Below are 56,551 nucleotides of genomic sequence, written 5' to 3' on the forward strand. Positions count from 1 at the left end.
CATCGCCTGGTACACATGGCTGATCTACCAGGCCTGGGACCGCGAGTCGACCCATGCCCAAACCCTGGCTCGACAGGGCCAGCGCCTACAGGCGCTGCTGAGGATGGCCAGCGACGGCACCCATGTGCTGGATGCCAGGGGCACACTGATCGAAGTGGGGGACACCTTTCTGACGCTGCTGGGCTATCGGCGCGCTCAGTTGATCGGTCGCCCCATGTCCTTGTGGCTGCCAGGCTTCAGCCCGCGACACGTCCAGGTGTGGGGCCGGATGCTGGATCGGCGGCCCCATCTGCGCCGCGAAGCCCAGTTTCGAAGAGCTGATGGGCGGCAAGTCTGTGTCGAAATCTATGCGGCCAAGGTGACCCTCGATGGCCAGGCGCTGGTGTTCTGCTCGGCTCGGGACATGACCCACCGAAACGAACTGGAGGCACGGCTCAAGGCCTCCAATGACCGCGCACAAGACCTCTGGGACAACGCACCCTGTGCCTACCACGTCATGGACGATCAAGGTACTTTCCTGCAGATCAATGCCACGGGCCTGCGCTGGCTGCAACACCCCAGTGACGACCTGATCGGGTTCAGGTCGCTGGCCGACTTCCTGGCGGGAGACGATCGACAGGTTTTTGCCAGGCTGCTGGACAAGGTCCGGACAGAGGGCCTGGCCCAGGACATGGAGGTGGACCTGCTGGCCACAGTGGACACGCCCAGGCGCCGGGTCAGCCTCAGTGCAACCGCCATCCCCCAGGCCTCAGGCACGCACCGGCAGATACGCACGGTCATGTACGACGTCACCAGCCTGCACCACATGCAGCAACGACTCGATGGCCTGGTCAATGAGCAACAGGCCATGCTGGACAACGACCTGATCGGCATCTTGAAGCTGGTGGACCGCAAGGTGGTGTGGATGAATCGCGGGGTGACCCGGATCTTCGACTTTGAGCAAAGCGAGCTGGTGGGGCAACCGATTCGCGCCCTGTACGCGGATGAGGCCAGCTACGTCCGGGTTGGTGAGCAGGCCTACTCGGCGCTGTCGGACCGGGGACGCTATCGCACGGAAATCCAGATGCGTCACAAGAACGGCAACATCCTCTGGATCAAGGCTTTCGGCAGCCATCTGGCGGGCAAGGAAGGCGAGTCGCTCTGGTTGATCGAAGACGTCACGCAGGCCCACCAGTTGTTCGAGAAGATCGAGGCACTGGCCTACCACGATGGGCTGACCGGATTGCCCAACCGAAGGATGATGACTGATCGGCTGGAGACGGCGATTGCCAACGCACGCAGAAACGGGCTGGTGATTGGTGTGTGCTTCATGGACCTCGATGGCTTCAAGGCCGTCAATGACCAGAACGGTCACGAGGCGGGCGATCTGCTGCTGCAAGAAATAGGTCGCAGGCTGGAGCGTGAGCTCAGGCCTGCAGACACGGTGAGCCGCACCGGAGGCGACGAGTTCGTGCTGATCCTGAACCCTCTGGGCACCAGGCGCGATCACGAGCAGGTCCTGAATCGCATCCTGGCCTGCGTGCGCCAGCCCATCGCACTGGGCAACGGCACCGAGGTATGCGTGGGCGCCAGCATCGGCGTGTCCTTCTTTCCAGACCACGGCAACACGGCAGACATGCTGCTGCGCCAGGCCGACCAGGCCATGTACGAAGCCAAGGCCCAGGGCCGAGGTCGGATCTGCGTGGCAGCCCTGCCCGAAACGCCAACGAGCGACCCCATGGCGCCAGCGCCTCAGGCCATCCTTTGCACCAATTGAGGCGCCCCCTGCGCATCGCCTGTCTTGCCCGCCGTTCCCGCTGGACAGAATTGAGAGATGAACGGTATCCTGAGCGCCACAAGCCATGAAAGCTTGGCCCAGCGTGGACTATCGACCCGCGCGAACGGCCACCATCAAAACATCAGGCTGAAGACTGTTCATCGCAGTGCACCGACCCTTGAGGGACGGCCAGAAAAACAATAAATGAGCACCGATGCCGTGTCGCACATCGACAGGCTTTGACGTCAACAGCTCAACCCTTGAGGGAGGGGTATGCAGGGTCTTGCAGGGTTCAATCCGTCTTGCCGCCATTTGCTGGACGCCACGCTGAACGTGGTGCCCCACGGCATGGCCTTGCTGGACACAGACTTCCGATATCTGAGCATCAACACCTGCCTGGCCCAATCGAACGGCCTGCCCGTCGACGCCCACCTGGGCCGGACCGTGCGCGAAGTGCTGCCCACGGCGGCCGATCGGATCGAAGAGTTGCTGCAGCGTGTGCTCAGCACAGGCTTGCCAGTGATCGACGAGGTCGTCATGGAGCCCGGCGTCGAGCCCGGCCCGGGCGCGCCACGTGAGGCGGCCCGCTGCTGGCGGGCCAGCTACCACCCCTACCGCGACGAGCAGGGCTCGCTGCAGGGCGTTCTAGCGCTCGTGCAGGACGTGACCCTGCAGCGTCAGAACGAGTTGCAGAACGAAGCCCATGAACGGCATCTGCAAAGGCTGCTCAATACCTTGTTCGCCTTTGTCGGCATCCTCTTGCCCGATGGCACGCTGATCGAAACCAATCAGGCGCCGCTGGACGCCGCCGGCATCGGCATGGACGCTGTGCTGGGGCGCAAGTTCTGGGACTGCCACTGGTGGAACTATGACCCCGGTGTGCAAGGGCAGCTCAGGGATTCGGTGGGCCAGGCCGCCCAGGGCGAGGTGGTGCGTTTCGATGTGGTGATGCGGTCGCGCGAAGATGGCCGCATCACCACCGACCTGATGCTCGCCCCCCTGCGCGACAGTGCCGGCGTCATCACGCACCTGATCGCCTCGTCGATCGACATCAGCAGCCGCCAGCAAAGCGAACAGGAATTGAGGCAGAGCGAGGAGCGCTTCAGGCAGGCCGTGGAGTCGTCGCCGGACGGCATGGCCATGGTCGACATTCACGGGCGCCTGCAGATGGTCAACGGAAAAATGGTTGCATTGTTCGGCTACTCGCGCGAGGAGTTTCTCGGCATGACCATCGAGATGCTGATGCCCGAACGCTACCGGGCACGCCATCCCAGCCTGCGCCAGACCTTCTTCGCCCAGCCCTCTGCCCGGGAAATGGCACAGCGGCGTGAACTGTACGCACGCCGCCGTGACGGCAGCGAGTTTCCGGTGGAGATCGGCCTCAACCCGATCACCACCAGCCAATCCCAGCGTGTGCTGGCCACCATTGTTGACGTGACGGATCGCAAGGCAGCCCAACTGCAGATCGAGCGGGCCTTGGGCGAAAAGACCGCCCTGTTGGGGGAGGTGCATCACCGTGTCAAAAACAACCTTCAGGTGGTCTCCAGCCTGCTGAGCCTGCAGGCACGCCATGCCCCGCCCCAAGCCCAGGCCTTGCTGGAAGAAAGCCAGCGCCGGGTCAAGGCCATGGCCCTGATCCACCAGCTGCTGTACGAGCGGCACGACTTCAACGAGATCGACCTGGGGACCTACCTGGAACGGCTGGCCAGCCTGCTGCGCGAATCGATGCTCCGGGGCAGACCGCATGTGCAACTGCTGGTGCACCACCGCCACAAGGTCGCACTCGACCTGCAACGTGCCGTGCCCTGCGGCTTGCTGGTCACGGAACTGGTGACCAACGCACTCAAACACGCTTTCCCGGACCAGCGGCCCGGCGAGGTCCAGGTCATCCTGGACCGTGATGCACAGGGCCGGGGCCGCATCGTGGTCAGCGACAACGGCATCGGCCTGCCTGAAGGACCGGCGTTGGGCCAGGCCCGGTCGCTGGGCTTTCAGCTGATCCCGCTGCTGGTGGAGCAGCTGCAAGGCCAGTTGCACATGGCAAGTGAGCAGGGAACCCGCTTTGACGTGGTCCTGCAGCCGTTGGACGACTCCACCCAGGAACACCGGGACGTGCCATGAAAAACACCCGCATCCAGATTGTCGAAGACGAACGCATCGTGGCACTCGACCTGAAGCAGGCCCTGGAGGCCCTGGGGTGCGAGATCACAGGCATCGTGGCCACCGGCCCCGCAGCGATCGAATTGGCACGGCGAAGCCCACCCGACCTGATCCTGATGGACATCCACCTGGAAGGACCGATGGACGGCACCGAGGCGGCCCGCGCGATCCGATCGGTCGTTCCTGTGCCCATCATCTTTCTGACGGCCTACGCCGAAGACGACAACCTGCGCAGAGCGGCGGCCAGCGCACCCTATGGTTACCTGGTCAAGCCCTATGAGATGCGCGAGCTGCGCGCCACCTTGCAGATGGCCCTGAGCCGCCGCACCGCCGAGCTGGACATCGAAAGCGCCGAGGAGCGGCTGCGGCTGGCGGTCGATGCCGCTGAGCTGGGTGTATGGGAGTGGGACACGGACAGCGGACACCTGAAGATCGGAGGGCATTTCTCACGCATCGTAGGGGGCGCCCCCACGACCTTTCTGGAAGGTGAGAGCGCCTTGCTCCATCAGGTCCATGGCGACGACCGCGCCGTGCTGGTCGAGGCCCTGCAACAACCTGGCATGGCCTGCGCCACCGTGCGCCTGCAGCGCGATGCCGGGGTGCATCTGTGGGCCGAGATCCACGCAAAACGGCACGGTGAGCACCGCGTTGTCGGGGTGCTGCGCGATGTGACAGAGCGCAAGGAAATGGAGGAAAAGCTGCGCCAGGCCAGCGTCGTTTTCCGCACCACGGCCGAGGGCATCGCGATCATGGACAAGCAACAACGCATCGTGTCGATCAACCCAGCGTTCACCCTGCTGACCGCCATGGAGCCCGACGAAGTGATTGGCCGCACGCCAGACGAGGTGTTGCACGCGCGTCGGCACAGCCCGGTCTTCTACGAACGACTGGAGGCTTCGGAACACGGCTACTGGAACGGTGAAACCGTGTGTCTGAGGCGGTCCGGCGAGCGCTTCACCGCCTGGGAACACGTGTGCGCCGTGCGCGATGACCTTGGCCAGGTGGTCCAGTACGTGCTGGCCTTCTCCGACCTGAGCGCCATTCGCGACGCTGAACTGCAACTCAATCACCTGGCCTTTCATGACGCCCTCACAGGGCTCGGCAATCGCAACCTGCTGGCCGAGTGCATGGAGAGTGAAATCGAGCGTTCCCGGCGCTCCGGCATACCGATTGCGTTGATCTTCATCGACCTGGATGGGTTCAAGACGATCAACGACACCCTGGGCCATGCCGTGGGTGACGAGCTGCTGAAACAGGTTGCGCAACGCCTGCGTGGAACAATCCGACGCGCAGACATGGCGTTTCGCCTCGGCGGGGATGAGTTCGTGGTGCTGGCACCCGACATGCTTCGCATCGAGGACGGAGCCGGCCTGGCCGACAAGCTGTTGCGGGCCGTGCGCGAGCCCCTGGACTTGAGCGGTCACAAGCGCCTGGTGGTGTCGGCCAGCCTGGGAATCGCGGTCTTTCCAGCCAACGGCGAGGATGTGGACCACCTGATACGGGCTGCCGACAGTGCCATGTACGACGCCAAGCGACGGGGTCGCAACCGCTATTGCTTCTACGCGCCGGAGATGGCAGAGCGGGTTCATGAACGCATGCGGATCGAGCAGGGGCTGCGCCACGCCGTCGAACACCAGGAGCTGATGCTGTACTACCAACCGGTCGTGGCGCTGCCAGGGCGGCAGATCATCGGCGTCGAAGCACTGGTGCGCTGGCAACACCCCGAGAACGGACTCGTGTCACCGGCCCGGTTCATCCCCGTTGCGGAAGAATCCGGACTCATCGAGGCCGTGGGACGCTGGGTCTTGCACGCGGCCTGCCAACAAGGTGCCGCCTGGCACCGGCAAGGCCACCCAAACCTGACCGTGGCGGTCAACGTCTCGGTCCGCCAGATGGCGGCAGAAAACTTCATACAGGATGTGACCGAAGCGCTGGAGGACTCTGGATTCACGCCGCAATTTCTTGAACTGGAAATCACGGAAAGCCTGCTGCAGGAGTTGGAGCTGAGCCGGCGGGTGCTGTGGCAATTGCGATCCATGGGCATCCGCATCGCGGTGGACGACTTCGGGACCGGATTTTCTTCGTTGTCTTATCTGAAGCATCTGCCCTTGGATCGCATCAAGATCGATCAGTCCTTTGTGCGGGACCTGCCCGGCAATGCCAACGACATGGCCATCGTGCGAGCCATCATCGGGCTCAGCAAGACCTTGGAGATGGAAGTGACGGCGGAGGGCATCGAGACCGAGGCACAACTGGCCTTTCTGTGTGCGCAGGGCTGCCCCATGGGACAGGGCTATCTGTTCGCGCGCCCGATGCCGCCGCAGGAGCTGGCCGTTTTGCTGGGGCCGGGCAGCCCTTGATGGTTCGGGCTCCGGCGTGCCTCCGGGCGCCGCGTCAGGCCCTGGGTGCGGTCGGGGGCTGCGCCCGCGGGGGAGGCACCAGCGGGAGGTGCACGCTGAACGTTGTCCCGACACCGGGTGTTGAGTCGACCTCGATGCGGCCCCCATGCTTCTGAACGATGGAGTAGGAAAGCGACAGGCCCAGGCCGGTCCCTTGCCCAACAGGTTTGGTGGTGTAGAAAGGTTCAAAAATGCGCTTCTTGACGTCCTCGGACATGCCGCAGCCGGTATCCGACACCGAAACCACCACCCAACCGTCGCGCAACTCGGTCTGAAGCACGATCCGACCTTTGTCCTGGATCGCTTGCGCCGCATTGACAATCAGGTTCATGAACACCTGATTGATCTGGGCCGCCAGGCATTTCACCCGTGGCAGGACGGCGTAGTTCTTGATGACTTCAGCCTTGTACTTCACCTCATTTCTGACGACGTTCAGCGTCGAATCCAGCCCCTGGTTGATGTCGGCCTCTGCCCACTCATCGTGGTCCACCCTGGAAAAATCCTTGAGGTCTTGCACAATCCGCTTCACACGGTTGAGACCGTCTTCTGTCTCGCTGAGCAGGTTGGGCAGGTCTTCGGCCAGAAACTCAAAGTCAAACCGCTCAAATGACGCTGCGAGATCGGCCCAGGCGCGATCAGCAGGCGGGCGATCCTGCATTTTCAACAACGCCATCGCGGTCCGCCCGACCTCCAGCAGGTCTTTAGAATACCGACCCAATGCCCCGATGTTCGAACTGACAAAGCCAAGCGGATTGTTGATTTCGTGAGCCACCCCGGCGGCCAACTGCCCTATCGAGGCCATTTTTTCAGACTGAAGCAGTTGATTCTGGGCCTCTTCCAGCTTGTCATTGATATCCTTGATCCGATCAAAATTTTTCTGCAGATTTTCATGAGCAGTCTTGATATCGGTTCGATCCAGCAATAGCCACCACGAACTTTCGTCACCAGCGCCTGGTTGAGCCGGATATCCAATCAATTGAATCCAGCGCAGGTTTCCCAGATGGGTTTTCATTCGGGCTTCATAATTGAAAGCCGCCCCCGCCTTGAGCATTGGACGCGACATTTTTCGAATGAAGTCGTAATCATCGCGGCTGGCAAATATGTGCTCAACCCGCAATTGGTCGATGGGCAGATCTTGCAATTCGAACATTTCGACAAAGGTGTCATTCAATCTCGAAATCACACCGTCCTTGATCTTGACAATGCCAATGGGGGCATTTTCCAGCAGCGCCTCAATTTGCTGATGCTGCGCGCGCACCTCGGCCGTGCGTTCTGCCACCGACCACTCGAGCGCCAATTGCTGACGGCGCAGCGCGTCCTCGGCATCTCTGCGACTGGTGACGTCCTGCAAGGTTTCGATGGCCCCCACCAGCTGGCCCTTTGAATTGCGCAACGGCGCTGCCGAAAAATACAACCAGCAACCACTGGCGCCGATGTTCGGAAAGAAGTCTTCGGCCTCGACGGCATTCGGGATCAGGTTGGATTTCTTTCCGAGGCCCTTGTACAACACAGGCATCGCGGCATCCACCGAGCCTTCGATGATCAAATCGGCCAGAATCGGCCGAGCACTGACATAAAAAGGGCGCCATGCATCACGCCCGCCGACCATGGCCGCCTTGCTGACCCCGGTCAAATGCTCAGCCGCCGCATTCCAGTGGGTCACGACGTGGTCGGCATTCATGACCAAGGTCGCGACCGGGTCATTCTCGATGATCTGATTGAGTCGCTGCCCCATCTCCATCAAACTGTCCTGAACAATTCGAATGTCGCTCAGGTCCTGGCAGGTACAGATCACCACCGCCCGCTCTGCCATGGCATGTTTGACACCTGTGAGTTCGATGCATCGCGTCAAGCCGCTTGCGGAGCGGATGTCCAACTCGATCGACGGGGACGCCACGTTGCTGTCCAGGCAGGTGCGCAAGTAATGATTCGCCTTGGATGAATGCTCATCGGAGAAAAAATCAATGCCCGTCGTGGACTGCAGATCCGCCAGACTGCGGCCCAGCAAACGCAGCATCTTTTCATTGGCATGAACAATCCTTTGCCCATCGCAGACAAAGATGGGCTGACTGATGGCCTCAAGTATCTTCAATTCCAGAACACCCATCATCAACTCGCTGAAAATCCAGGTTGAACATCGCACCGTCCGGGACAGTTCCTTCAGTCGGAGGCGGCAGGTCTGAATTGAATCAGCCCCACACCAGCCAACTCCCTCTGATAGCGATCATCGGACGCCTTATTCAAAGCCATAGCAATATCTCGGCACAACTCGTCAGACACCCACGGCTTGATGAGGTATTTATATATATTCAACTCATTGACTGCAGTGCGCATGACTTCAAACTCTGTGGAGGCACTGAGCATCAGAAGAACGGCATCCGGCTGCAGTGCCTTGGCGATCTTGATGAACTCAAGACCACTCATGTCGGGCATCAAATAATCTGAAACGATGACATCGAACTCGATCTCACGCACCCACTCAAGCGCCTTTTGCAGGTCGGACGTGAAATAAATATCTGCCGTTTCAGACAGCGCCGGAAGCAGCACGCGCTTGAGTGCTGAAATGATATTGGGCTCGTCGTCGATGAAGATGATTCTTTGTTTCATGATCGATCCTCAGTCATTCTTGATGTGAAAAATATAATGACTCGATTCTCTGGCTTCACGCGACCGGATGCGTTTGATCAGGTCAGCATGAATCACATGACCGGCAGACAGCAGGATCAGCCCCTCGGGAGACATCAGATCCCGGGCCAGGCACATGCCGGCACGCAAGGCCTCTGAGCGCAGCTGCCGAGGTGGCTTTTCAGCTTGGGGTTGAGCTGCCAGCAGCATTTGCAGAAAGACATCAACGATTTCTGGATCAAACTGGCTGCCTCGCCCCCTGGAAATCACCAGCCGGGCATCCGCATCACTCAATCTGGCACTGGTGATGCGTCCGAAGCACAGGTCATCGTAGGTGTCGGCGATTCCGATGATGCGGGCCCCCAGCGGAATCTGCGTGCCGTGCAGCCGATCCGGAAATCCCGCCCCGTCATGACGCTCGTGATGCGAGCGGATGATGCTGGCAACCCCCTGCTGATCATCCTGCGACAACAGGATCTGCTCACCAAAAGAAGGATGCTTTTCATAGCGCAGCAAATCGTCGCCCTGCAACAATGAAACCGGCTTTTCAATCACCGAATCAGGGAGCGAGATCAACCCGATGTCATGAATCAGGCCGGCAATGAAAATATCTTGAAGCTCTTGTTCAGAACAATCCATGGCTTTGGCCAGTCTTCGCGCCATGTCGGCCACTCGACGCGAATGCCCAGCCAATAAACCCTCTCGCCATTCAAGCAGGGTCGAGAATATTTTGATGGAATTGATGTGGCTTTTTCTGATTTGTTGCGCCATGCGTTCGACTTCTTTGGTACGAGCTTGCACACGCTCTTCCAAGGATTCGTTCAGGCGATTCAATTCCTCATTTCTGGAAAGAAGCTCCGCTTGCAGACGCAGATTTTCTCTCTCCATGCGATGACGTTCAAAGGCTTGGTTGATAACCCCCAGTACCTCAATATCATTCCAGGGCTTGGCAATATATCGGTAGATCTCACCTTTATTGATGGCCTCGATGGTTGAACTGACATCCGAGTAGCCGGTCAACATGACCCGGGTGATCGAGGGCCACTTTTGCCGCGCAATCCCCAAGAACTCGGCGCCCTGCATGCCGGGCATTCGCATGTCAGATATGATCAAATCCACTTTTTCTTCTGCGAGCCGGGCAATCGCTTCCTCGGCACTGTTGGCGCCGAGAAATTGATAGCCACAGGGCTTCAGCAGCCTGCGCAGAGAACTCAGGATGTGAGGCTCATCGTCGACACACAAAATAGTCCAGCTTTCACTGGATTCTTGGGTCGAAGCAGTCATTGCGGGTCCTCTCTGCTGAGATATTCATTGGCCCGTCGCTCTGAAACCTGTCGCCATATTCTCAAAAGAAACGGTGCCTTGGTTCAGTCTACACAAGACCCGATCATTTTCAGGCTGGATTGACCCTGAATTTATCGACGACTGACAAAGCCTTTCTGCCATTCAATGCGCGCAGGCATCGGCCCCTGCCGGCGTTGATCCGGCTGGTGTCTGCTGCAAGGCCAAGCAAGGCAACGCTGCTTATTCAGCGACCCACCGATAGCGCTGCCCCGCCCGCTGCACCCGCCCGACCGAGCTGCCCGGAAAGTGCGAGCTGAAGTACAGGGCCCGCCGCTCGCTGAGTTCGTGGAGCAAGGCGCTGCGGGTGGCGCCGGCCTGGACCGGGTCTTCGCAAAAGACCGAACTCAGCGCCGGCGCCAACACCTGCAGCGGGTGGTGCATCACATCGCCACCGAACAGCGCGTGCTGCCCCTCTGACACCAGCCACAGGCTCATGTGGCCGGCCGTGTGGCCCGGGGTGGGCACCATCGTCAGGCCCGGCGCGATGACGGTGGGCTCGAAGCCAATGGGCAGATGCAGGCCGGCCTGCACCACGGGCTCGATGCTGTCGCGCCAGACCGGGGCCAGGTGGCCGGTGTGCTGGCGAATGTGCGCCAATTCAGGGGCTGGGAAGCGGTAGCAGGCCCGGCTGAACAAAGGCTGCCAGCGCCCGTCCAGCCAGTGGGTGTTCCAGCCCACGTGGTCGGTGTGCAAATGGGTGTTGATCACCAGGTCAACCTGGTCGGGCTGCACACCACTGGCCTGCAAGCGGCTCAGGTAAGCGGTGTTGAGCTGATGGAAGATGGCCTTGCCGGGCCGCTCGCGGCCATTGCCGATGCCGGTGTCCAGCACCACGGTCTGGCCGGGGCGGCGCAACACCCAGCTGTGGATGCTCAGGCGCAGGCTGCGGCCCTCATCGGCGGTGGTGCTGGCATCGGCCCAGGCGGTGCGCGCCGGCGCAGTGGCTTCATCCCAGGCCGGGAACAGGAAGGCAGGCGCAAAGTTGTCGATGCAGCGCTCCTCCACCTTCCAGATGGACCACTCGCCCACCTGGTGGACGGGGCCGGTGGGGGCCTGGGTGCCGAACAACTCGCTCATTGCAGGTTCTCCACGGTGATGTTGCGGGCCCGGATCAGGCGCTGCCAGAACACGGATTCGGATTTTTGACGGCTCGCCAGTTGCTCGGCAGTGCCCCCCGCGGGCTCGACGCCGGCAGCGCGCAGGGCGGTCTGGGCTTCGGACGTCTTGAGCCAGGCGTTCACCTCACGGCCCAGTCGCTCGCGCAGATCGGCCGGCACACCCCGGGGCGCAAACAGCCCCACCCATTGCTCGACAGCGTAATCCTTGAAACCCAATTCAGCCAACGTGGGCAGGCTGGGGTCCAGCGTGCTGCGCTGGGCCGAGGTGACGCCCAGGATCTGCACCTTGCCATCGCGTTGGGCCGCCAGGGCCCAGGGCACCTGGGCCAGGGCAAACTCGATGTGCCCGCCCAGCAAGGCGGCATAGGCCGGGGTGGCGCCCTGGTAGGGCAGGTGATTCAGGTCCACGCCGCTTTGTTGCTCCAGCAGCGCAAAGGCCAGGTGGGCCGTGCTGCCGATGCCCCAGGTGCCATAGCTGGCACTGCCGGGCTTGTCGCGCGCCAGGCGCTGCAGGTCTTGGGCGTTGCGCACGTTGACGCCCGCGCGCTCAACCACCGCCATGGGCACGCGGCCCAGTTCAAGCACCGGGTCAAACGCGTTGACCGCGTCGTAGCGCAGGGTTTTGGCAAACAGCAGGGGATTGACCACCTGGGTGTCCACATTGCCCATGAAGAAGGTGTAGCCATCGGCCGGGCTGGCGGCGGCATAGCCGGCTCCCACCATGCCACTGGCACCGGGCTTGTTTTCGACGATGACGGGCTGGTGCAGGCGCGCGCCCAGACCGCTGGCCAGGGCCCGCGAGGTGCCATCGACGGCACCGCCCGGGGCCCAGGGCACGATGAGGCGGATGGGCTTGTCAGGGTTCCAGGCCGGCGCGGTGCCGGCGGCCACGGGGCTGGCCTGGCCCAGCGTCGGCAGGGCCAGCGCGGCCATCAGGCCCAGCAACAGGGCAGAACGGCGAACCGCAGAGCGTGGATGGGTCAGGAGGCGAAGCGTCATGAGGGGCACCGGTTGGAGTTGAGGGTGCCATCCACTATGCTGAGCGAGAACCCACATCACAATTCATTCTTTTTGCTTGCTTGATGCCTCAAAAGCATCACCCGCACAAGGACACGCCCAACATGGAACTGCGCCATCTCCGTTATTTCGCCATGGTGGCCGAGCACCAGAGTGTGCGCGCCGCCTCGGAGCACCTGCATGTGACCCAGCCTGCGGTGTCGCGTCAGATCCAGGACCTGGAGGCCGAACTGGGCGTGAGCCTGTTCGAGCGCAGCAGCCGCGGACTGTGCCTGACCGAAGCAGGCCGTGCCTTCCAGGCCGATACCCAGCGCATCCTGGCCGCCGTGCAGGAGGCCAAGCGCTCGGTGCAGTTGCGGGCCGCCGGCCTGCTGGGCAGCCTGCGCCTGGGCCTGATCGAAAGCGCGGGCTGGGACGGCCTGGTGCCAGACGCCATCGGCCGCCTGCAGCAGGAAGCCCCAGGCCTGCGCATCCAGCTGTTTCCGATGAGCACACCGCAGCAACTGGACGCCTTGCAAGCGGGTGGTCTGGACGGCGGGTTCATCTATCCCTTTGAAGCCCTGGATTCGGCGTTGCAGTGCACGGCACTGGCCCGGCACGACGTGATCCTGGCCGTGCCCGAGGGTTCGCGTCTGGCCCAGCGCCCTCTGGTGCAGGCCAGCGAACTGGCCGACGAGCCCTTTGTGATGTTTGAGCGCCCGGTGTACCCGGCCTACCACGATCGGCTGATGGGGGCCTGCACCCAGGCCGGGCTGACGCCCCACATCGTGCAAGAAGTGGGCAGTGAATCGGCCGTGCTGTCGCTGGTGTCGGCAGGCATCGGCATCGCGCTGGTCAATGGCGCCAACCGGGGCCGGCCGCCGGCCCGGGTGCGCTTTGTGCCCCTGGCCGATGTCTCGGTGCCCCTGAGCTTGTCGTTTGCCTGCCGGCGCGAGGGCACCGGCCCGGGCCTGCAACGGTTTCTCGGTGCCCTGCAGCCAACGGCGCCTTCGCTCTTGTGATGCTTTTAATGCATCACAGCCAACAATCAACAGCATTGGCGGTTTCTGCGCATTGAATCGATAGTTCGGCTTCACGGGGCCGGCGGGTCTGCGGCGATGGGCGCTGCAGCGGTGGCCCCCTGAAACAGTTCACCTCCCATGCCCCCAGTTGACCCAGCGTCTGCACGTCCCTCCCTCATCAGCACCGACATCGACTTTGACCGACCCGGCCTGCAATCGGGCCACCTGCGCCTGCCCTACTCGCACGACCGATCGGGCTACGGCCACATCCCTGTGCCCATCGCGGTGCTGAATCACGGGCCTGGCCCCACCCTGCTGCTGACCGGGGGCAACCACGGCGATGAGTTTGAAGGCCCGATCGCCTTGATGAAGCTGATGCGGCGCCTGCCACAACTGCAGATCCGGGGTCGCCTGATCGTCATCCCGGGACTGAACTTTCCGGCCCTGATGCAGGGCACCCGCACCTCACCCATCGACCAGGGCAACCTGAACCGAGCCTTTCCAGGACAACGCAATGGCAGCCTCACCGAGATGCTGGCCCACTACGTGGACAGTGTGCTGTTCCCGCTGGCCGACGTGGCCTTCGATCTGCATGCAGGTGGGGCCTCCACCCACTACCTGCCCACCGTGCTGGCGGCGTGGCCCACCGACCCGAGCCAGGCTGAGCACTACAGCCGGCTGGTACATGCGCTGGGCGCACCGCGCACACTTGTGATGGACCTGCTGGGCGAAGACCGCACTTATGGTGCCGCGGCGGACCGCCATGGCCTGCTGTTCTTCTGCGGCGAATTTGGCGGCCAGGCCGTGTGCAGCCCTGAAGGCCTGGCCCTGGCTGAGGCCTGCATCGAGCGCCTGATGCAGGGCATGGGCCTGCTGCCCCCGACGCCAGCGCCGCAGCCCGACCCGGCCACCCGCCTTTACCGTGTGGACGGCGATGCCCACTATGTGTTCGCGCCCGAGCCCGGCCTGTTCGAGCCGGCCTTCCAACTGGGCGACGAAGTGCAGGCCGGACAGATCGCCGGCTGGATTCACGACCCCACCCGACCCAGCAGGCCAGCCACTGAGGTGCGCTTCAAGGGCTCGGGCCTGGCCCTGTGCATCCGCGCGCTGGCCCGGGTGGACGCAGGCGACTGCCTGGGTCACCTGGCAAGCCTGGTCCCCCTCGCTCGCGCCTGAGAGGCCGCTGCACGCCCGGTACCCACCCTGCAGTGCGACGGGGCGCGGCGGATCGATTTAAGTGTTAACCCTAGTTTTGTTTTTGATTCGTAAACTTATCATATGTATGCATATTGTATGTATGCAATAGATACCCCAATCGATCACAACAAAACGCCCATGACACCCACCCAAGCACCCACGCCACAAGACCCGCGCCGCATGCGCACGGTCTGGTGGATCCTGACCCTGGCCACGCTGGGCCTGATCTTTGACGGCTATGACCTGGTGGTCTATGGCGCGGTGGTTTCCACCTTTTTGCGCGATGACAGCCAGATCGGCAGCGTGACCCCGCACATCGCGGGCACCCTGGGCAGTTACGCCCTGTTCGGCGTGGCACTGGGCGCCCTTCTGGCGGGCTCAGTGGGCGACATCATCGGGCGGCGCAAGGTGATGCTGGCCTCATACGCCTGGTTCTCGGTCGGCATGGCCCTCACGGCCATGACCCACAGCACCGACGCCTTCGGGTGGATGCGTTTTGCCACCGGCCTGGGCATCGGCTCGCTGGTGGCGACGACCGCAGCCCTGGTGGCCGAGTACGCACCGCGTGACAAGAAGAACCTGTTCATTGCCATCAGCAATGGCGGCATTCCGTTGGGCAGCATGATGTCGGCCATGCTGGCCATTGCCCTGATGCAGCACATCGGCTGGCGAGGCATGTTCTGGATCGGCGCGCTGCCTGTGCTCACCCTGCTGCCGCTGGCGTATTTCAAGATGCCCGAATCGGTCGCCTGGCTGGCGGCGCGCGGGCGCACTGCCGAAGCCCAGGCGCTGTCGCAGCGCACCGGCGTGCCGCTGCCGCTGGCATCCACATCCACACCCTCACTCGCGTCCACATCCACGCCAGGTTCCACGACCGTTGACCCCACGCAGATCCGCAGCGGCTTTGCCGGTCTGCTGGGTCGGTACTACCTGGGCCCGACCCTGGTCCTGGGCTGCATGAGCGCCACCGGCCTGCTGCTGGTCTACTCGCTCAACACCTGGCTGCCTGAGCTGATGCTGCGCGCCGGCTACAACACCAAGGGCTCGTTGGCGTTTTTGGCGGTGCTCAATGGCGGCTCGCTGTTCGGTGCCATGGCAGCCTCGCGCTTTGCCGACCGGTTTGGCCCCAAGCCTGTGGTGGCCGCCAGCTTTGTGACGGGCGCACTGGCCCTGGCGCTGGCCACGCTGAGCCTGCCCCTGGCGGCGCTGCTGGCGGTGGTGGCCATCGTGGGCCTGGGTACCAGCGGCACACAGACCCTGATCTATGGCTTTGTCGCCAACTACTACCGCACCCAGGTGCGCGCCGCCGGCGTGGCCTGGTGTGCCGGCTTTGGCCGCATCGGGGGCATCGGCGGCCCCATCCTGGGCAGTGCCTTGATTGCGGCGGGCTTGCCGCTCAACACCATCTTCTACGTGCTGGCCTGCCTGGCCATCGCCGGGGCCGCGCTCACCCTGCTGGTGCCTTTGTCGCGCAGCGCCCAAGCGACCTGAGCGCCACCGTACCGGGCGACCGGCCCGCTTTCCGACTTTCGCCTTTCGGCCCCCAGCAGCTTGCTGGGGGCTTTTTCGTTCGCGCCGGCCCGGCAGACAGACACCTGCACCCCAACAGCCCCAGCGGATTCAAGGTGAGCAGCCCCTGATCAGGTCCGGCAAATGCGCTGTTTGATTTATTTCTATTAGGGACATAGAACAAATTTAATTTTTGCTTTTATTGCCATTTCAGGAACAGCCAATTGCTTGGCAAACGGTTTCTCTGGCGAACTGATCTCCCTACACTGAGCCCACTTGCCCGACAAGCGGCCCGTTTTGATCGGGATCGGTGCCCCACCCCGCCTGACCTCCAGTGCCTGGGCAACCGCTGTCCACCCCCTGTTCCACACAAGGCCCCAACCATGAACCGTCTGCTCAGCATGCAGGTCTTCTGCCGCGTGGTCGACTGCCAAGGCTTTGCCTCGGCGGCCCGCACCCTCGACATGTCGCCGCCCGTGGTCACCCGTTTGATCTCCGATCTGGAAACCCATCTTTCGGCACGCCTGCTCAACCGGTCCACCTCACGCAAGCTGGTGCTGACCGAGGCGGGCCGCATCTACCTGGACCAGGTGCGCCGCATCCTGGCCGACATCGAAGAGGCCGAGGCCTCGGTGCAGTCGGCCACGCAGCGGGTGGGGGGCCGGCTCAAGGTGCTGGCGCCCCCTTCGCTGGCCACCTATGAGCTGGTGCGCATCATTCACAGCTTCAAGCAAAAGCACCCCAAGGTGACGATCGAGCTGACGACCAACGCCCAAGCCGAAACCCTGGACGAGGGCTTTGACGTCTGCGTCGTCATGACCCATGCCCGGCCCTTGAACGGCGACTTTGTGGCACGGCGCCTGGCGCACTCGCAGCTGGTGTTGTGCGGCGCGCCCGACTACCTGAAAGCCCATGGGCGCCCGCAGCACCCCAAAGACCTGATCAACCATGCCCTGGTGGCCCTGCCTTTTGTGCACGACCTGAGCTTTCGCCGGCCCCCCGCCAGTGCCCGAGACAGCCAGCCCGACGAAAGCTATGCCATGGCCTTCAACCAGGTCGCGCTCAGCACCACCCAGTTGGAGACCGCCCGCTCGGCCGCGCTGCAGGGCCTGGGCCTGGTGGTGCTGCCGTCCTTTGTGGCGGCACCGGCCTGCACCAGCGGTGAATTGCAATGCGTGCTGGGCGACTGGCGGCTGCCAGCCCTGAACCTTCACGCGGCCATTCCGACGCGTGAGCACGTACCGGCCAAGACCCAGGCTTTTCTGGACCACCTGACGCAGGCCTTTCCCGACAGCGAAAAAGACCCGTGGCTGGGTCGCTGCACCCAAAGCGCCCATTGACCGCTTGCAGTGGACGCTGAAGTCCGCTGCGCCAAGAAAGAACCCATGACAATGCCCAGCGGGCGGGAATGGCTGTTTTCCGTCAAAACCTTTGCAGCCTCGATGCTGGCGCTGTACATCGCGCTGGCGCTGGGCATGCCCAGGCCCTACTGGGCCATGGCCACGGTGTATGTGGTGTCGCACCCCCTGACGGGCGCCACCCGCTCCAAGGGCGTGTACCGGGCTGGCGGCACCCTGTTGGGCGCCGGCGCCGCGGTGCTGCTGGTGCCCTGGCTGGTGAACCAGCCGGTGCTGCTCAGTGCGGTGGTGTCGTTGTGGACAGGCAGCTTGCTGTACCTGTCCCAGTTGGACCGCACGCCGCGCAACTACCTCTACATGCTGGCCGCCTACACGCTGCCCATGATCGCCTTCGGCGCCGTGGGCTCACCAAGCGAGGTGTTCAATATCGCCGTGGCCCGCACCCAGGAAATTCTGCTGGCCATCACCTGCGCCAGCACGGTGGCCGCCCTGGTGTTTCCGGGCCGGGTGGCCCCGGTGCTGGACCAGCGCATGGGCGTGTGGTTGCGCGACGCCGCGGCCTGGGCCACCGAGGCCTTGCAACCGGGTCGGTTGCCGGGCGCCAGCCGCCACCAGCTGGCCACCGACATCCTGGCCCTGGACCAGTTCATCGGCCAATTGGCCTATGACACCGCCAGCGTGGACGTGGTGCGCCATGCCCGCGAACTGCGCTGGCGCCTGAGCCTGCTGCTGCCCATGCTGTCTTCACTGCAGGCCGCGCTGGCCGAGCTGCGCCACCTCCCACCAGGCCTGCCAAAGGGCCTTGAGCAAGCCCTGGCGCAGGTGGTCCACTGGATGCAACACCCTGACACCCAGGCGCCCGCTGTCCCTGAGCTCCAATGGCTGAACCACGATGAAGGTGGCGCGGCCGGCCCTGATTGGCCTGCGGTGCTGACGCAGCACACCCTGGCCCGGCTGCACACCCTGGTCTGCCTGTGGCAAGACTGCCTGGCGCTGCGCCAGCGCATCGCCCGAAACAACCATGGCCGCACCGGCTTGGACGACTGGGTGCCGGCCTACCGTCGCCAGCACCTGGACAGCGAGGCCCGCCATGTGGACCACGGCATGGTGATGTTCTCGGCCCTGTCGGCCTCAGCGCTGAGCTTTGTGCTGTGCCTGCTGTGGATTGAAACCGGCTGGCAGCAAGGCGCCAGCGCGGTGATCATGGGCACCATCACGGCCTGCTTCTTTGCTGCTCAGGATGAACCTGCCCAAGCTCAACGCAGCTTTTTTGCCTGGACCTGCGTGGGCATGCTGTTGACCAGCGTGCTGCTGTTCTACGTGATTCCGGCCACCCATGATTTCGAAACCCTGGTGCTGGCCCTGGCCTTGCCTTTCCTGCCCCTGGGCACGCTGGCCTTGCGCCCAAGCTTTGCCCCCATGGCGATGACCTTGACCGTCTGCACCGCCTCTTTTCTGGGCCTGTCGGGGGCCTACGACGCCCAATTTGCAGACTTTGTGAACAGCAATCTGGCCGGCATCGCCGGGGCCTTCGGCGCGCTGGTGTGGACGCTGCTGACCCGCCCCTTTGGCACCGGCCTGGCCTTGCGCCGCCTGGTGCGCAGCCTGTGGCGCGACCTGGTGCGCCACGCCTGGGGGCGCCATCCGAGCGAACACGCCGCGCCGGGCGCCATGGGCGATCTCATGCTGGATCGCCTGAGCCTGCTGCTACCGCGCCTGGCCGCCAGCGCCCATGACCGGGTCACCGATGGTTTCAGTGAGCTGCGTGTGGGCTTCAGCGTGCTGGATCTGCAAGGCAGCGGCGCGCCCGCCGGCCCTGTTGCGCAAGCCTTGCGCCGGGTGCTGGGGGCCGTGGCCGCCCACTACCGGGCACGCCTGAACCAGACCCCCCGCCCCCACGCAGCACAGGCCTTGGGCCAGCGCATCGACCGGGCCCTGCACACACTGGCCAGGCAGGACAGCCCGCAGGCCCGCCTGGCCCGCCAGGCGCTGGCCGAGTTGCGCATCACGCTGTGCCCAGGCCGGCCGGCACCCGCACGGCCCCCGGTCACGCCCGACCCAAACGGAGCCCCACTGCATGAATGCCGAGATTGACCTGTACGGGGTGTTTGTCCCCAGCTTGCTGCTGCTGACCGTGCTGGCCCTGGGCCTGACCACGGGGCTGCGCCTGCTGCTGGCCCGGCTGGGCCTGTACCGACGGGTGTGGCACCGCTCCCTTTTCAACTTCTGCCTGTTCGTGGTCGTGCTGTCGGCCTGCGTGCAAGCCAGCCTGTGGTGGAAAACCTGAACCCATGAACCCCAAGCGCCCCATGCCCCTCTTGCCTACCCTGAAGCGCCGGGCCGTCCCGGTGCTGCTGACCCTGTTGATGGCCGCCGCTGCGGTCAAAGCCGGCGAACACCTCTGGGCCTATTACAACGGTGCCCCCTGGACCCGCGACGGCCACCTGAGGGCCGACGCCGTGCAGGTGGCCCCCGATGTATCGGGCCTGCTGACCGAGGTACTGGTGCACGACAACCAGCCCGTGCACCGGGGCGAGCTGCTGATGGTGGTGGACCGCGCACGTCACGAGCTGGCGGTGCGCCAGGCCGAAGCCGCCTGGCGCGCGCAACGCACCGTGGTGACCCAGGCCAGGCTGGAGGCTGAGCGCAACCACCGCCTCAGCGACCTGGTGGCCCGCGAAAGCCAGGAGCAGGGCGACGCCCGGCTGGAACAGGCCGAGGCCCAGTTGGCCAGCACCGAAGCCACCCTGGCCCTGGCGCGCCTCAACCTGGCCCGCACCCGCGTCACCAGCCCGGTGGATGGTTATGTGAACGACCGCGCCCCCCACGTGGGCGACTACGTGAGCACCGGCCGGCCGGTGCTGTCGGTGCTGGACCGGGCGTCCTTCCATGTCGACGGGTACTTTGAAGAGACCAAGCTCGACCACATCCACCTGCAGCAGCCGGTAGAGATCCGCATCATGGGCAGCGAGGTGAGGCTGCGCGGCCACGTGCAGAGCCTGGCCGCCGGCATCGAAGACCGCGACCGCAGCAACGGTGCCAGCCTGCTGCCCAATGTCAACCCGACTTTCAACTGGGTGCGGCTGGCCCAGCGCATCCCGGTACGCGTGGCGCTTGATGAGGTGCCGAGCAACTTCCACCTGATCGCAGGACGCACAGCCACGGTGTCGGTGCTGGATGAGCGGCCCACCTCGCAAGCAACGCCAACCCGCCCCGGGAGGCCGTCATGATCGCCCAGCCCCCGCCAACCCACCGCGCCGCGAGCCTGCACCGCTGGCGGCGCAAGGCCCTGGTGCTGGCCTGCACCAGCGCACTGGCCGCCTGCTCACCGCTGCCGCGCGCGCCCTTGCTGGCCGATCAGACCGTGGCTCGGCAGAGCCTGGCCCAGGCGGGCTTCGAGCAGGCGATGGGCCCGGCTGTGTCGCTGGGCCCGTTACCCGATCACTGGTGGCAGCTGTATGCCGACCCCGCACTGGACAGCCTGGTGCAGCAGGCATTGCAGGCGAACACCGGCCTGCGCGAGGCCCGGGCCCATCTACAGCGCGCCCATGCGATGGTGCAGGCTGTCGAGGCCGAGGCCGGCCCCCACGCCAGCGCAGAGGCGGCCGCCAAACGCGCCCAGGAGGCTGGTGAGACCTACTTGCTCAAAGAAAAGCTGCCCGTGATGAACGAGGGCAACCTGGGCTTCAGCGTCTCGTACCAGATCGACCTGTTCGGCCAGTTGGCCCGCGCCGAAGAGGCCGCCCACGCCAGCCAGCAGGCCACGGCCGCCGCGCTGGACGTGGTGCGCGTGAGCGTGGCCGCCGCCACCGTGCGCGCCTATGTGCAGGGCTGCACGGCCACCCATGAACTGCACAGTGCCCAGGCCGCGCTGGCCGTGCAACAGCGCCGGCTCGATCTGGCCCAGCGCCTGGTCGAGGCCGGCCGCAGCCCCCGCACCCTGGCGCAGGCCGCGCAGGCCCAGACCCTGGCACTGAAGGCGCAGCTGCCTGCCTATGTGGCGGCTCAGGACGCCGCGCACTACCAGTTGGCCGCCCTGCTGGGCTTGCCCCCCCGAGCGTTGGACCGCGAGCGCACCCGTTGTGCGGCGCCGCCACAGCTGGACCGACCTCTGCCGGTGGGCGACGGAGCCGCCTTGCTGCAGCGCCGCCCCGATGTGCGCGAGGCCGAGCGCCAGTTGGCCGCCGCCACGGCGCGCATCGGCGTCGCCACGGCAGCGCTGTACCCCAGCATCCACCTGGGCGCCTCGGCAGGCCTGAGCGGGGTGCTGGGTGACCTGGGCAACGCCTCCACCGCGCGCTGGGGCCTGGGCCCGCTGATCAGTTGGCAGATTCCGGACAACGCAGCGCGTGCCCGCGTGCAGGCCTCGCAGGCCGATGCCCAGGCCGCCCTGGCCCGCTTCGACGGGGTGGTGCTGAAGGCGCTGCGCGAGACCGAGACCGCCCTGAGCCGCTATGTGCATGCGCTGGACGAGCAAGCCCAGTTGGCACAGGCCCGCGAGCAGGCGGATCAGGTGGCCCAGGACAACCATCGGCTGCATGAGAGTGGCCGTGCGCCCTTGCTCAGCCAGCTGGAGGCGCAAGGCACACTGACCCGCCTGGATCAACAAGTGGCCCAAAGCCAGGGCCAGACTGCGCTGGATGAAGTCGCCCTGTTCCTCGCCCTGGGCGGCGGGTGGCAGCAGCAGGCCACCCAGCCAGGCAGTGCGCACTGAAGAAGTGCGCTGGCGCAGTGGGCAGCATGCGCCGGCCAAACCACACCAACACGGCGACCCGTGCGCAAAAAAACCCCGTCACAGCGAAGTGACGGGGTCAATGCAATGGAGAAAAACCGCTGATGCGTCAGGCGCTGGCGCGCCTGACGGCTTCAGAACCGATGCTGCAGGCCGACAGCCACACCGGTGTTGTTGCTCTTGCCGCTCGCGGTCTGGGCCGCCGCCACGTTGTTGGCCTTGGTGTAGTCAAGTTCGGCATACACATCGGTGCGCTTGCTCAGCGTGTAGCGGGCACGGGCCACGTAGGTGTCGTAACGGTTGGACGACAGGCCGTCAGCCGAGTACTTGGTGTTGTAGTAGGCCCCCACCACCTTCACCAGATCGCTCACGTTGAAGGTCACGCCCACATCGGCCACCTGGGCCTTGAGGCCCGTGGTGCTGGCGCTGGCGCCATTCAGGAACTTGTACAGCGAGGTGCTGGCACTCGAACTGGTCAGGATCGAGGTGTTGCTGTTGGCAAAGTTGGCGGCGGCCTCCATCTGCGTGTAGCCGGCTGTGACGCGCAGGCCATTGAAGAGGTAGTTGCCACCCAGGGTCCAGGTGGTCTGATTGCGGCCAGCCACGTCGCGCAGGCGGTCGTAGGCCGCGCCCACTTGCACCGGGTTCATGTCGTACTTGAGCATGGCCTGCACCGACGAGTTGGCCGCGGTCGAACCCGCCACATTGCCGAACGAGTAGGCCAGGCCCAGCGAGGTACCGGCCCAGACGGGGCTCTGGTACTTGACCATGTTGTCACGACGCGAGGTGTCCAGGCTGCCGCCCACCAGGGTGCCCAGCGGGTTCACGGTGGTGGCTGCCACTGCGGCGTACTGCTTGTTGTTGGTCAGCTCCTGGCCCAGCGGGTCGTTGATGTAGCCGGCTTGCAGGTCGTAGTTGAAGGTGGTGTTGCGACCCAGGTCGACACGGCCCCACGCGTTCTCAAGGCCCACGATGGCGCGGCGGTCAAAGATATTGCTGGTGCTGGAGGTGGCGCCCGTACCGGTGTTGAAGCCCGACTCGAGGTTGAAGTTGGCACGCAGGCCGCCCCCCAGGTCTTCCGTGCCCTTGAAGCCGAAACGCGAGGTGTTCAGCACGCCCGACGAGAACTGGGTCTGCGAGCCGGTACCGGCGCTGGTTTTGGCCGCGGCACTGTCGCTGCGCACGCCAGCGTCCACCAGGCCGTAAAGCTGCAGACTGGAGCCGGATTCGGCATGGGCGGTGATGGAGCCAGCAAGCGCACTCAGCGCAGCCAGGGCGATCAGGGATTTTTTCATCATGGTCATCCAATGGAAAAGAAAAAAGGAAACAGGGCGGCGCCACAGCCAGGCGCACGCCCTCAGAAGCTGGCTTCGCCGTGCGGCAGCAGGCCGGCACGGTTGGCGGCCGCGGCCGCCGCACGCACGTCCTGCCGGTTCACGGCCGACTTGACGACGGGCAGGCCTTGGGACATGGGGTCGACATCGGCCCCATGGCGGGCGGCCTGCACCGCCTCGGCGCGCACCTCGGCACGGCTGCGCTGAGCCACATTGGGTGCCGTCAACTGAGCCTGGTAGGTGTCGGCCTCACCCGCAGCAAAACTGCTGGAAGCGGCAAGTGCGGTCACGGCCAACAAGGCGGCGGAAAAGAAGGTGCGGTGCATGGCGAGGTTCCTTGAATGGGTTGGCAGGCCGGGCACAGGCCCGGCTGGACGGAGAAAGCGGAGCGCTGAACACGCTTGCGTCTTCGATGCGTGACTTTAGGACACCTAAATCAGCAATAAAACATGTTTTTCAGTAATTGGTAATTTCTATTTCAGAAACAAATTGTCGGCGCCGCAGGTCCCATCAACGCCCTGTTCCGGTTTTTCGCCATCGTTACTTGTTTCGTTTTTAGAAATTTCCAATTTCTATTTAACTTGTTTTATTGTTGTTTTGGAAAGAATAAAGTTCACCCATCGATGCGCCAGAGCCGGCCTCCCAGGCCGCAGCAGGCCCAGCGAGTGCCGGATGCACAGGCACCCGACAAGACCCTCTGATCACCCCTGAAAGGATTTCAAAATGAACCGCTCCCTCATCGCCATGGCCTTGTTGGCCACCAGTGCGGCCCTGACCGCCACCCCCAGCTTTGCCACCGGCGAAGCCGACACCTACGCCGAACAATTTGCGCCGGTGGTGTCGCAGCGAAGCCGTGCCGAAGTCAATGCCGAGGCGGTGGCCGCGGCCCAGTTGAAGATCGCAGACCCCAGCCTGCTGGAGATGTCGCGTGTGCAGCCCTTGCTGAAGTCGACTTTGACCCGGGCGGAGGTCAGCGCCGAGGCCGCCCGGGCCAACCGCCTGGGCCTGATCCCGCATGGCGAGCTGAGCTACTGATCAGCAGGCCCCGGCAGACCGTTGCGAGCTGAGCTCAGCGGTCTGCAAACAGCTCGATCAGCAACTGCCGCAACCACAGATTGGCGGGGTCGCGGTGGTAGCGCCCGTGCCAGAACAGGTTGATCGCAATCTCGGGCAGGCGCACCGGATGTGGCGAGCTGATCAACCCGAAGGGCTGCTCGCAACGCAGCGCAAAACGCTGCGGCACGGTGGCGATCAAGTCGGTGCTTTGCAGGATGTGGCCCACCGCAATGAAGTGCGGCACCACCAGGCGCATGCGGCGCTGGATGCCGGCCCGCTCCAGTTGCCCATCGACCTCGCCATGCCCGGTGTGGGCGGCCACCACGCCCACGTGCTCCAGCTCGCAGAACTGCTCCAGGCTCATCGGCGAGCGTGCCGTCGGGTGGCCCTGGCGGAACATGCACACATAGCGGTGTCTGAACAAGCGGCGCTGAAAGAACCCGCTCTGCAGTTGCGGCAACAAACCCAGGGCCAGATCCACCCGACCCTGGGCCATGTCCTCTTTGAGGTCGCCGGTGTGCGGGCGCAAGGTGCTGATGCGCAGGTGCGGGGCGCGCTGGGCCAGGGCCTCCATCAGCGGCGGCATGAAGTACATCTCGCCAATGTCGGTCATGGCCAGGTGAAAGAGGCGGGTGCTGCTGGATGGATCAAAAGCATCGCGCGTGGCCAGTGCCCCCTGAAGGGTGCTCAGTGCCTGGGCCACCGGATCGGCCAGGTGCAGGGCATACGGTGTCGGCGACATGCCGTGCGAAGTGCGAGTGAACAGCTCGTCCCCCAGCCCGGCCCGAAGGCGCTTGAGGGCATTGCTCACCGCTGGCTGGGTCAGGCCCAGATGCTCGGCAGCGGCCGACACACTGCGGTCCAACTGCAACTGATGGAACACCACCAGCAGGTTCAGGTCGATGTGGCGCAGGTCCATGGCGGGCGAGTGTTGGAGGTAAAAACCCCAAACATAGCAGCAGTCTCGACATGAGCGAACGCACACGACCCCACTCAGGAGGAGCCCCACAGGCATTTGAAGACAGGCCTTGCCTGAGCACTCTGACGGCACGGCCCACGGTGCTCAGGCCTTGACGCCAGTGGGCTCTTCGCAGGCGTTGCGAGCTCGTGCCATGCTGAACCGGGCCACGGAATGGCAGAGGGCATGGATCAAAGCAACGCGCTGAGTCCAATAAACACAGTCCGTCGAAACCGGAGCTTGTCAGTCGATGATCCTGCTACCACCCGTTGAATCGGGGAGTCCGTTGGGAAGCGGTGGATCCGATTCGAGAGGCGACTCGACCTTCATCCATCCAGGCTCACGTTGAGCCACTGCCATCATCTGCTCACGGTTCGTGGACCGGTTGGATTGCCCGTCTAAGGACGACACCGACGATCCCATGAGGCATGGATGTCATCAACGAGTTGGAGCAACATGGGCGCATACTTTTGAACCAGTTCCTGTTGTTGCCCTGCTACCAGGTGAAACCCGATGCTGACCGAATAGAGCGAACGGTCAGGCGCGACCAGAGGTGCCGCGATAGCCGTCAGGCCAGGTTGCCAGCTTGCGACGCAGTAACCAGCGCGATCGATTTCTTGAACAGCGTCATCGATCTCCCCACGGATCTTCAGCCAATCACTGACATGCCTTGAGGCCAGTTTGCTCAGCAAGGTGTCACGCTGAAGAAGGTTCAAGCCAGCCAGATAGGCGCGGCCACTGGCCGTCAACTCCATCGGGAAGCGTGACCCTTGCTCTGCCCGACGGAATACGCCATGGCGACTTTCTCGCACTGACTCCAAGTACACCATCTCCAATTGATCGGCGACGGCCAGGCTCACGTTGATCTTTTCGCCTCCCGCTACTTTTTTCAACAACGGTAGAGCGATATCGATGACCGGAATGTCGTATCGGAAAGCCTGGGCAAGACTCAAGACAGCAACAGTGAGTCGATAGCCACGGCTGTCGTGATCGTATGCCAGGAAGCCGGTGTCGACCAAAGACCGCGTCAATCTACTCACGGTGGGACGAGGCAGACCCGTGCGCTCGGAGAGTTCTGCATTGCTCAGAACCGGGACGCCAACTCGAAACGATCGAAGAAGCTGCAGGCCCCTCTCCAGGGATTGACTACCTGACGTCGACCTTGTGAACGTCCCGCTTTGCTTGGTCCGCGTTCTGGTCGATGGGCTTGATGGGGCTGGTGTGGCTTTAGTCAATGCTTTCAACAATTTCATTTATCGAAATTGCAGCCTATCGCACCTGAAGTGATTTGCCAATAATTTGGCCGAGACCTGCGTCAACGTCAGCCCCAACCATATGAACGACAGCGAGACCAGAAACCAATGAATGACACCCCTGACCTTCGCATCTTTCACGATGGTGCAGTTGCCCTCGTTGAGATGAATCGCCCGCCACAGAACTACGTCGATGGCGACTACATGGCGCGACTTGCAGACGGCTTTGAACACCTGGATGGGCTCAGCTCCTGTCGATCGATCGTGTTGATGTCGGCGGGAAAGAACTTCTGTGCCGGTGCAGATTTCGCTGGTGCGCTCAAGTCTGATGATTCTGTTGACCCTTCGACGTTCTATGCCCATGCAATGCGGCTATTCAAGACGACCAAGCCGATCGTGGCCGCAGTCAATGGCGCGGCAGTTGGAGCAGGGCTCGGGCTGTCTCTGGTAGCGGACTTTCGTGTGGCCGGGCCAAGCACGCGATTCAGCGCCAATTTCAACAGGTTGGGCTTCCACCCGGGATTCGGGCTCACGCTGACGCTTCCGCGACTGATCGGTGAGCAAAAAGCGGCGTTGCTCTTCTACACCGGCCGTCGTATCAGCGGTGGCGAAGCGGCAGCGATTGGATTGGTCGATGAAGTCGCGGCGGAGGATAGCGAAATTCGCATCCGCGCCATCGCCTTGGCCCACGAAATTGCGGCTTCAGCGCCCTTGGCAGTGGAAAGCACGCGGGCGGTGCTTCGCGCAGATCTTCAGCAGCGCGTTGCCCAGATCAATCAACACGAACTGTCGATCCAACGCGGTCAGTTCCGAACCGCAGATTTCAGGGAAGGCGTCGCAGCGATGGCGGAGCGTCGCCTACCCGTCTTTTGTCGCCGCTGAATCACTGAACTGGAGCGCACTGTATGACTTCGATGCACAACAACAGCATGGGTGGCGCGCCTGCGTCAGGGCCACTTGACGGCATTCGTGTCCTTGATCTGACCTCCGTGGTACTGGGACCGCTCGCCACGCAGGTGCTTGCAGACTTCGGTGCCGATGTGATCAAGATTGAAGGTCCCGAGGGGGATCTGATGCGATCCAATGGCTTGTCGTTGCACCCCGGGATGAGTTCAATCTTCCTGGCCCTTAACCGCAACAAGCGCTCCATCGTTCTGGACTTGAAAGGAGAGGACGGTGCAGCCGCACTGCGCCATCTGATCAAGAGTGCCGACGTACTGGTGCACAACATGCGCGTGGCGGCGATTGACCGGCTGGGCTTCAGCTATGACGCGGTCAAGGTGATCAATCCGCGCATCGTCTACGTTGCTGCAACCGGCTTTCAGCAAAGTGGCCCGGACCATGACAAACCGGCCTTTGACGACATCATCCAAGCCGCGTGTGGACTGGCGGGCTTGGCATCTGTTGGTCGAGATGTGCCTGACTACGTGCCAAGCCTGATCGCTGACAAGACGACCGGTCTTGCGGTTTCGAATGCCGTCATGGCTGCGCTTTTGCACCGAGAGCGCCGTGGTGACGGTCAGTATGTTGAGGTACCGATGCTTGAGACCATGGCAGCATTCACGCTGACTGAGCACATGGGTGGTTTGGCATTTCCGGGATCGATCGTGCAAGCCGGCTACGCCCGCCTGATGGGTGGAGGGCGCAAACCTGCCCAAACCAGCGACGGCTGGATCGCTCTTCTGCCCTACACGCCCAAACATTGGGTAGCGTTCTTCGGGGCGGCGGGCCACGGGGAGATCTGCAACAGGTATGAGCTCTCGGATCGTCATCAGCTCAACAAGAACATCCAGTCTCTATACCGCCATCTCCATGAAATTCTCCTGACGCGGAGTACCGATGAATGGCTGGCCCTGTGCGAGCAGGTCGATATTCCAGCAACCAGGATCTATTCCCTGGACGACCTGCCTCGGCATCCGCAATTGATGGCATCCGGGTTGTTCGAAGAGAGCACCCATCCCACAGAGGGGCCGATCAACCAGTTGCGTCCCACCACCCTGTTCCAACTGACGCCCGCATTGATTCGGCGCCCGGCACCGACGTTGGGCCAACACACGGATGAGGTGCTGGCAGAGGCCGGCTACAAAGCGACCGCTCCGATGCGACGGGCTCAAGCCATATCTTCCAACTAACCCAAGCAAAGAAGCACCGGCACATGGATTTTCAATTGAACGACGAGCATAGGATGCTCAAAGACCTGATTGCACGCTTCGTGCGCGAAGAGCTGATCCCACTCGAACCCGCAGTGCTGGCGCGTGAGGCCGCGACCGGTGAGTGCAGCTTGCTGCCGCAAGAGCATGAGCGGTTGAACTCGCTGTCTAGAGAGCTCGGCATTTGGGGGTTGGATGCTCCTGCCGAAATGGGAGGCGCCGATCTGCCGACCATAGCCATGGTGGGTGTCAACGAAGAACTCGGAAAAACCATCACGCCTTTCGAGCTCCCTCCTGATTCCCCCAACCTGCGGATGCTCCTCAAAACAGCCTCCGAGCAACAGCGCTCCATCTATCTGGCGCCCTACGCGCGCGGAGAGACGGCATCGGCAATCGCCATTTCTGAGCCTGGCGCTGGAGCAGACCCATCGGCCATCAGCACTCGGGCCGTGCGTGACGGTGACGAATGGGTGCTCAATGGACGCAAGATCTGGATCAGCCGTGCCGCTCATGCAGACTGGACCATCGTGATGGCCGTCACCGACAAATCCAAAGGCGCCCGCGGGGGAATATCGGCTTTCATCATTGATCGGGATACGCCAGGCTTCAAGGTCGAGCGACGGATTCCGATGATTGGCGGTGCGTCCACGTACGAGGTCTTGCTTGAGGACTGCCGCATTCGTTCGACGCAGCTGTTGGGTGTGGAAGGTGCCGGCTTCGGCCCCATGCAGGCCCGTCTCTCAAGTCGCCGCGTGCAGATGGCAGCGTGGTGCATTGGCAGAGCGCAGCGCGCGTTGGACATGCTTTGCGAGTATGCCCCGCAACGAAGGACTTTTGGGGCATCCCTGGCGGAACGCCAGACCATTCAGTGGTGGGTCGCAGATGCTGCGACCCGAATCCATGCCTGCCGCCTGATGACCTATGAGGCGGCCACTCGCATAGATCGCGGCGAAGAAGCACGCACACAGGTCTCAATGATCAAGGTGTTTGCGACCGAGATGGCTTGGGAGGTGATTGACCACGTCATGCAGGCTTTCGGTGCGATGGGGATGACCAAGGAGATGCCGCTTCAGCAAATGGCCAACGAATCCAGGCTCATGCGCATCTACGAAGGCCCTAGCGAGGTCCATCGATGGGTCATCGCGCGGGAGTTGCTTGGATTGAAGCGCTGATCCCCGCACCTACATTTATTTCTGGAGACAACACATGATCGATCGAAAGATGAGTCGTCGGCAAATTTCGGCGCTTGCCCTGGGGGGCATGGCTACTTTTGCGCTCACGATGCCGGTCGTGGGTAGAGCGCAAGTTGATGCGTATCCCTCACGCCCCATCAAGTTCATTGTTCCATTCCCTCCTGGCAGTGGAACGGATACGACGGCACGCATGTTCGCCAAGAAGATTGGCGAGTTGACAGGCCAACCGGTCACTGTCGAAAACAAGGCGGGTGGCAATGGCTTCATTGGTGTCCAGGCGGTGCTGAATGCACCCGCAGATGGATACACGGTTTTCATCGGAAGCAACTCAACCCTGTCGACCAACGCTGCAACTTTCAAGAAGTTGCCCTACGACCCGATCGCCGATTTCACACCGATCACCTTGCTTTCGCGTGGTCCCTGCCTGATCGTCGTACCTCCGAATTCTCCGTACAAGTCGCTGAACGACCTCATCGCCGCAGCAAAAAAGCGACCTGGTGAACTCAACTACGCGACGGGCTCTGTCTCGTACACCCTCTACTCAGAATGGCTGAACGAGCTGGCGAAGATCAAGACAACTGCGATCACTTACAAGGGCGCAGGCGATGCCATCAACGTCACGATGGCTGGCACGGTCGATTTTTCTGTCGTTGATGCAAGTGGCGCAATTGAGTTGGTCAAGGGAGGGCGTCTGCGCGCATTGGCGTACACGGCACCAGAACGCACACAGCGCCTTCCTGATGTTCCTACGTCGGCGGAAGCCGGAATACCGGGCTACCTTGCCCACAACTGGGTTGCAGCGGCTGTACCCGCAAAGACGCCGCTGGAGGCCGTGAAGCGCTTAGGGGTTCTGTTTGAACAGGCCGGAGCAAGCACAGAGGTCAGGGAATACTACTCACGCCAGTCCACCACCTTGCTGATGACGGGTAGCACGGAAATGCGCAAATATCAGATCGATGAAATCGCACGTTGGAAGCGCCTAGCGACGGCAACCGGTCTCGAGCTGCTCTGATCCGAGCGCCGTGCGTAGCAATTGCTACCTGGTTCCCGTTGTGGGGAAGGGCTGCCTCTCGTCGAGCCCATCAGCAAATGGGGCCATAGATTCGCCGAGAGCAGCAACGCAGCCCTCAGCGGCCTTCTGCGCCTGCGAGAACTTTGGCTCTGGGATCGTCATAAAGAACCTATGGGGGGACGAGCGGCCGTCTCTGACGACGGGGCGAGCGCGGCATCCTGGCTCCATGCGCGAGGTGGGCGCCTGCGCGAATCTCGGGGCCATTCCATTCTGACGCGGACAGCATCTGCCAAATCAATGCTCAACGCACTGACGCGGCAGGCAGCCAGCGAAACGCCATCGCGCCAAGCATCAACAACGCTGCAATGCACACCAGCACCCCCGCATAGGGGTCGCCCCCCAAGGCGGTGGACCACGAGGCGGCCAAGCCGCTCAGGCTTTGTACGATGGCCACGCCCAGAAACATGGACATGGTGAACACCGACATGGCACGCCCGCCGATTTCGGTGCCATAGGAAGCGCGCACGTTGGCGTATTGAAGGACACCGGCACCTGACAACACTGCCAGGGCCACCATGCCACCGACGCCGACCCAGGACGAGGGGACAAAGGCCATCACAGCGGACACAGCAGCCATGAGCGCCACGGCACGGATGATCCACTGTCGCCGCCGCGCCGGGCCTGGATCAAAGTGCCCGAACAAGGCAGGGGTGAACAGCGATATCAAGGACACCAACAAGGCGACGTTGCCGGTCTGCACCAAGGTCATGGCATGGCGGTGCATCAGCATGGGCCCCAGCCACAGGCCACGCAGGGTCAGGAACGAGGCGTAGTTGACCCCGGCCAGCGCCAAGATGCCCCAAGTCTGCGGCAACAAGAAAATGGCCCCCACGCCTCGCAGGGCACTGCCGAGCGTCTCCGGCCGCTGCAGGGTGGCGGCCGGTCCCTCGTGCAACTGGCGATAGACCAGGACCCACGAAATGCAAGCCAGCACGGTCAGCACCGCAAAACCCACGCGCCAGGAACTGACGTCGATGAGCCAGGCCAAGGGGGTTCCCGTGAGGATCAGCCCAAGCCCCCCCAGACCCATGGCCGTGCCTGAGACCGCGGCAAAGCGCTTGACGGGAAAACGCCTGGCGATGAACAGCGTGCAGACCACGAAGGCTGGCGAGCACCCCATGCCCACCAGCGCCTGCCCAACGACCAACACGGCGAAATTGGGGGCCAACGCAGAAATGAGGGCGCCCACGATGGCCAGGGGAAAGGTGACCAGCCAGGTACGGCGCAGCCCGTAAAAGTCAAGCGCAATCCCGACCGCAAACTGGGTCAGCCCGAAGGCGAATGCAAAGGTGGCGGCAAAAAAGCCCAGGTCCTGCGAGGACAGCCCAAACTCTTGCTGCAGGCCGGTCGCCATCATGGCGGTGACACTGCGAAAGGCCTGGCTCAGTGCGAAGGCACTGACCAACGTCAAAAGGGCTGGCCAGGGCAAGGCGGCTTCGGATTCAGGGGAGGATTCATTCGGCGAGGACATGGGGGCTATTGCTTGGGCGCGGGACCTTGACGGATCTTCAGCGCACTTTTGTCGGGGTGAACTGTTCATTTTGACTTGCTTCGGATCTTCGTGCGTGAGCCGGACCAGCGAAGCTGCGCCAGGATGCAAGCGCGGGGCGACGCACGCCGCATCACCTGTTCCGCTGCGGTATATCGCCCCGGATTTGGCGCAGGGTCAACCCACTGGGGGTAGTCATCCCTCATACGAGCAGCCGGAATGCACCTGATGTGAGTTCGCGGCGCCTCAAGACCTGGGAATCGACCCGATGTAGCGCCCCCGTGGGCGAAATGTCTGTCGTATTTCAAGCTGCTCAAAACAGTGCGCGAGCAGCCCGATGCTGCGTGACAAGGCAATGAGGCAAAAGCCTGAATCAATGGGCAGGTCCAGGTACTCCACCAAAGCGGCAATCGCCAGATCGATGTTGGGCGCCAGCCCGGTGAGTGCAGTTCCTCGTTCGATGAATCGCGCAGTGGGGGAGGCGGGTGTCCACAAGTCGAGCAAGGCCCGTGCGCGAGGATCTCCTTCGGGATAGAGGTGGTGCCCAAACCCAGGAAGGGCGACCCCGGCAAGCAGATGTCGCTCCACGACCTGGTCGGCTCCGTATTGTTTGACCTCGGCCAACAGGGTCCGAATCTGACCCGAAGCATCGCCGTGGCGTGGACCGGAGAAGGTGCACAGGCCGGCCAGCAGGCTGGCTGGCAGTGAGGCCCCCGTGGAGGCCGCGATGCGGGTGGCGAAGGCCGAGCTGGTCAGCTCGTGGTCCACCGTCAACACCATGGCCGCGCGCAAGAGCTCGGCCGCGGCCGGCCCCTGCTGCCAGCCCTTGGCCAGGCGAAGGTGCAGGGCGCGTCGCGGCCCCTGGGCGCCCAGGGCATTGGCCAGATGGCCCACCAGCTTCTGCCCTTCCTCATGCAGCACACGGGGCGTACGGCCACTGGTGGCCAGCCCGGTCGCGGCGAGACCGCCCAGCAAGGTGAAGGCAGCCACCCGGCCCTTATCGACAGGCGGCGGCCCGGGCACCTGGAAATCGACCGGGCCCTGGGTGGCCCAGAGCAGGCCAGCCAGGTCCTCCAGGCTGGCGCTGCGCGCCAGTTCCACCGCATCTTGCCCACGGAACAGCAGCCGACCCCGGTGGAAGGTGGACAGTGCGGTCGGAATGCTGGGCTCGACCCCCGAGAGCGCCTGCGTCACCAGGGTTTCGCGCTTGCGACCAGCCTGTTTTCGCCGGGCCAATTGCTGCACATCCTCGGCCCGGTAAAGGCTTTTGCGCGAGTCGCCGGGGTCGGTCATGGCTTCGACCTTGCCTCGGCTGGCATAGGCATACACCGTCTGCTGCTGTACGCCCAGGAGACGGCAGGCCTCCGCCATCGAGATCCAAGTGGCCATCGCAGGTCCTTTTTATGTTGATTATGTGATTCAAGATTGCCAATCAAATCAACTATATACAAACTTCAGTCCATCTCAGAAACAGGGCACTCAGCCCGCTTTGATGGAACCCTCATGCAAGCCCTCATCCTGCAACTCAACCCCATCCTGGTCCCGGCCATCAACCAGCAGTTGGCGTCGCTCTACGAAGTTCACCGCTACTTCGAACTCAACAACCCGGAAGCCTGGCTCGATGAGCATGCCCATGCCGTCCAGGCCGTGATCACCGGTGGCCACACCGGCATCTCACGGGCTCTGCTGGAGCGGCTACCGGCACTCCGGGTGGTGGCGGTCAACGGCGTCGGCACCGATGCCGTCGACCTGGCCTACTGCCGCGAGCGCGGCCTGCCGGTGACCGCCACCCTCGGGGCACTGACAGAGGATGTGGCCGACATGGCGATCGGCATGCTGATCTCGATCTGCCGCCAGTTGGGCGGCGGCGATCGCTTTGTGCGGGATGGCCTTTGGGAGCGGTTCCCTCAGCCCAGTGCCATCCCCTTGGGACGGCGCTTCAGCGGCATGCGCGTCGGCATCGTCGGCATGGGCCGTGTGGGGCGGGCCGTGGCCCAGCGCGCGTCGGCCTTCGGTTGTCCGCTGGCCTACACCGACCTGCGCCCCATGGACGACGTGCCGCATCAGTTTGTGGCTGATCTGGTGGCGCTGGCACAGGCGTCTGACGCCCTCGTGCTGTGCGCGGCAGCCGAATCAGCCCGGGGCATTGTCAACGCGGAAGTTTTGCAGGCCCTCGGTCCCGAGGGCTTTCTCGTGAATGTCGCACGGGGCAGCTTGGTCGATGAGGCGGCCCTGGCCGAGGCGATCGTCACTGGGCGCATCGCCGGGGCCGGCCTCGATGTGTTCGTCGACGAGCCCCACGTGCCCCTGGCCTTGCGCGGCTCCGAGCGGGTGCTGTTGCAGGCGCATCGCGCCAGCGCCACCTGGGAGACCCGCGCGGCGATGGGCCAGATGGTGCTCGACAGCGTGGCTCAAGCCCTGGCGGGCCAGCGCCCGGTCATGAGCCTGACCACCTGAGCACGCCAGCCGAGTGCCCGGTGCAGCCCGCACCGCTCAGTTGGGTGTTCCCTATTCGGTGTTCCAACAAAAAAAGGAGACAAACATGTTCAAGCGCCGTCGCGCAATTTTCAGCTTTGGGCTGGTGGCCTTGGGGGCTCTCAGCCTGAGCAGCCCACCGGCCCTGGCGCAGGCGTACCCGGCCCGGCCGGTCACCCTGGTCGTCCCCTTCCCGCCAGGTGGGGGCACCGACACCGGGGCCCGTATCCTGGCCGAGCAGCTCTCTCGGCGCTGGGGTCAACCCGTCATCGTCGACAACAAGGGCGGGGCCTCGGGCCAGATCGGGGCCGACTTTGTGGCCAAGGCCAAGCCCGATGGCTACACGCTTTTGCTGGGCAATGTCGGCACCCAGGCCATCAACCCTTCACTGTTCGCGCGCCTGCCCTACGACGCCGACAAGGCCTTTGCACCGATCTCCCTGGTCGCCGAGCTGCCCCTGGCCATGATGGTGAACCCGGCGGTCCCGGCCCACTCGGTGGCCGAGTTCATCGCGCTGGCGCGGTCCCGCCCAGGGCAGCTGAGCTACAGCAGTTCAGGCCCGGGCAGCGGCCCCCATCTGGCCGCCGAGATGTTCAAGGAGCAGACCAAGACGCAGATGCTTCACGTGCCCTACCGCGGGGGCGGGCCGGCTGTGGCCGACCTGCTCGCGGGCCATGTGCAGCTCTCCTTCATGACCGTGATGGAGGCCTGGGGCCACCTCAAGAGCGGCAAGCTACGGGCCCTGGCGGTGACAAGTCTGCAGCGCGTGCCAGCCCTGCCCGAGGTTCCGACCCTGGCCGAGTCGGGCCTGCCCCGCTTCAATGCCACCTCCTGGATCGGCGCATTGGCCCCGGCAGGCACCCCGCCCCGGCTGGTCGAGCGGATCGCGGCCGACATCCAGGCTGTTCTGGCCAGCCCGGCCATCAGCGAGCGTTTCTCCAGCGCCGGCGCGATCCCACGGAGCACCTCCCCGATCGATTTCGCCAAGCTCATCACGGACGATCGCCAACGCTATGGCCAGATCATCCGCAGCCAAAACATCAGCCTGGAATGACTCACTTCGTCATCAACCCACCGCCGGTGCATTCTCTGGCCGTCGCTGACACATCGGCACGGTTCCCATTGGCGCGAGTCTTTTGCATCGGTCGCAACTACCGCTGGCAGGCCGACGAACCGGCACCCGTGGGCCCGCCCTCGTGGTTCATGAAGCCGGCCAGTGCGGTGCTGGATGCCCATGAGCCTCTGCACTACCCGCCGCAAACACGCGACTTTTGCCACGAGGTCGAATGGGTCGTGGCCCTCGGCGCGGGCGGACGTGATCTGCCAGCCCAGGAGGTCGAGGCCCGCTGCATCTGGGGCTATGGCGTGGGCCTGGACCTGACCCGGCGCGACCTGCAGCAGGAGGCCAAGCGACAGGGGCAACCCTGGGAGCCAGCCAAGGCCTTCGACCAATCGGCCATGTGTTCCCCACTGGTGCCGGCGGCGCGCTGCGGCCACCTGCGACGGGGCGCGATCTGGCTCGACGTCAATGGCCAGCGGCGTCAGCAAGCCGACCTGGCCGAGCTGCTGTTCGGCGTCACTGAACTGGTGGCCCTGCTGTCGCGCTCGGTCCGCCTGCAGGCAGGCGACCTGATCTTCACCGGGACCCCCGTCGGGGTCGGCCCACTGGAGGTGGGTGACACCTTCAGCGCCGGTATCGAGGGCCTAGTAACGTTTTCAAGCACGGTGCTGGCACCGACCAAGGAGTAGGAACATGACACAACACACGACACAACACACGACGACATCTCGCATCGCCCTGGTCACAGGTGCTGGCAGCGGCATCGGGCGCGTGGTCGCCCAGGGGCTGCTGCAGGATGGCTTCACCGTGGTCGCAGTGGGGCGTCGGCCCGAGCCCCTGCACAGCCTGGTCGAGGAGGCCCGCAGCGCCGGGCAGCAGGCCGTGGCCATGCCCACCGATGTGAGCGATCCAACCCAGGTGCAGGCCTTGTTCGACAACGTGGAGCAGCAATTCGGACGCCTGGATCTGCTCTTCAACAACGCCGGGGTGAATGCCCCGGCCGTTCCGATGGACGAGCTGCCGCTGGAGACTTGGTTCAAGGTCATCAACACCAATGTCACGGGCGTCTATCTGTGCGCCCGTGCGGCCTTCGGCCTGATGCGACGCCAGGTGCCGCAAGGTGGACGCATCATCAACAACGGCTCGATCTCGGCCCACACCCCGCGCCCCTTCACCGCGCCCTACACGGCCAGCAAGCATGCCGTCACCGGCCTGACCAAGGCCCTGGCCCTGGATGGTCGGGCCTTCCACATCGTGGCCAGCCAGATCGACATCGGCAATGCGCTGACCGAGCTGTCAGAGCGCATGACCCGCGGCGTGCTGCAGGCCAATGGCAGCGTGGCCCCCGAGCCCATGATGGCGGCTGCGCATGTGGCCGATGCCGTGCGTCACATCGCGGCCATGCCGCTGAGCGTCAACATTCTCAACATGACCGTGATGGCCAGTGCCATGCCCTTTGTCGGACGCGGCTGAACGCCGCCACGCGCCCCGTTTTCGCATTTCCAACCACCCCACAAGACAGGTGCGGCGGCCCCGGGGCCGGTCAGCACCTGCACGGAGACCACCATGAAGCCAATGTTGCAACGGGCCCTTCGGGCCACACTCATCATGGGCCTGGGCGCAGGCCTTTGGGCCACCGGCTGTTTGCCTGCCCAGGCGCAGAGCTACCCGAGTCGCGCCCTGAAGATCATCGTGCCCGCCCCGCCAGGCGGGGCCATCGACACCCTGGCCAGGGTGGTGGGGGACAAGCTGGCGGTGGCCCTGGGCCAGCCCGTGATCGTCGACAACCGGCCCGGGGCCTCGAACAACCTGGGCACGGAGGTCCTGGCCCGCTCGGTACCAGATGGCTACACCATCGGCATCGTGGGCGGCAGCCATAACATCAACAAGTTCTTGTTCCGTCATCTGAGCTGGGACCCCGAGAAAAGCTTTGAGCCCATCGTCTACACCCACGAAGTGCCTTTGGTCTTTGCCATCCCACCCAAACTGCCGGTCAAAAACCTGCCCGAATTGATGGCCTGGATGAAGGCTCATCCAGACGAGGCCAAAGTGGCCACCTCGGGCCGGGGCAGTGCGCAGGAGATGGCCGCCGAGATGTTCCGCCTGGCCAGCGGCCTGCCGTTGCTGCTGGTGCCCTACAAAGGCTCCTCGGCTGCGCATCCCGATCTGTTGGCGGGCCGCACGGTGCTGTTCATCGACACCCTCAGTGCCGTGCAGGCCCATGTGAAGGCAGGCAGCCTGAGGGCGGTGGCGGTCTCAACCCTCAAAAGGGCCTCCCAGCTGCCGGACGTACCGACCGCGGCCGAGCAGGGACTGGCGGGCTATGAGGCCAACACCAATGGCGGCTTCCTGGCGCCGGCGGGGACGCCCAAAGCAGTGGTCCAACGGCTGAACCAGGAGATCAACACCATCCTGCGCTTGCCCGAAGTGCTCGCCAAGCTCGAGAGCATGGGCATTGAGGTCAAGGGTGGAAGCCCTCAGGAATATGCAAACTTGATTCACATGGACTTGGCCAAATGGAGCAAGGTCATCAGCCAAGCGGGCATTTCACCGGAATAGCAGCTTCAAATATCAGCCGCTCAGCTGGAATTCAAACGCTTGGCAGTTTGAATTCCAGCCAACCCCAAATACCTGAGTCACTTCGGCATCGCTTGCCGATCAGGGGAGGTCAACGATTTCCACCCAGTTTGGATTCTTGCCAACCGGTGTCTCACGGGCGGTGCCCAGGGCCCCGTTGGCAGGATCCAGGGTGTGCAGTGACACGCTGTGGGAGTCCTGACCTGCAGCGATCAAGTAATGGCCACTCGGGTCGATGGCGAAACTGCGCGGCGTTTTGGCCGTCGGCGTGTGGCCTTGGGCCTGGAGTCGCCCGGTTTCCTGATCCACGCGGAAGGTTGCCAGGGTGCTGGTGCTGCGTTCGGAGGTGTAGAGATGACGGCCATCAGGTGAAAAATGCAGATCCGCAGCCCAGGGTTTGCCGGAGAAGCCGGGAGGGAGCGTGCTGAGTCGTTGCTTCTCACGCAAACTGCCAGAAGCCGCATCCCAGTCATAGACTGTCAACGAGGCATCCAGTTCACCCAGCAGATACAGGTGCTGTTGTGTCGCGTCCCATACGAAATGGCGTGGCCCGGAGTGCGCTGTGACCTTGATTCGCGAATCCTCCGAGGCATTCAAACGCCCTCTTTCCTGATCCAATTTCCAGACAGAAATCTCATCGCCTCCAAGGCTTGTGGCCAACACAAAGTGGTTCCGCCGGTCTGCATGAATGGCGTGGGCGTTCGGTCCAGTCTCAATGAGCTGCCGAATTGGCCCGACAACACCATCCTTGCCAATTTCATTGATCGCAATCCGTCCGCCGCCATAAGAGGCTGAAAAGAGCCAGCGGCCTTTCACATCCGTGTCGATGTTGGCCATGCTCTCTGCCAAGGCCGACTCCGCCAGCTTCTTGAGCCGACCACTGGCCGGATCCATGGAGAAACTCACCACCCGATAGGGTTGGGAGCGCAAGGCGGCGTAGAGGTGGCGTTTGTCCGGACTGACCGCCATCGGCATGACCGTGCCCCCCACCACCACCGTCTCGACGGCTTTGAGTTGACCTTGGGCTCGGTCCAGCTCCAACACTGAAATTTCCTGGCTATCGGCATTGGACACATAGACCATCGTGCCCGCATGACTGACCTGGGTCATGGCAAGAAAAAGGCTGGCGATACCCATGGCCATGTTGGACAGGGATGGGTGAACAGGCGTTGGGTGGTGCGGCATGGTGCAGGTGGCTTGAGGGCTGCGCAGGGCTGAGCCCGCGCAAATTGACATACGACATCGTACAACTTATGCAGATTAACCCATGCAGTTGAAGCAAAAAGAGGGTTTTCCCGGGATTTTTCCATGATGAAACGCCCGTTGTCATACATCTCGTGTCGAAAGCCACTGATATTCACAACCGTGATTCGATCTATGTATTCGGCTGCATGGACTGATATCACTGCGCTGCGCAGAATGGCCGCAACAAGAGACAAGCCTGCCCACCCACAGGCCAAAAAGCATGAGCCAACCTCACAGCGCTGCGGCACCCGCCTGGCCGGGCCCCGACACCAGCCGGATTCCCTTCTGGGCTTACACCCGCCCCGATCTTTACCAGCGCGAGCTTGAACGCCTGTTCTACCAGGGCCACTGGTGCTACGTGGGGCTGGAGGCCGAGATCCCGCAAGCTGGTGACTTCAGGCGCTCAGTGATTGGCGAGCGCTCGGTGATCATGGTGCGCGACACCGACGGCGGCATCAACGTGGTCGAGAACGTGTGCGCACACCGCGGCATGCGGTTTTGCCGCGAACGCCACGGCCGGGCCCAGGATTTTCTCTGCCCTTACCACCAGTGGAACTACAGTCTCAAGGGCGACCTGCAGGGGGTGCCGTTTCGCCGGGGCGTGAAGCAGGACGGTCAGGTCCAGGGCGGCATGCCCAAAGACTTCAAACCCGAAGAGCACGGCCTGACCCGGCTGAAGGTGGCATGCCGCGGGGGCGTGGTGTTTGCCTCATTCGATCACGCGGTGGAATCGCTGGAAGACTACCTGGGCCCCAACATCCTGCCCTGGTTCGACCGCGTGTTCAGCGGCCGACCGCTGAAGATCCTGGGCTACCGGCGCCAGCGCATTCCGGGCAACTGGAAGCTGATGCAGGAGAACATCAAAGACCCCTACCACCCGGGGCTACTGCACACGTGGTTCTCCACCTTCGGGCTCTGGCGGGCCGACAACCGATCGGCCCTGAGGATGGACGCGCATCACCGCCATGCCGCCATGATCTCGACCCGGGGCCAGGGCGGGCCACAAGGTCAAGGGATGGCCAAGGAGGTGGCCGAGGTGGTGGCCGGCGTGGACAGCTTCAAGGAGGGCATGCGGCTGAACGACCCGAGCCTGCTCGACATCGTGCCCGAACCCTGGTGGGGCGGGCCGACCGCGGTGATGACCACGGTGTTCCCCAGCCTGATCATCCAGCAGCAGGTCAACAGCGTGTCGATGCGGCACATCCAGCCGCATGGCCCGGGCTCGTTTGACTTTGTGTGGACGCATTTCGGCTTCGAGGACGACAGCGCCGAGATGACGCAGCGCCGCCTCACCCAGGCCAATCTGTTCGGGCCCGCCGGGTTTGTGTCGGCCGACGACGGCGAAGTGATCGAGTGGTCGCAACAGGGCTTTGAGCAAAAACCCGAGCACCGCACCCTGGTGGAAATGGGCGGGCGCGACATCGCAGACAGCGAGCACATGGTGACCGAGACCCTGATCCGTGGCATGTACGCCTACTGGCGTCAGGTGATGGACGAGTGAGCGAGGAACGAGCCCCATGCAAGCCCTTGATTTCGAGACCTTCCAGCAGGTGCTGGCCCTGCACACCGACTACGCCCTGGCCTGCGACTCGGCCGACTGGGCGCGCTGGCCCGACTTTTTCACCGAAGACGGCCGCTACCGCCTGCAGCCGCGCGAAAACCACGAACAAGGCCTGCCCCTGTGCCTGCTGGCCCTGGACAGCCAGGCCATGATGCGCGACCGCGTGTATGGCGTGAAAGAAACCCTCTACCACGACCCCTACTACCAGCGCCACATCGTGGGCCTGCCCCGGGTGCTGCGCACGGAGACCGGCCCTGATGGCCAGGTGTGCGCTTGGCACACCCAGGCCAACTACGCGGTGTTCCGCACCAAGCTCGATGGCGAATCCACGGTGTTCAACGTGGGCGTGTACCACGACCACATCGTGCCCACGCCTGGGGGCCTGAGGCTGCGCACACGCCTGTGCGTGTACGACAGCGAAATGATCGCCAACTCACTCATCTACCCCATCTGAGCAGACCCATGACCACACCCTGGATCGATGCCCTGGCCCGTGACGACGTGTTCGAAGGCGAAGTGCTGGGCCTGCAAGTGGCAGGACACGACATTGCCCTCTATGAATGCGAGGGCGAGGTCTACGCCAGCGACAACCTGTGCACCCACGGCGCGGCCCGCCTGAGCGATGGCTTTCTGGAAGGACGCGAGATCGAGTGCCCGCTGCATCAAGGCCGTTTCGACATCTGCACCGGCCAAGCCCTGTGCGCACCCCTGACGAAAAACCTGCGCACCTACCCGGTGCGCGTCGAGGGCGGGCGGGTGTGGCTGAGGCTGGGTTGATGGCCACGCTCGTCAACGCACCATCAACGCCGCCACCAGCCCCAGCACGGCCAGGGCGAGCAGCAGGCTGAGCACCTGCCAGAACACCACCGGATGGCGTTCGATGAGGGGGGTTGCACGGGCGGTCTGGTAGTGGGCCGCGGGCTGATGAAGATCGTGCACAAACTCGGACAAGGCCTCCTGGCGCCGCGCTGGCTGCGGATGCAGGGCACGGCGCAGCACGGCATCCAGCCAGGGCGGCAAGTCGGGACGCAGTTCACGCACCGACACATAGCGCAGGGTGCGCAGATCGGCGGGCGAGCGCAGGCGTGTAACCTGCAGACCATACGGCAGTTGGCCCGTGAGCATTTGGTAGGTGACCACGGCCAAGGAAAACAACTCGGATTGCACACTGCCCGTACCGCCCACGAAGTACTCTGGCGCGCTGTACTGCAACGAGCCCAGCAGGGCCTGCGGCCGGCCATCGACCTGCCCCTCGGTGAGGCCGGCCACGTGGGTCGACGCGAAGTCGATGATCTTGAGCGTGCCCCCGGCCGCGATCATGAAATTCTCGGGTCGCAGGTCCTGATGCAGCATCTCCTTGCGGTGAAAGGCCTGCAGCCCGGCAGCGGCCTGTTCGACCAGCCGGCGCACCGCCTCCAGCTCGGGCCGCGGGTGGTCACGCATCCACTGGGCCAGGGTCTGGCCTTCAACGTATTCCAGCGCCACGAACAGGTGCTCACGCCGGCGCTCGCCGGCAAAGGCCTTGACCACGTGCGGGCTGTCCAGGCGGCGGGCAATCCACTCTTCCAGCACAAAGCGGTCCAGGTAGTCGGCGTTGTCGCGCAAGTCCACCGAAGGCAGCTTGAGTGCCACGCACTGGCCGCTGGCCGTGTCCTGGGCCAGGAACACATGGCTGCGCGAGCTGGTGTGCAAGGCCCGCAGCAGCACGTAGCCCTCGAAGTGCATGCGGGCCTGCAGCGGTGGCGGCAAGCGCAGCCCTTCGCGCTGGGCGAGCAGCCGGGGGGCTGCGACCAGAGGCAGCTCGTCCACCCGCACCAATTGCACCGTCAGGTTGTCCTGGCTGCCGCGCGCCAATGCCAGCGCCACCAGGGCGGCGGCGGCCGCATCCAGATCGGTGGGGTGGGCCAACAGGGCGACGTGCACCGCGGCGGCGTCCAGGAACTCGTAGGCCCCATCGGTGGCCAGCAGATAGACCTCGCCCGGCTCGGCGTCCCACTGCTGGTGATCGATCTCGACTGCCGGGCCGGTGCCCAGGGCGCGGCCCAGGCAGGTCTGGCCCGAAGACACGCGCACACGGTGGTCCTCGCTGAGCTGCTCCAGGGCCTGTGGGTGCAGACGGTACACGCGGGCGTCTCCGACATGCAGCAGGTGCACTTGGGTCGCCTTGAAGACCAGGGCGCTGAAGGTGCAGACGTAGCCACGGTCCAGGTCGAAGCGCGCATCGCTGCGCTGGGTCTGGGCGTGCAGCCAGGAGTTGGTGGCGCTCAGCACGCACTGGGCCGATCGGCGCACCGACCACGCCTCGGAGGTGCAGTAGTAGTCCTCCAGAAAGCCTCGCACCGCGGCAGCGCTGGCCACCTGGCTGACCGCGCTGCTGCTGATGCCGTCGGCCAGCGCCAGCGCGATGCCCTTGCTGTCCAGCAAGGGCTGGGGCGGCACCACCGCACCATGGAAGTCCTGGTTGACCGGCTTGCGGCCGGCCTCGGAATGCTGGCCCAGCGTGAGGCGCAGACGCGTGCTCATGGCCTCGGGGCTCAGCCGCGCTTGGGTGCCGTCTTGTAGTGGGTGGAATACAGCGTGGCGCCCACAAAGGTCAGGCCGCCGATGGCATTGCCCAGCACGGTGGGGATCTCGTTCCAGATCAGGTAGTCCATGATGGTGAAATGCCCCCCCAGCATCAGGCCCGAGGGAAACAGGAACATGTTCACGATGGAATGTTCGAAGCCCATGTAGAAGAACACCAGGATGGGCATCCACATGCCGATGACCTTGCCCGACACCGTGCTGGACATCATGGCCGCCACCACACCGGTCGAGACCATCCAGTTGCACATCACACCTCGGATGAACAGGGTCAGCATGCCGGCCGCGCCGTGTGCGGCATAGCCCACGGTACGGCCTTCGCCGATCGAACCGATCTTCTGGCCGATGGCATTGGGAGCCTCGGAGAAGCCAAAGGTGAAGATGATGGCCATGAAGACGGCCACCGTGAGCGCCCCGGCAAAGTTGCCCACAAAGACCAGGCCCCAGTTGCGCATCACGCCACCCCAGGTGGCGCCCGGGCGGCGATCGAACACGGCCAGGGGCGCCAGGGTGAAGACGCCCGTCAACAGATCGAAGCCCATCAGGTAGAGCATGCAAAAGCCGACCGGAAACAACAACGCACCAATCAAGGGGTTGCCGGTGTTGACATTGACGCTGACGGCAAAGGCCGCTGCCAGCGCGAGGATGGCGCCTGCCATGTAGGCACGGATCAGGGTGTCGCGGGTGGACATCAAAAGCTTGGATTCACCGGCATCGACCATCTTGGTGACGAATTCGGCGGGGGCGAGGTAGGCCATGGCACTTCCTTGAAAAGCAGTCTGAGGAGCGCGAAAAAAAAGGCGTCGCCGTGGGGTCACCGATCAGGATCGGGACTCACGGGACGCCATCATCCGCGGGATCGGGGCTCACACCCGGCAGGGGCCGGTGTGGTGGAAGTCAAGCCGCCATTAGCTTGTTCACCGCGAACCATGCAGGTTCCATGCCTGCGGCAGGGTGCCTGGGCCCGTCGGCCTGCACCAGACCGGTGCAGCAAGCGCCTGTTGACGATCCCCAGAGGGGCTCAGTACGGCCGATGGGAGCGAGATCGTCCACCGGCGCCCAGGCTCACTTCTGTGGCGCGCCACGCTGCGCCGGTGCCACCATGTCGGGCAGGCTGAGCGTGGCCTCGGCCACGTCGAGCAGGCGCCGGTTGTGGTCCATCGAGGCCTTTTGCAGGGCGCGAAAGGCCGCCTCTTCGGTGAGGCCCAGGCGGGCCATGAGTGCGCCCTTGGCGCGCTCGATGATCTTGCGCTCATGCAGGGCCCGGCGCGCTGCGTCCAGCTCAACCTCCATGCGGGCCAGGCGCTCGGACTGGGCCTGCAACAGGCCGGCCAGCGAGGCGGCCGAATCGGGGTCGGTGGTGCCTGCAGGGGCCGCAGCCGCAGGAGATTGAGCCTGACCACTGGCTTGAAAGAAGCGGTCAGCCTCATGAGCGCGAGGCGGAGGGTTGTCGCGCAACTGGCGCAGCAGGCCAGCCGAATCCTGCAGATCGTTCTGGGCGCGCTGGATCTGGCTTTCGCAGGCCTGGTGCAGGCATTCGAGCAGGGCCTGTTGCAACTGCCAGAGTTGGGCAATGCGCTCGCTGGCCACGTCAAACCAGGTTTCGCTGAGGGGGGGCTCGAGGGCCGCACCGTCGCGGGCCATGCACAGGGTGCGGCGCAAGCGCTCCAGCATCGCCACATTGGGGCTGAGCTGCAGTTGCTGCCAACGCTGGCGCAACTCGGGCTCGGCAAACTCTTCAAACAGGCGCAGGCTGCGTTCCTGCGCATCAATCAGGTGCACGATGCGCTGCTGCTGGTCGTCACGGCACAGGCCCGAGGCGAACAGCTGTGCCCCCACGGCGCGCTCCTGGCCGGCAGTCTCCTTGCCCTGCACCAGGTGCACGAAAGCCACCAGCAGGCGCGACACCTCAGGATAAGGGGCCGCATCGGCCATGTAGAACACCAGCTCCAACAGACCGGCAATCAGGCGGCTGTAGGCGCCCACGGCATCGCTGGCACTGAAGGCCCGACACGCGATCTGATGGCGCAGCGCGGCCAGGGCCTCCAGGTCGAGCAGGGCCCAGGCCATCAAGGACAGCAAGCGTGCCGAGGCCCCCTGCTCAGGCGCCATCTGGGCCTCGACCTGGGCACGCAGCAAAGCCTCCAGGGGTTGGCTGGCAGCACAGGCGGCCTCACGCTCGGCGCCAAAGCGCGCCCCTTCCGAAGCCAGGAACACGCTGCTGGCCCCGCGCTCGCGCTGCAGGGCGTCGATCAGCTGACCGACCACGCCCGCCAGCTGGACACGGGACTCCAGGTGACGCAAGGCCTCGATCTCAAGTTGCTTGGCGCGCAGGACGAGGTGAGAAACAGACTGGTGCATGGAGCCATATTGTGTTGCCAAAACAGCGGGCTCGGCAGGCTCCATCGCGGCTTTCGTCAGCATGGGAGGGGCCACGTGCCGACCCGCCGTTCAGGCCGCGGCCAGGAGCACCTGGTCCTGGTCCAGACGCACGGCATAGGCGCGCACCGACAAGGCCGGGTCTTCCAGGCACTCGCCATTGCGCAGGTCGAAATGTTGCTTGTACAAGGGCGAGGCCACCACGGTGCGTTCACCCAGGCTGCCCACCAGACCACGCGACATCACGCTGGCGCGTGACACGGGGTCGACGTTGTCGATCGCATACAACTCGCTGTGGCCAACGCGGAAAATGGCCACGTGGCGCTGCCCCAGGCGGGCGCACACGCCGGTGTTGGGCAGGATGTCGTTCACCGCGCAGACGGCGGTCCAGTTCAGGGTTTCGGTGTTCATGGCTGAAGTTCTCCGGTGGGGTGGGTGTCGTGCCTGGAATGGGTGCGATGGGGTCAGGCTGGCGTGCCAGCGCGCTCTTCGGGGCGGGCAGGCCGGATCTGACCTCGCTCTTCGACGAACACGATGTGCTCGTCGGGCTGCTCGCTGTTCACGAAAGACCGGAAGCGCTGACGCGTGACCGGGTCGCTGACGGCCGCCTTCCATTCGCAGGCGTAGGTGTCGACCACCTGCTGCATCTGGGCTTCGAGCTCGGCGCCCAGGCCCAGGCTGTCCTGCAACAGCACATCCTTCAGGTAGGCCAGCCCGCCTTCCAGGCTTTCGCGCCAAGTGCTGGTGCGCTGCAGGCGGTCGGCGGTGCGCACGTAGAACATCAGGAACCGGTCGATGGTGCGGATCAGCTCGTCCTGGCTCAGGTCAGAGGCCAGCAGTTCGGCGTGACGCGGTTTCATGCCGCCGTTGCCGCACACGTACAGGTTCCAGCCCTTGTCGGTGGCGATGATGCCCACGTCCTTGCCCTGGGCCTCGGCGCATTCGCGGGTGCAGCCCGACACACCGAACTTGATCTTGTGCGGTGAACGCAGGCCCTTGTAGCGGTTTTCCAGCAGCACGGCCAGGCCCACGCTGTCGCCCACGCCGTAGCGACACCAGGTGGAGCCGACACAGCTTTTCACGGTGCGCAGGGACTTGCCGTAGGCATGCCCCGACTCGAAGCCTGCGGCGATCAGCTCTTCCCAGATCGCGGGCAGTTGCTCGACACGGGCACCGAAGAGGTCCACCCGCTGGCCGCCGGTGATCTTGGTGTAGAGGCCGTACTTCTTCGCCACCTGGCCCACGGCGATCAGGCCGTCCGGCGTGACCTCACCGGCCGGCATGCGGGGCACCACCGAGTAGCTGCCGTCTTTCTGGATGTTGCCCAGGTAGTAATCGTTGCTGTCCTGCAGGCTGGCCAGGTCCTTCTTGAGCACGAACTCGTTCCAGCACGAGGCCAGCATGTTGGCCGCCGCGGGCTTGCAGATGTCGCAGCCCAGGCCTTTGCCATGGGCGGCCAGCAGCTCGTCAAAGCTGCGGATCTTGCCCACCCGGATCAGGTGGTACAGCTCCTGGCGCGAGTAGGCAAAGTGCTCGCACAGGTGGTTGTTCACGGCCAGGCCCTGCTTCTTCATCTCCAGCTTCATGACCTGGGTGGCCAGGGGCACGCAGCCGCCGCAGGTGGCGCCAGCCTTGGTGCAGGCCTTGAGCTCGCCGATGCTGGTCACGCCGCCGGCCACGGCATCACAGATCTGGGCCTTGGTCACGCTGTTGCACGAGCAGATCTGGGCGCTGGCCGGCAAGGCGTCCGGGCCCAGGCCGGGTTTGGCCTGGCCTTCGCTGCTGGGCAGGATCAGAAACTCGGGGCTCTTGGGCAGCTCGATGCCGTTCAAGGCCATTTGCAGCAAGGTGCCGTACTCGTCGGCATTGCCCACCAGCACCGCCCCCAGCAGGCGCTTGCCGTCTGCACTGATCACGATCTTCTTGTAGACCTGAGCGATCTCGTCGCAGTACTGGAAGCTGCGGCTGCCCGGGGTCTTGCCGTGTGCGTCGCCAATGCTGGCCACGTCCACCCCCATGAGTTTGAGCTTGGTGCTCATGTCGGCCCCGACAAAGGCCACGTCGTCCTGCCCGGCCAGATGCCGGGCGGCCACGCGGGCCATGTCGTAGCCCGGGGCCACCAAGCCGAAGGTCTGGCCGTTCCAGGCGGCGCATTCGCCGATGGCGTAGATGTCCAGGTCGCTGGTGCGGCACTCGCTGTCGATCTCGACGCCGCCGCGCGGGCCCAGGGCGAGGCCGCTGGTGCGGGCCAGTTCGTCCCTTGGGCGGATGCCGGCCGAGAAGACGATCATGTCGGTCTCCAGGTGGCTGCCATCGGCAAACACCATGCGGTGGCGGGCCGTCTCGCCGTCGATGATCTGCAGCGTGTTCTTCTGGGTGTGCACCTGCAGGCCCAGGTCCTCGATCTTCTGGCGCAGCACGCGGCCGCCACCCTCGTCGACCTGCACAGCCATCAGGCGCGGTGCAAATTCGACCACATGGGTCTGCAGGCCCAGGTCGCGCAAGGCCTTGGCGCATTCCAGGCCCAGCAGGCCGCCGCCCACCACCACACCGCTCTGGGCCCGGGCACCGCACTCGGTCATGGCCTCCAGGTCTTCGATGGTGCGGTACACAAAGCAGTCAGCCCGGTCATGGCCCGGCACCGGCGGCACGAAGGGGCTGGAGCCGGTGGCCAGCACCAGCTTGTCATAGGCCAGTACCTGGCCGTCGACCAGGGTGACGGTGTGGGCATCGCGATCAATCTGCGCGGCCCGGGCCGCCAGGCGCAGGCTGAAGCCGGTGCGCTCGAAAAACCCGGGCTCGACCAGCGACAGGTCCTGGGCCGACTTGCCGGCAAAAAACGCCGACAGGTGCACCCGGTCGTAAGCAGGGCGTGGCTCTTCGCACAGCACCGTGACCTGGGCCCCCTGCAGGCCGGCTTCGGCCAGGCTCTCGAGGAATTTGTGGCCCACCATGCCATGTCCGACGACGATGATTTTCATGTTGCGTGCTCCTGAATGAAGTGCGCAGCGCGGCGCACCGGCGGGCCGGGCCTCAAGTGCCGTGCCTGCCATGGATGAAAAAATCAAAGGGGTTGATGCCGCGTCGGTACAGGCAGCAAGCGGGCCCAGGCCCGGCGCTGTGTGCGACGCGTGTCCGCCGTCGTTAGCGGTGCAGAAGGGGCCGGTGAAGCGTCGATGCTGCCGGCCACGGCCTCATACAAGCAGCTTCCGTGCCTGCCAAAAAATGCCCCTCGGTTCGGCTTGGCGCTGCACGATGGGCCTCATCGCACCAGATCAGGCCGGCAGGGCACCGATGCGGTGCACAACAGCACGGCGGCGCCCTCAAACGTCGATGGCCGAAGGGGCCGCCTGGCGGATCAATTCGATGAAGCGGCTCAGGCGCGCAGGGATCAGCCGGCTGTAGGGGTAGACCAGGTACACCGGCAGGGAGGGCGCCTCCCAGCCGGGCAAAAGGTGCCGCAGGCGGCCTGCGGCGATGTCTTCGTCCACCAGCCAATGCGAGAAGATGCCCAGGCCCAAACCACGCAGGGCGGCATTGCGCAGGGCGTACAGGCTGTCGGTGCTGAAGCGGGGGCGGATGGCGAAGCTGAACGACTCGGCTGTGGCGCGCTGGTTCAAAACCACTTCGTTCTGATAGAAGGTACGCACTGCCATCCAGGGCAAGGCCGCGAGGTCGCGGGGGTGGGCGGGTGGCCTGGCCGCATCCACCCATTGCGGTGCGGCCACCACCACCCGCCGCACCTCACCCAGTTTGAGTGCCACCAGCGAAGGGTCTTCGACCGTGCCCACACGGATGGCGCAATCCACCCCCTCGGCAATGAAATCGGGCAGGCGGTCGTTCAACAGCCACTCCAGTGAGACCCCGGGGTAGCGCGCCAGGTAGTCAGCCACGGGGCCGATCAACTGCTGCTGGCCAAAGGCGTGCGGGGCCAATACGCGCAAAGTGCCCTGGGGCTGGGCCGCCTGGCCGCGCAACCCTTCGTCCATCGACTGCCAGGTCTCCAGCAGCCCCCGCGCCAGCGTCAGGCAGCGCTCACCATCCTCGGTGAGCTTCATGGCATGGGTGCTGCGCTGCAAAAGCTTGAGCCCCAACTGCTGCTCCAGCGCCGTGAGGCGGCGGCTGATGGTGGGCTGGGTGCTGCCCATCTGGCTGGCCGCCGCTGACAGACTGCCCGCCTCGACGATGCGGACAAAGGTGTCGAAGAGCTCGATGCGATCGACCTGGCGGCTGGCGGGCGGAGTGGTTCTCATGCGCCAAGCGTATATCAATTGTTCAAATCAGGGCACTACACGGGCTGATTCGGCGTCATTACAGTTCAAGGCATCGATCTTCACCGGAGAAATCCATGGATTCCATACCCATTGCGCATGAACCAGAACCCCCAGCAGCCCCCCTCCCCGAATGGCGTCAGAAGCACCTGGTCTTGCTGGCCGCCGGCGCGGGCTTCAGCGTGGCCTCACTGTATTACAGCCAGCCCATCCTGGGCGTGCTGGGCGCCGACCTGCAGGCCAGCGCCAGCCACATCGGACTGGTGCCCACCCTGACGCAACTGGGCTATGCCCTGGGCATCCTGCTGCTGGCCCCCTTGGGTGACCGATTGAACCGGCGCCGCTTGATCCTGGCCAAGGCCTTGGCTCTGACAGCGGCCTTGCTGCTGAGTGCCTTCGCCCCGTCAGTCCCCTGGCTGTTGCTGGCCAGCCTGCTGATCGGCCTGTCGGCCACGGTGGCGCAGGACATCGTGCCCGCAGCGGCCATCCTGGCGCCCGAGTCCAGCCGGGGCAAGGCGGTGGGCTCGGTGATGACCGGGCTGCTGCTGGGCATTCTGCTGTCGCGGGTGGTGAGCGGCCTGGTGGCCGAGCAACTGGGCTGGCGTGCGGTGTATGGCGCGGCCGCAGGCTCGGTGGCGATCCTGGCCCTGGCCCTGTGGCGCGGGTTGCCCGACTTCGCCCCCACCACCCGGGTCTCGTACACCGCCCTGATCGGTTCGATGGGCCAGCTGTGGCAGCGCTACCCAGGGCTGCGCCATGCCGCGCTGGCCCAGGGTCTGCTGGCCGTGGGCTTCAGCGCCTTCTGGTCGACCCTGGCGGTGATGCTGCACGCCGAGCCCTTCCACCTGGGCAGCGGAGCCGCCGGTGCCTTCGGCCTGGCAGGCGTGGCGGGCGCGCTGGCCGCGCCCTTGGCCGGACGCATCTCGGACCGCCGAGGCCCCGAACTGGTGACCCGCCTGGGCGCCGGCCTGAGCGCCCTCGCCTTTGCCAGCATGGCGGGCGCCGCCTGGCTGCCACCTCAGGGCCAATTGGTGCTGATCGTGGTGAGCGCGGTGGCCTTCGACTTTGGCGTGCAAGCCACCCTGGTGGCCCACCAGACCCTGGTCTACGGGCTGGAGCCGGCCGCTCGCAGCCGGCTCAACGCCCTGCTGTTCGTGGGCATGTTCATCGGCATGGCCACCGGCGCCTGGCTCGGCAGCCTAGCCCTGGCCCAATGGGGCTGGCTGGGCGTGGTGGGCCTGGCCACGGCGGCCGCGCTGGGGGCCTTGGCGGTTCGCTTGACCGTCAGCAACCGACCGACAGGTGTGACAAAGACAGGTCTGGCACCAAGCTGACGCGGTGCCCCTGGGGGTCGGCAAGGGGCTCGCGGCGCTTCAGCTTCCCAGGGCTACCTGGCCAAGGTGCTGACGAATTGCTCGTACATCGCATCAACGGCGCTGGAGCCTTGCGAGCTTTTGCTGCGGAACACCGCCACCTCCATGCCGCCCAGGGCGGGCAGCTCAAACCCCTTGGGCAGGCCCTGCAGCGGCTGCAAGCTGGCTGGCACGCTGCAGCGCGTCAATACCGCCACCGCCAGCCCGCTCTCCACGGCGGCCACCTGGCCGGCCAGGCTGGAGCTGTGATAGACCACCCGATAGGCGCGGCGCCTGGCGGCCAAGGCGGACATGGCTTCGATTCTGGCCAGGCTGCCTGATTCGTAGACGGCAATCGGCATGGGGTTCTTGCGCCAGACTTCAAACTGGGGGGCACCGACCCACACCAAAGGCTCATGGAACAGGAGCCTGCCGCGCTGGGGCTTGTCACGGGAGACCAGGGCCAGGTCCAGGTCGCCACGCAGCACCTTGGGGATGAGCGAGGTCGACTGCTCGCAGGTCAACTCAATCTCCACCCCCTGGTGACGAGCCGCAAAACTGCGCAGCACCGGCGTCAGGTAGGTGGCCGCATAGTCATCGGGCACCCCCAGGCGAATGCGGCCTTCCAACTCGGGGCCGAACATCACGGCCTGGGTCTGGGCCTGCAACTCCAGCATGCGGCGCGCATAGGACAGCAACTCGGCTCCGGCCGCCGTGATGTCCATGTGGCGCGGGCTGCGCACCAGCACAGCTTTGCCCAAGGCGCCCTCCAGCTTCTTGATCTGCATGCTCACCGCCGACTGCGAGCGGTGCAGCAAGGGGGCTGCCGCCGACAAGGAGCCGGCATCCACCACCGCCACAAAGGCGCGCAACCAATCGATTTGAAGATCCGGGTGTTTCATCGCGACAGCCATTCATTCGATAAACGCATGGTAGCTGTCAGAACTATGCGCTTTACTGAATTCTTGCGCCCCGGGAACATCGCCCCATGCACAGCAAGACCGCCCTCACCACCGCCTCGACATCCACATCACGCACCGCCGGCGAGCAGCGCGGCCTGGGGCTCATGGTGGCAGGAGGCCTCTTGCTGGGCACCCTCGGCGTGTTTGTGCAAGAGGCAGCTCAACACCCGCTGGTGACCGTCTGGTTTCGCTGCGCGATGGGTGCGCTGGCCCTGTTCTTGTGGTGCGCGGCCACAGGGAACCTGAAGGGCCTTCACCTACAGGGCAGGCGCCTGGGCGTGGTCTGTGTCATGGGCTGCCTGATGGTGCTGAACTGGGCCCTTTTCTTTGCCGCCATTCCACGCACCTCCATGGCAGTGGCCACTGTGGTGTTTCACATTCAGCCCATCTGGGTCATCGTGTTTGGCGCGTTGTTTCTGCGCGAGCGGGTGTCCTGGGGCCAGTGGATGGCGACGCCGGTGGCCCTGTGCGGTTTGGCCCTTACCACCGGTTTGCTGGACGACCTGGCCATCTCCTACACAGCCCGCAGCGGCTATGCCCTCGGGCTGCTGCTGTGCCTGGGAGGCTCGCTGAGCTATGCCGCCGTGACCCTGCTGGCCAAGACCCAGCAGGGAATCGCGCCCTTGACGCTGGCCTTCTGGCAGTGCGCGGTGGGCAGCCTGGTACTGGTCTGGGCACCCTGGGTTTTTGGCTGGCCCCAGCAACCCGGCACCTGGGCCTGGCTGGCGGGCCTCGGCGTGTTGCACACGGGCCTGGCCTACGTGGTGCTTTTTGCAGGCATGGCCAGGCTCCCGCTGGGTCGCATTGCCGTGCTGCAGTTTGTCTACCCCTTGGCGGCCGTGCTCTTCGATTGGGGCCTGTATGGCACCCGCTTGAGCCCCACGCAGCTCGCAGGCATGGCCCTGATGGGGGCTTCGGTTTGGAGCATTGTCAAAACCAGACACGCAGCGCGCCCGGCGCTGGATGACTGAGTACGGAGACTCAAGGTGGCCCGGTACGACCCCTGAGGCCCGGCAGCCCAAGCACTCAATCTCGCTGCAGCGCCACCTGCAGCATCTCGATGAAAGCCCGGGTCTTGCTGGGCATCAGGCGCCGGCCCAGAAACACCGCCCAGGCCGGCTCGGGGGGCAGGCACCAGGCGCTCAGCACGCGGCGCAATTCACCGCTGCGCACCCGGGCCTGGGCCATGGCGTCGGGCACGGCCACAATGCCACAGCCGCCGACCGCCATCTCCAGCAGCAGGCCGGGGGCATTGGCGACAAAGCTGCTTGGGGGGGCGCCCTCCCAGCGGGTGTCGCCGTGCAGCAGCGTCCAGCGGGCAGGCTCCAGGTTGCGCTTGAGCAGCAGCACGCTCTTGTGCTGCGCCAGGTCTTCGGGGGATTGCGGATCACCATGCTCGGCCAGGTAGGCCGGTGCGGCGTACAGACCGATGGACAGCGTGGCCAGCCGTCGCGCGGTGAGGGAGGCATCGTCCTGCAGTTCGCCAAAGCGCAGGGCCAGGTCAAAGCCTTCGCCCACCAGATCGACCCGGCGTGGTGACAGGTCCAGCTCCAGCGTCACCGCCGGGTGCAGGGCCACAAAGGCGGCCAGCATCTCACGCAGCATCAGGGTGGTCACTTCGGGCGGCATGGAGACGCGCAGGCGCCCCGTGGGTTGCAGCTGACGGTGTTCGCTGAGGGCGGTGACGGCATCGACCTCTGCCGCCACCTGGCGCGCATGTTCGAGCAGTTGCAGGCCGAACTCGGTGAAGGTGGAGCGGCGGGTCGAGCGTGACATCAGGCGCTCGCCCAACTGCTCCTCCAGGTGCGCGACGCGGCGCGACACCGAGGATTTGGGCAGGCCCAGGCGCTCGGCCGCCTTGCTGAAGCTGCCCGCCTCGGCCACACGGGCGTAGATCAGCAGATCGTTGGGGTTGAGGGATTCCATGAGCACTGCGGCGGGCGTGTCGCTGGCCTCAGCCCGGTGTGGCTTCGAGCGCCGATTCGATGTGGATCTCGCCGCTGAGCAGGCGGTGGATGGGGCATTTGTCGGCGATCTCGAGCAGGCGCTGGCGCTCGGCATCGGTCAGTGTGCCCTCGATGGCGATGCGACGCTGCAGTTGGTAACGCACACGACCGTCGTCGGCCTTGTCTTCCACATGATCCACCGTGACCCGCAAGGCCGTGACGGCCAGCTGACGGCGGCGAATGTAAAGCTCCAGCGTCAGGGTGGTGCAGGCGGCCAGGGCCGAATCAAGCAGGTCGTGCGGATCGGGGGCCCGATCCTGCGAACCCAGGGTCTTGTCGATGTCCGAGTTCCAGACATGGCGGCCGTTGCTGAGGGTGGTGAGCGCGCCGTTGGCGCGCTGCAGGGTGGCTTCGATGGTCATGGTCAGTCTCCGTTCAATCCAGAAAATCAGGGCTGCGGCGCAGCCTCAGGCAGCTTCTTCGCCCAGGCGCCCATCGCGGAAATCGTTCAGGGCCTGGTAGATCTCTTCCTTGGTGTTCATCACGAAGGGGCCGTACTGCACGATGGGCTCCTTCAAGGGCTGGCCTGCGATCAGCAGCACACGGGCATCGGCCGTGGCCTCGATGACCACACCGTCGGCCTGCGCCTCATTGCGCAGGATGGCCATGCGCTGCAGCGGCACGGCCTGACCGCCCACCGACACCTCGCCCCGGTACACGTACACGAAGGCATTGTGCTGCGGTGGCAGCACCTGATCGAAGCGTGCGCCCTGGGGCAGGTGCAGATCCAGGTACAGCGGCTGGGTGATGGGGCGCTGCACTGCGCCCTGCACACCGTGGCTGCTGCCAGCGATCACCGTCACCGCCACGCCGGCGGGCGTCACGAAATGCGGCAGGTCGGCGGCCTGGAAGTCGCGGTACCAGGGGGTGTTCATTTTTTCGCTGCTGTGCAGATTGAGCCAGAGCTGAAAGCCCTCCATCACGCCCTCCTCCTGTTGCGGGATCTCGGAATGGATCACGCCCTTGCCGGCCGTCATCCACTGCACGCCGCCGTTTTGCAGCAGGCCCTCATGACCGGCGCTGTCGCGGTGCAGCATGCGGCCGGCAATCATGTAGGTGATGGTCTCGAAGCCGCGGTGCGGGTGGTCGGGAAAGCCGGCAATGTAGTCGTTGGGGTTGTCGCTGCCAAAGGCATCGAGCATCAGGAAGGGGTCGAGCCGATGCTGCAAGGGCTGCGTCAGCACGCGGCTGAGCTTGACGCCCGCACCATCCGAGGTGGCCTGGCCGCGCACCAGTTGCTCGACGCTGCGCGATTGGGTGACCGGGGTGATCTGAACAGAGCTGGATGTCATGGTGAGCCTTTCGGTGTTGAGTCGGTGAGGACGATGAAGTCGATGGCCTGACTTTATTGTTGTTTAA

At 64.3% G+C, this 56,551-nt stretch carries 48 protein-coding genes (1 of these 48 only partly in view); 26 read left to right on the forward strand and 22 right to left on the reverse strand.

Annotation, left to right across the window (positions count from 1 at the left end; all coding sequences use genetic code 11):
• From AC07PT_RS15375 to AC07PT_RS15385, 3 genes are all read left to right on the forward strand, one after another.
• Positions 1-1,756, forward strand: partial view of a diguanylate cyclase domain-containing protein gene (locus tag AC07PT_RS15375; protein WP_494657182.1) — the 3' portion only. Its footprint begins 932 nt before the window's first position; the window shows 1,756 of its 2,688 coding nt (coding positions 933-2,688); the start codon falls outside the window, past its left edge; it ends in the stop codon at positions 1,754-1,756.
• A gap of 273 nt (positions 1,757-2,029) precedes the next feature.
• Entirely contained in the window at positions 2,030-3,877 is a 1,848-nt protein-coding gene (locus AC07PT_RS15380; protein ID WP_494657183.1) for a PAS domain S-box protein, read from the forward strand.
• Entirely contained in the window at positions 3,874-6,276 is a 2,403-nt protein-coding gene (locus tag AC07PT_RS15385) for a two-component system response regulator (RefSeq protein ID WP_494657184.1), read from the forward strand. Before AC07PT_RS15380 ends, AC07PT_RS15385 begins: the two co-directional genes overlap by 4 nt.
• 34 nt (positions 6,277-6,310) lie before the next feature.
• On the opposite strand, the gene AC07PT_RS15390 is transcribed toward AC07PT_RS15385, so the two are convergent.
• The 5 genes from AC07PT_RS15390 to AC07PT_RS15410 all read right to left on the reverse strand — a co-directional run bounded on the left by AC07PT_RS15390 (position 6,311) and on the right by AC07PT_RS15410 (position 12,401).
• Positions 6,311-8,425, reverse strand: a complete 2,115-nt coding sequence (locus AC07PT_RS15390) for an ATP-binding protein (RefSeq protein WP_494657185.1) — start codon at positions 8,423-8,425, stop codon at positions 6,311-6,313.
• 50 nt (positions 8,426-8,475) lie between these two features.
• A complete protein-coding gene (locus tag AC07PT_RS15395) occupies positions 8,476-8,922 on the reverse strand; it encodes a response regulator (protein ID WP_494657186.1) in 447 nt (148 codons plus the stop codon).
• Positions 8,923-8,931: 9 nt separating this feature from the next.
• Positions 8,932-10,224 (reverse strand): response regulator c-di-GMP phosphodiesterase, NosR family, encoded by a 1,293-nt coding sequence (gene nosR, locus AC07PT_RS15400; protein ID WP_494657187.1) that lies wholly within the window; start codon positions 10,222-10,224, stop codon positions 8,932-8,934.
• Positions 10,225-10,464: 240 nt separating this feature from the next.
• A complete protein-coding gene (locus AC07PT_RS15405; RefSeq protein WP_494657188.1) occupies positions 10,465-11,361 on the reverse strand; it encodes an MBL fold metallo-hydrolase in 897 nt (298 codons plus the stop codon).
• Positions 11,358-12,401: a Bug family tripartite tricarboxylate transporter substrate binding protein gene (locus AC07PT_RS15410; RefSeq protein ID WP_494657189.1), complete on the reverse strand. Its 1,044-nt coding sequence runs from the start codon at positions 12,399-12,401 to the stop codon at positions 11,358-11,360. The genes AC07PT_RS15405 and AC07PT_RS15410 overlap by 4 nt, the downstream gene beginning before the upstream one ends.
• A 122-nt stretch (positions 12,402-12,523) precedes the next feature.
• On the opposite strand from AC07PT_RS15410, the gene AC07PT_RS15415 reads away from it, so the two are divergent.
• The 8 genes from AC07PT_RS15415 (at position 12,524) to AC07PT_RS15450 (ending at position 22,198) form a co-directional block, all read left to right on the forward strand.
• Positions 12,524-13,420: a LysR family transcriptional regulator gene (locus tag AC07PT_RS15415; protein ID WP_494657190.1), complete on the forward strand. Its 897-nt coding sequence runs from the start codon at positions 12,524-12,526 to the stop codon at positions 13,418-13,420.
• Between the two features lie 138 nt (positions 13,421-13,558).
• Positions 13,559-14,596 (forward strand): succinylglutamate desuccinylase/aspartoacylase family protein, encoded by a 1,038-nt coding sequence (locus tag AC07PT_RS15420; RefSeq protein WP_494657191.1) that lies wholly within the window; start codon positions 13,559-13,561, stop codon positions 14,594-14,596.
• Positions 14,597-14,755: 159 nt separating this feature from the next.
• On the forward strand, positions 14,756-16,108 hold the full coding sequence (locus tag AC07PT_RS15425) for an MFS transporter (RefSeq protein ID WP_494657192.1): 1,353 nt from the start codon (positions 14,756-14,758) through the stop codon (positions 16,106-16,108).
• Between the two features lie 401 nt (positions 16,109-16,509).
• Positions 16,510-17,466 (forward strand): LysR family transcriptional regulator, encoded by a 957-nt coding sequence (locus AC07PT_RS15430; RefSeq protein WP_492347646.1) that lies wholly within the window; start codon positions 16,510-16,512, stop codon positions 17,464-17,466.
• A gap of 45 nt (positions 17,467-17,511) precedes the next feature.
• The gene (locus AC07PT_RS15435) at positions 17,512-19,578 is read left to right on the forward strand and encodes an FUSC family protein (RefSeq protein WP_494657193.1); all 2,067 of its coding nucleotides are present in this window, start codon (positions 17,512-17,514) and stop codon (positions 19,576-19,578) included.
• A complete protein-coding gene (locus AC07PT_RS15440) occupies positions 19,562-19,771 on the forward strand; it encodes a DUF1656 domain-containing protein (protein ID WP_492347644.1) in 210 nt (69 codons plus the stop codon). The genes AC07PT_RS15435 and AC07PT_RS15440 overlap by 17 nt, the downstream gene beginning before the upstream one ends.
• 4 nt (positions 19,772-19,775) lie before the next feature.
• On the forward strand, positions 19,776-20,714 hold the full coding sequence (locus AC07PT_RS15445) for an efflux RND transporter periplasmic adaptor subunit (RefSeq protein WP_494657194.1): 939 nt from the start codon (positions 19,776-19,778) through the stop codon (positions 20,712-20,714).
• Entirely contained in the window at positions 20,711-22,198 is a 1,488-nt protein-coding gene (locus AC07PT_RS15450) for an efflux transporter outer membrane subunit (protein WP_494657195.1), read from the forward strand. Before AC07PT_RS15445 ends, AC07PT_RS15450 begins: the two co-directional genes overlap by 4 nt.
• Positions 22,199-22,350: 152 nt before the next feature.
• On the opposite strand, the gene AC07PT_RS15455 is transcribed toward AC07PT_RS15450, so the two are convergent.
• Both AC07PT_RS15455 and AC07PT_RS15460 read right to left on the reverse strand, forming a co-directional pair.
• Positions 22,351-23,511, reverse strand: a complete 1,161-nt coding sequence (locus AC07PT_RS15455) for a porin (RefSeq protein ID WP_494657196.1) — start codon at positions 23,509-23,511, stop codon at positions 22,351-22,353.
• 62 nt (positions 23,512-23,573) lie between these two features.
• A complete protein-coding gene (locus AC07PT_RS15460; RefSeq protein WP_494657197.1) occupies positions 23,574-23,876 on the reverse strand; it encodes a hypothetical protein in 303 nt (100 codons plus the stop codon).
• A gap of 397 nt (positions 23,877-24,273) precedes the next feature.
• On the opposite strand from AC07PT_RS15460, the gene AC07PT_RS15465 reads away from it, so the two are divergent.
• On the forward strand, positions 24,274-24,585 hold the full coding sequence (locus AC07PT_RS15465; protein ID WP_492347639.1) for a hypothetical protein: 312 nt from the start codon (positions 24,274-24,276) through the stop codon (positions 24,583-24,585).
• A gap of 34 nt (positions 24,586-24,619) precedes the next feature.
• On the opposite strand, the gene AC07PT_RS15470 is transcribed toward AC07PT_RS15465, so the two are convergent.
• Together AC07PT_RS15470 and AC07PT_RS15475 are read right to left on the reverse strand one after the other, a co-directional pair.
• A complete protein-coding gene (locus AC07PT_RS15470; RefSeq protein WP_492347638.1) occupies positions 24,620-25,525 on the reverse strand; it encodes a LysR family transcriptional regulator in 906 nt (301 codons plus the stop codon).
• Between the two features lie 437 nt (positions 25,526-25,962).
• On the reverse strand, positions 25,963-26,817 hold the full coding sequence (locus AC07PT_RS15475) for an IclR family transcriptional regulator (RefSeq protein ID WP_494657198.1): 855 nt from the start codon (positions 26,815-26,817) through the stop codon (positions 25,963-25,965).
• Positions 26,818-26,925: 108 nt separating this feature from the next.
• On the opposite strand from AC07PT_RS15475, the gene AC07PT_RS15480 reads away from it, so the two are divergent.
• From AC07PT_RS15480 to AC07PT_RS15495, 4 genes are read left to right on the forward strand one after another with little or no spacing between them, the layout of a single operon-like run.
• Positions 26,926-27,699: an enoyl-CoA hydratase/isomerase family protein gene (locus AC07PT_RS15480; protein ID WP_494657199.1), complete on the forward strand. Its 774-nt coding sequence runs from the start codon at positions 26,926-26,928 to the stop codon at positions 27,697-27,699.
• Positions 27,700-27,722: 23 nt separating this feature from the next.
• Positions 27,723-28,949 carry a CaiB/BaiF CoA transferase family protein gene (locus AC07PT_RS15485; protein WP_494657200.1) on the forward strand — a complete coding sequence of 409 codons (1,227 nt, stop codon included), beginning with the start codon at positions 27,723-27,725 and terminating at the stop codon, positions 28,947-28,949.
• Positions 28,950-28,972: 23 nt separating this feature from the next.
• Positions 28,973-30,139, forward strand: a complete 1,167-nt coding sequence (locus tag AC07PT_RS15490; protein WP_494657201.1) for an acyl-CoA dehydrogenase family protein — start codon at positions 28,973-28,975, stop codon at positions 30,137-30,139.
• 34 nt (positions 30,140-30,173) lie between these two features.
• A complete protein-coding gene (locus AC07PT_RS15495; RefSeq protein WP_494657202.1) occupies positions 30,174-31,172 on the forward strand; it encodes a Bug family tripartite tricarboxylate transporter substrate binding protein in 999 nt (332 codons plus the stop codon).
• 301 nt (positions 31,173-31,473) lie between these two features.
• On the opposite strand, the gene AC07PT_RS15500 is transcribed toward AC07PT_RS15495, so the two are convergent.
• Positions 31,474-32,703: an MFS transporter gene (locus AC07PT_RS15500; protein WP_494657203.1), complete on the reverse strand. Its 1,230-nt coding sequence runs from the start codon at positions 32,701-32,703 to the stop codon at positions 31,474-31,476.
• A 264-nt stretch (positions 32,704-32,967) separates the two neighbouring features.
• Positions 32,968-34,110: a citrate synthase family protein gene (locus AC07PT_RS15505; RefSeq protein WP_494657204.1), complete on the reverse strand. Its 1,143-nt coding sequence runs from the start codon at positions 34,108-34,110 to the stop codon at positions 32,968-32,970.
• A gap of 114 nt (positions 34,111-34,224) precedes the next feature.
• Between AC07PT_RS15505 and AC07PT_RS15510 the strand changes: the two genes are divergently transcribed.
• From AC07PT_RS15510 to AC07PT_RS15530, 5 genes are all read left to right on the forward strand, one after another.
• Entirely contained in the window at positions 34,225-35,178 is a 954-nt protein-coding gene (locus AC07PT_RS15510) for a 2-hydroxyacid dehydrogenase (RefSeq protein ID WP_492347632.1), read from the forward strand.
• Between the two features lie 85 nt (positions 35,179-35,263).
• Positions 35,264-36,250, forward strand: coding sequence for a Bug family tripartite tricarboxylate transporter substrate binding protein (locus AC07PT_RS15515; protein WP_494657205.1), 987 nt, complete (start codon positions 35,264-35,266; stop codon positions 36,248-36,250).
• Positions 36,247-36,945 (forward strand): fumarylacetoacetate hydrolase family protein, encoded by a 699-nt coding sequence (locus AC07PT_RS15520; protein ID WP_494657206.1) that lies wholly within the window; start codon positions 36,247-36,249, stop codon positions 36,943-36,945. The genes AC07PT_RS15515 and AC07PT_RS15520 overlap by 4 nt, the downstream gene beginning before the upstream one ends.
• Positions 36,946-36,949: 4 nt before the next feature.
• Positions 36,950-37,729 carry an SDR family oxidoreductase gene (locus AC07PT_RS15525; RefSeq protein WP_492347629.1) on the forward strand — a complete coding sequence of 260 codons (780 nt, stop codon included), beginning with the start codon at positions 36,950-36,952 and terminating at the stop codon, positions 37,727-37,729.
• A 135-nt stretch (positions 37,730-37,864) separates the two neighbouring features.
• Positions 37,865-38,815, forward strand: a complete 951-nt coding sequence (locus AC07PT_RS15530) for a Bug family tripartite tricarboxylate transporter substrate binding protein (protein ID WP_492347809.1) — start codon at positions 37,865-37,867, stop codon at positions 38,813-38,815.
• A gap of 99 nt (positions 38,816-38,914) precedes the next feature.
• Here the strand turns inward: AC07PT_RS15530 and AC07PT_RS15535 are convergent, their stop codons facing one another.
• Positions 38,915-39,976 (reverse strand): lactonase family protein, encoded by a 1,062-nt coding sequence (locus AC07PT_RS15535; protein ID WP_492347808.1) that lies wholly within the window; start codon positions 39,974-39,976, stop codon positions 38,915-38,917.
• 322 nt (positions 39,977-40,298) lie between these two features.
• On the opposite strand from AC07PT_RS15535, the gene AC07PT_RS15540 reads away from it, so the two are divergent.
• Genes AC07PT_RS15540 through AC07PT_RS15550 form a run of 3 tightly spaced genes read left to right on the forward strand, consistent with a single transcriptional unit; the run spans position 40,299 to position 42,416 of the window.
• Positions 40,299-41,579 (forward strand): aromatic ring-hydroxylating dioxygenase subunit alpha, encoded by a 1,281-nt coding sequence (locus AC07PT_RS15540; RefSeq protein WP_494657207.1) that lies wholly within the window; start codon positions 40,299-40,301, stop codon positions 41,577-41,579.
• A gap of 16 nt (positions 41,580-41,595) precedes the next feature.
• Positions 41,596-42,093, forward strand: a complete 498-nt coding sequence (locus AC07PT_RS15545; protein WP_494657208.1) for an aromatic-ring-hydroxylating dioxygenase subunit beta — start codon at positions 41,596-41,598, stop codon at positions 42,091-42,093.
• Between the two features lie 8 nt (positions 42,094-42,101).
• Positions 42,102-42,416: a non-heme iron oxygenase ferredoxin subunit gene (locus AC07PT_RS15550; RefSeq protein ID WP_494657209.1), complete on the forward strand. Its 315-nt coding sequence runs from the start codon at positions 42,102-42,104 to the stop codon at positions 42,414-42,416.
• Positions 42,417-42,428: 12 nt separating this feature from the next.
• On the opposite strand, the gene AC07PT_RS15555 is transcribed toward AC07PT_RS15550, so the two are convergent.
• The 6 genes from AC07PT_RS15555 to AC07PT_RS15580 all read right to left on the reverse strand — a co-directional run bounded on the left by AC07PT_RS15555 (position 42,429) and on the right by AC07PT_RS15580 (position 50,854).
• Positions 42,429-44,162 (reverse strand): bifunctional protein-serine/threonine kinase/phosphatase, encoded by a 1,734-nt coding sequence (locus tag AC07PT_RS15555; protein ID WP_494657210.1) that lies wholly within the window; start codon positions 44,160-44,162, stop codon positions 42,429-42,431.
• Positions 44,163-44,173: 11 nt separating this feature from the next.
• Positions 44,174-44,980: a formate/nitrite transporter family protein gene (locus AC07PT_RS15560; protein WP_492347624.1), complete on the reverse strand. Its 807-nt coding sequence runs from the start codon at positions 44,978-44,980 to the stop codon at positions 44,174-44,176.
• A 307-nt stretch (positions 44,981-45,287) separates the two neighbouring features.
• Positions 45,288-46,583, reverse strand: coding sequence for a nitrate- and nitrite sensing domain-containing protein (locus AC07PT_RS15565; protein WP_492347623.1), 1,296 nt, complete (start codon positions 46,581-46,583; stop codon positions 45,288-45,290).
• A 90-nt stretch (positions 46,584-46,673) separates the two neighbouring features.
• Complete coding sequence (gene nirD, locus AC07PT_RS15570; protein ID WP_492347622.1) at positions 46,674-47,012, reverse strand: nitrite reductase small subunit NirD; 339 nt, start codon at positions 47,010-47,012, stop codon at positions 46,674-46,676.
• A gap of 53 nt (positions 47,013-47,065) precedes the next feature.
• Positions 47,066-49,582, reverse strand: coding sequence for a nitrite reductase large subunit NirB (gene nirB, locus AC07PT_RS15575; protein ID WP_494657211.1), 2,517 nt, complete (start codon positions 49,580-49,582; stop codon positions 47,066-47,068).
• A 342-nt stretch (positions 49,583-49,924) separates the two neighbouring features.
• The gene (locus tag AC07PT_RS15580) at positions 49,925-50,854 is read right to left on the reverse strand and encodes a LysR family transcriptional regulator (protein WP_494657212.1); all 930 of its coding nucleotides are present in this window, start codon (positions 50,852-50,854) and stop codon (positions 49,925-49,927) included.
• A gap of 95 nt (positions 50,855-50,949) precedes the next feature.
• Here AC07PT_RS15580 and AC07PT_RS15585 point away from each other — a divergent pair, with 95 nt between their 5' ends.
• Complete coding sequence (locus AC07PT_RS15585; protein ID WP_494657213.1) at positions 50,950-52,206, forward strand: MFS transporter; 1,257 nt, start codon at positions 50,950-50,952, stop codon at positions 52,204-52,206.
• Positions 52,207-52,259: 53 nt separating this feature from the next.
• Here the strand turns inward: AC07PT_RS15585 and AC07PT_RS15590 are convergent, their stop codons facing one another.
• Positions 52,260-53,126, reverse strand: a complete 867-nt coding sequence (locus AC07PT_RS15590) for a LysR family transcriptional regulator (protein WP_494657214.1) — start codon at positions 53,124-53,126, stop codon at positions 52,260-52,262.
• A gap of 86 nt (positions 53,127-53,212) precedes the next feature.
• On the opposite strand from AC07PT_RS15590, the gene AC07PT_RS15595 reads away from it, so the two are divergent.
• Positions 53,213-54,157: a DMT family transporter gene (locus AC07PT_RS15595; protein ID WP_494657215.1), complete on the forward strand. Its 945-nt coding sequence runs from the start codon at positions 53,213-53,215 to the stop codon at positions 54,155-54,157.
• A 55-nt stretch (positions 54,158-54,212) separates the two neighbouring features.
• Here AC07PT_RS15595 and AC07PT_RS15600 read toward each other — a convergent pair whose 3' ends face one another.
• Genes AC07PT_RS15600 through AC07PT_RS15610 form a run of 3 tightly spaced genes read right to left on the reverse strand, consistent with a single transcriptional unit; the run spans position 54,213 to position 56,484 of the window.
• Positions 54,213-55,112 (reverse strand): LysR family transcriptional regulator, encoded by a 900-nt coding sequence (locus AC07PT_RS15600; RefSeq protein WP_494657216.1) that lies wholly within the window; start codon positions 55,110-55,112, stop codon positions 54,213-54,215.
• 28 nt (positions 55,113-55,140) lie between these two features.
• Positions 55,141-55,554 carry an OsmC family protein gene (locus AC07PT_RS15605; protein WP_492347613.1) on the reverse strand — a complete coding sequence of 138 codons (414 nt, stop codon included), beginning with the start codon at positions 55,552-55,554 and terminating at the stop codon, positions 55,141-55,143.
• A gap of 45 nt (positions 55,555-55,599) precedes the next feature.
• The gene (locus AC07PT_RS15610) at positions 55,600-56,484 is read right to left on the reverse strand and encodes a pirin family protein (protein ID WP_494657217.1); all 885 of its coding nucleotides are present in this window, start codon (positions 56,482-56,484) and stop codon (positions 55,600-55,602) included.
• Positions 56,485-56,551: the final 67 nt, after the last annotated feature.

The organism is Curvibacter sp. GW821-FHT09D12, from assembly GCF_059416245.1.

Excerpts from the sequence above, each read along its gene's own strand:
- AC07PT_RS15505 (WP_494657204.1), bottom strand. The coding sequence starts at position 34,110 with ATGGCCACTTGGATCTCGATGGCGGAGGCCTGCCGTCTCCTGGGCGTA.
- AC07PT_RS15445 (WP_494657194.1), top strand. The coding sequence starts at position 19,776 with ATGAACCCCAAGCGCCCCATGCCCCTCTTGCCTACCCTGAAGCGCCGG.
- AC07PT_RS15450 (WP_494657195.1), top strand. The coding sequence starts at position 20,711 with ATGATCGCCCAGCCCCCGCCAACCCACCGCGCCGCGAGCCTGCACCGC.
- AC07PT_RS15560 (WP_492347624.1), bottom strand. The coding sequence starts at position 44,980 with ATGGCCTACCTCGCCCCCGCCGAATTCGTCACCAAGATGGTCGATGCC.
- AC07PT_RS15410 (WP_494657189.1), bottom strand. The coding sequence starts at position 12,401 with ATGACGCTTCGCCTCCTGACCCATCCACGCTCTGCGGTTCGCCGTTCT.
- AC07PT_RS15610 (WP_494657217.1), bottom strand. The coding sequence starts at position 56,484 with ATGACATCCAGCTCTGTTCAGATCACCCCGGTCACCCAATCGCGCAGC.
- AC07PT_RS15495 (WP_494657202.1), top strand. The coding sequence starts at position 30,174 with ATGATCGATCGAAAGATGAGTCGTCGGCAAATTTCGGCGCTTGCCCTG.
- AC07PT_RS15605 (WP_492347613.1), bottom strand. The coding sequence starts at position 55,554 with ATGACCATCGAAGCCACCCTGCAGCGCGCCAACGGCGCGCTCACCACC.
- AC07PT_RS15490 (WP_494657201.1), top strand. The coding sequence starts at position 28,973 with ATGGATTTTCAATTGAACGACGAGCATAGGATGCTCAAAGACCTGATT.
- AC07PT_RS15540 (WP_494657207.1), top strand. The coding sequence starts at position 40,299 with ATGAGCCAACCTCACAGCGCTGCGGCACCCGCCTGGCCGGGCCCCGAC.
- AC07PT_RS15500 (WP_494657203.1), bottom strand. The coding sequence starts at position 32,703 with ATGTCCTCGCCGAATGAATCCTCCCCTGAATCCGAAGCCGCCTTGCCC.
- AC07PT_RS15480 (WP_494657199.1), top strand. The coding sequence starts at position 26,926 with ATGAATGACACCCCTGACCTTCGCATCTTTCACGATGGTGCAGTTGCC.
- AC07PT_RS15440 (WP_492347644.1), top strand. The coding sequence starts at position 19,562 with ATGAATGCCGAGATTGACCTGTACGGGGTGTTTGTCCCCAGCTTGCTG.
- AC07PT_RS15415 (WP_494657190.1), top strand. The coding sequence starts at position 12,524 with ATGGAACTGCGCCATCTCCGTTATTTCGCCATGGTGGCCGAGCACCAG.
- AC07PT_RS15510 (WP_492347632.1), top strand. The coding sequence starts at position 34,225 with ATGCAAGCCCTCATCCTGCAACTCAACCCCATCCTGGTCCCGGCCATC.
- AC07PT_RS15555 (WP_494657210.1), bottom strand. The coding sequence starts at position 44,162 with ATGAGCACGCGTCTGCGCCTCACGCTGGGCCAGCATTCCGAGGCCGGC.
- AC07PT_RS15455 (WP_494657196.1), bottom strand. The coding sequence starts at position 23,511 with ATGAAAAAATCCCTGATCGCCCTGGCTGCGCTGAGTGCGCTTGCTGGC.
- AC07PT_RS15395 (WP_494657186.1), bottom strand. The coding sequence starts at position 8,922 with ATGAAACAAAGAATCATCTTCATCGACGACGAGCCCAATATCATTTCA.
- nirB (WP_494657211.1), bottom strand. The coding sequence starts at position 49,582 with ATGAAAATCATCGTCGTCGGACATGGCATGGTGGGCCACAAATTCCTC.
- AC07PT_RS15405 (WP_494657188.1), bottom strand. The coding sequence starts at position 11,361 with ATGAGCGAGTTGTTCGGCACCCAGGCCCCCACCGGCCCCGTCCACCAG.
- AC07PT_RS15585 (WP_494657213.1), top strand. The coding sequence starts at position 50,950 with ATGGATTCCATACCCATTGCGCATGAACCAGAACCCCCAGCAGCCCCC.
- AC07PT_RS15390 (WP_494657185.1), bottom strand. The coding sequence starts at position 8,425 with ATGATGGGTGTTCTGGAATTGAAGATACTTGAGGCCATCAGTCAGCCC.
- AC07PT_RS15515 (WP_494657205.1), top strand. The coding sequence starts at position 35,264 with ATGTTCAAGCGCCGTCGCGCAATTTTCAGCTTTGGGCTGGTGGCCTTG.
- AC07PT_RS15525 (WP_492347629.1), top strand. The coding sequence starts at position 36,950 with ATGACACAACACACGACACAACACACGACGACATCTCGCATCGCCCTG.
- AC07PT_RS15600 (WP_494657216.1), bottom strand. The coding sequence starts at position 55,112 with ATGGAATCCCTCAACCCCAACGATCTGCTGATCTACGCCCGTGTGGCC.
- AC07PT_RS15470 (WP_492347638.1), bottom strand. The coding sequence starts at position 25,525 with ATGGACCTGCGCCACATCGACCTGAACCTGCTGGTGGTGTTCCATCAG.
- AC07PT_RS15520 (WP_494657206.1), top strand. The coding sequence starts at position 36,247 with ATGACTCACTTCGTCATCAACCCACCGCCGGTGCATTCTCTGGCCGTC.
- nosR (WP_494657187.1), bottom strand. The coding sequence starts at position 10,224 with ATGACTGCTTCGACCCAAGAATCCAGTGAAAGCTGGACTATTTTGTGT.
- AC07PT_RS15435 (WP_494657193.1), top strand. The coding sequence starts at position 17,512 with ATGACAATGCCCAGCGGGCGGGAATGGCTGTTTTCCGTCAAAACCTTT.
- AC07PT_RS15580 (WP_494657212.1), bottom strand. The coding sequence starts at position 50,854 with ATGAGAACCACTCCGCCCGCCAGCCGCCAGGTCGATCGCATCGAGCTC.
- AC07PT_RS15420 (WP_494657191.1), top strand. The coding sequence starts at position 13,559 with ATGCCCCCAGTTGACCCAGCGTCTGCACGTCCCTCCCTCATCAGCACC.
- AC07PT_RS15380 (WP_494657183.1), top strand. The coding sequence starts at position 2,030 with ATGCAGGGTCTTGCAGGGTTCAATCCGTCTTGCCGCCATTTGCTGGAC.
- AC07PT_RS15530 (WP_492347809.1), top strand. The coding sequence starts at position 37,865 with ATGGGCCTGGGCGCAGGCCTTTGGGCCACCGGCTGTTTGCCTGCCCAG.
- AC07PT_RS15460 (WP_494657197.1), bottom strand. The coding sequence starts at position 23,876 with ATGCACCGCACCTTCTTTTCCGCCGCCTTGTTGGCCGTGACCGCACTT.
- AC07PT_RS15545 (WP_494657208.1), top strand. The coding sequence starts at position 41,596 with ATGCAAGCCCTTGATTTCGAGACCTTCCAGCAGGTGCTGGCCCTGCAC.
- AC07PT_RS15485 (WP_494657200.1), top strand. The coding sequence starts at position 27,723 with ATGACTTCGATGCACAACAACAGCATGGGTGGCGCGCCTGCGTCAGGG.
- AC07PT_RS15475 (WP_494657198.1), bottom strand. The coding sequence starts at position 26,817 with ATGAAATTGTTGAAAGCATTGACTAAAGCCACACCAGCCCCATCAAGC.
- AC07PT_RS15430 (WP_492347646.1), top strand. The coding sequence starts at position 16,510 with ATGAACCGTCTGCTCAGCATGCAGGTCTTCTGCCGCGTGGTCGACTGC.
- AC07PT_RS15535 (WP_492347808.1), bottom strand. The coding sequence starts at position 39,976 with ATGGCCATGGGTATCGCCAGCCTTTTTCTTGCCATGACCCAGGTCAGT.
- AC07PT_RS15465 (WP_492347639.1), top strand. The coding sequence starts at position 24,274 with ATGAACCGCTCCCTCATCGCCATGGCCTTGTTGGCCACCAGTGCGGCC.
- AC07PT_RS15425 (WP_494657192.1), top strand. The coding sequence starts at position 14,756 with ATGACACCCACCCAAGCACCCACGCCACAAGACCCGCGCCGCATGCGC.
- AC07PT_RS15565 (WP_492347623.1), bottom strand. The coding sequence starts at position 46,583 with ATGCACCAGTCTGTTTCTCACCTCGTCCTGCGCGCCAAGCAACTTGAG.
- AC07PT_RS15550 (WP_494657209.1), top strand. The coding sequence starts at position 42,102 with ATGACCACACCCTGGATCGATGCCCTGGCCCGTGACGACGTGTTCGAA.
- nirD (WP_492347622.1), bottom strand. The coding sequence starts at position 47,012 with ATGAACACCGAAACCCTGAACTGGACCGCCGTCTGCGCGGTGAACGAC.
- AC07PT_RS15595 (WP_494657215.1), top strand. The coding sequence starts at position 53,213 with ATGCACAGCAAGACCGCCCTCACCACCGCCTCGACATCCACATCACGC.
- AC07PT_RS15590 (WP_494657214.1), bottom strand. The coding sequence starts at position 53,126 with ATGAAACACCCGGATCTTCAAATCGATTGGTTGCGCGCCTTTGTGGCG.
- AC07PT_RS15385 (WP_494657184.1), top strand. The coding sequence starts at position 3,874 with ATGAAAAACACCCGCATCCAGATTGTCGAAGACGAACGCATCGTGGCA.